We start from the raw sequence: 57,671 nt of genomic DNA, 5'->3' as shown, positions 1-57,671 counted from the left end.
AACTACGGCTGTTGTAAAACTGTCCCTTGTCCGGGTAAACAGTAACGGAAATGATTGACTTGGCTTTTGCGGTATCTGGAAAAGTATAATAAAAGCCTTCAGCTTTTGGGTGCCGGTTTAATACTCGCCTGAAGGCAATGTCGATAGCCTTTTCCGGCTTATAATGAAGATTTGCCTGCAGGGAATCCGAAGATAGCTTTCCACGCTCAGGCAAGGATTTCCCACCTGTAGTTGCCCAATATAGTCCCTTACTATACCATTCGATTCCCCAAACCATTCCTGTAAGAGCAATGAAAAGCAGGAAAATCATAGAGTAGAAGCCAAGAACATTATGAAGGTCCAGATTAACTCGTTTGAAGGATGCACCCCACTTAATCTTAAAGCTTTTTGCCCTGGTTGTTTTATTCCATTTTTTTGGCCACCACCAAATTAAGCCTGTGATTAAAAGTATTACAAAAACAAGGGTTGAATAATTTACTATCTGGCGGCCAATTTCAAAAGGTAGCCAAAGTGCTCGATGTCCATTTAGTATAAAACGAAAGAAATCGAAGTCTCCTTTTTGCGTCTCTATTTTATCAACCACTGCACCTGTGTATGGATTTAGTTTTAGCGTGGCACCGCCTTTCTTGCGTTCGCCCAAGCCAATATTAATCGTCCGACCTTGCTGATAAGTCGCATAAGAAACCCTCATTCCCGGAAACTCGGAATTGGCAATACCGATCAGTTGAGAAGGCTTAAGAACAGCCTGCTCTTGTTTGGGTATTTTTGTCTGTGGTTCGGTAAATGCCGTTATCTCTTCATTGAAAACCCAAATACAGCCTGTTATACAGACAATTAAAACAACGATTCCTGAAGCTAAACCAAGCCATAGATGCAGCCAGCTATTTACTTTTTTAAACATTGCTATTTAGATTGATTTTAAACAGTGCGAATATAGAGGAAGTTTTTAGGTTTAGAAATGTTATTTAGAATTAATCTACTTTATTTCTTTTGTTTATTTGGATTTATTCTAAATACCCTTACCTTCGCAGCCAAAACCCGAGGGTGTTGGATAAGTAGTCATGGATTGCAGGGGATCTCTACATATATTCTAAGACACAATGCAATTTAAAAGAGTTCTATTATTGGGTGCGATATGCACATGTGCGTTCCACCAGCAGAATGAATGCAGGAGAAGTGAAAACGGCAAATGATGCTTTTGCCAATGCAAGTAATTTACCTGAAGATGAACAGCAGTACGGTACTGTTAAGGGGAAAATTACAACATCAGATGGCGGCCTGGCTTCTTATGTATCGGTGAAGCTGAAGGGAACGAGATTTGGAGCACTAACGAATGAAAAAGGCGAGTATCAGATAAAAAGAGTGCCTGCAGGTAGGTATACTCTTGTAGTATCAGGAGTAGGCCTGGTAACAAAGGAAAAGCAGATTGAAGTAACTGCAAAAGGTATTGCTTTAGCAGATTTTACACTGGACGAAGATCATTCACAATTAGCGGAAGTACAGATCACCGGTCATAAAAATAAGTTTAAAGAGGACAAGGTATCTTCCTCGCTAAGATTGCAATCTCCGCTTATCGAGGTGCCCCAAAATATTAAAGTGGTAAATCAGCAGCTACTTGCCGACCAGCTAGTGTTCGACGTTGTAGACGGAGTTACCCGGAACGTTAGTGGAACGGTAAGAACAGGACATTGGGACGCACAGTACGCCAATATTTCTACCCGGGGTACCACCATTCCAGCTTTCAGAAATGGTATGAATATGAAAATGCCTTGGGGACCACTCACTGAAGATGCCGCAACGATTGACCGTATTGAGTTTGTAAAGGGCCCTTCCGGGTTTATGATGGCAAACGGTGAACCCGGAGGTATTTACAATATTGTCACTAAAAAGCCAACCGGACACAACCGTAGTTTCGTAAGCTTAAGTGGGGGAGGCTTCAATTTAGGACGTGCCGCTATTGATCTTGACGGTAAACTTTCACAAGATGGACGGTTACTTTTCCGCTTAAACGCAGCAGCGCAAACTAAAGGCAGTTACAATAAATTCAATTACACGGATAAGTTTGTAATCGCCCCGGTAGTAAGTTATCAGATAGATTCAAATACCTTAATCACGGCAGAGTATACTACTCAGCGGGTAGAAGCCCAGGCTTTAGGTACTTATGGTTTTTCACCTAACCGACTGGGAGAAACTGATCCGAGCTTTTTTGTAGGTGATCCTGCATTAGACCCGAATAAGCTAAACGATCATAATGTAACGTTGTATTTTACTCATCAACTGGACAAGAAATGGAAAGTAAACTCTCAGGTCGCCTATGTTAGGTATCAACTATTGGGAGGAACGCCATGGCCTTCAACCATCGCTCGTAATGGAGACATGAGGCGGTATTTAAATATCAGCGAAGAGTTAGCTATCAATAAGAACGCGCAGCTGAGTTTGATGGGAGATCTAAATACAGGGGCAGTTGTACACAGGATAATGACAGGCGTTGACTTTGGGAATCTAAAAACATGGGGGGACTTTTCAAGTGTTCAGCAACCAGACCTTAAACTAGCTGGGAATGCAGTATTCAACATATATAATCCAATATATGGAATTCCATTTGAGAACATTCCACTATTTGACCGGTCAAGAAGTATCCAGGTTCGTTCGGGCTCTAATATTTACGCTACAAATTTGACCTACACTGGTGTTTACTTACAAGATGAGATACGAATGCTGGATGAAAAGCTTCGTTTAACATTGGCCGGTCGTTACACTCACGCTGTTACTGTAGGAAAAACAAATGCAACTCAGATATCTGATAATGCTTTTAGTCCCCGTGTTGGTCTAAGCTATTCGCTCACCAAAAATTTCTCAGCCTATACCTTATATGATCAGAGCTTTTTACCGCAGGCCGGCCAGGACTACGAAGGAAATGTTTTTGAACCGGTGAGGGGAAATAACATAGAATTAGGTTTGAAAAAGGATTGGTTTAATGGTAAATGGAATGCTGTTGCAGCAATCTATCAAATTACTAAAGAGAATGTTGTGGTTCCTGATCCAAGAGCGGGGCAGTCAGTTGACCCTAGCAATCCTAATTCTGATAAATATCCTCAAAGTATAAGTCTTCAACTCGGTCAGCAGAGATTCAGAGGATTGGAGCTTGATATATCAGGTGAGATCACCAGAGGTTTGAACGTTGTTCTTAATTATGCATATACAGATGGAAGAGTAACAAAGGATACAAGAGCTGAGCTGATTAACCGGCATACTCCAAATTCAGTAAAACATATTACTAATGGCTGGCTGTCTTACCGTTTCAATAGAGAGCGTTCTTTATTAAAAGGCTTTGGCTTAACAGGAGGTTATCAAATCCAGGTAGGAAGGAACGCAGGTAGTATTGCTGCTCCATTGATGTTACCAGAGTATTATCGTTTTGATGCAGGAGCAACTTATGAAAAAGGTAAGTTCAGTATTTCATGCCTTGTTAATAACCTACTAGATCGCAGATTACTAACTCAAGGCTCCTTTACCCCGGTAGCGAAACCAACTGAGACCTCTGTTTCTTACTACACCTACATCTATGATGTACCAAGAAACGCAAGACTTAGCATCGCCTATAGGTTTAAATAAAATTAAAATAGTCAATTCAGGATTCGGTCTCTGATATTGATTAGTAGTTGAGCAGGAAAACAGCACGTACTTAGTACGGCTGTTTTTTTATTTCTAGAAATAAGTGGTTATAAGTATAAAGCCTCAAAAATTAAATCCTATTTGATATTATTGAGAGAGCTCATCGATCATTTTATTAATTCTTTCAACTCTTGTTTCATCTTTCTTTGCTGCGTAGATCCACCTTACATATTCTTTCTTATGACCAGGTGGGAGCTTTTCAAATTTTTGAAAAGCCCGTTCTTCGATTTTTAAACAGTCCATTATCTCCGATGGCACCTCAATAGGTGATCTGTCTTCATATAGCTTTACTCTGACGTAGTCGCCCGCTTCCTTTTTGATCTTTTTACGTAATTCAGCCTTGAAAGGAAGGAAAAGTCGCCCCCCTTTCATTGGAGCTAGTAGGCAATCCTTTATTTCAATCTCGTCTACGAATCCCTTTACTCTTACCCAGCCAAAACTTGATTTGCTCGTACCAGTGGCATCAGGAATTTCGGCATAAGTCCACCCGCCTTTTCCTTCAAACTTTTGAAGTAGCAGTTCTGAATCGACTATTAATTTTTCCATAATCTAGCGTATGCATCATCAACCGAAGTTAAGATTCAAAGAGTTGCGGTCCAACTAATTTCTCTTTTGAATTTGAAAACCTGCCTATTAGCCTTTGGAGATTTTTGATACTGAAAATTTATGATAAAGCTCATTTATTTATAATAAAAAGAGAAAGATATTAGCTACTACAAATCTTCATTTGCTGATTCATGGTTGTGGATCAACCCCTGGTGTTTTCTCCAAGTCATCAGGGGTTTTTAGTTCATAGGTATTCCTAGTGCTTTTATTAAGTACCCAGCTAACCTTTCTGGGAAGTATAAAATAATTAGTCATCTGTATTAGCATTATTTTACTGGGGAGCAAACTAAATCCGCCATTTTATATTGTTTCATTTGATTATAAACCAATTACCGATGCCGTCATTCGAGGATTGATATGATACCATTAGAGAACTTTAAAAAAATTCTAAAAAATCATCCCGTAGCAACCTTAATCTTGAACCCTCATAGGGATTATTGTATCATTGATGCCAACGATGCTTTCATAAAAGCTATTCACAAGCCTTTGCCCGATCTGCTTGATAAACCTCTTTTTCAAGTGTTTCCTGATTTGGAAGTAGAAAATGACCGATCTGCTGATAATAGGTCCATTAAGACGGCTTTAGATAAAGTGAAGGAAACAAAGACGGATTATATCTTTGGGCCAATACGGTATGAAATACAAACTCCTAAACGGACAAGGCAAGCCAAATATTTAGAAACACATAGCTCAGCAGTACTTGATTCGAAAGGAGAACTGGAATATATCGTTCACGCCATTATTGACATTACATCTCAGGTATTGAATAAAAATGAGTTAGAACAAGGCTTAGGGGAAAACCAGCAGGTAGCAGAGCCGGAGAATAGAACGAAGGTGGAGATTGAGTTAGAAAGTAACCTGCAAACCATTTTCAATAATTCAGTAGAGGGTTTTGTTCTTACTGATACCAATTTGAAGATCAAGGCTTTTAACAACAAAGCCTCTGAATATATTTTGTTAAAAGACTCGCCCCTAAAATTTGAAAAGGGAAATAGTCTTTTAGATCATATCGAGGATCCCTGGAAAGAGTATTTTAAGAAACAGGTAGACCACGTTTTGAAAGACAATGTAGCCCAATACCAGAAACCTTTATTTATGGAGGGGAAGGGTTTTCGCTGTTTTAGCTTCTCCATATATCCTATTAAAGAGGATGGGGTTATCACAGGTGTTTGTGTTTCAGGAAGAGATATTACTCAGCAAAAGCTGGCTGAAGAAAGGCTGGAGAAGAGCGAAAAGAAGTTCAGGGGGCTAATTGAGAACAGCTCTGATGGTATCATGCTGATGGGCGAAGACAACATAGTTAATTACGTATCTCCCCAGGTGGATAAAATAATGGGACTCAACTGGGAAATACTGCTAGACTCGGTGTTTGTATCACATTTTGACAGTAAGAATGCGAATCATTTAAACCAATTGTTAGATCGCCTGAAACAGAAGCCCGGTTCGCAATTGAAAAATGTTCTCATTCCACTTGTGCAGGAGAACGGAACGGCAAGATGGCTCGAATTTACTTTTAGTAATAAGCTGAATAATGAGGCTCTTGCTGCAATTGTAGTCAATTTCAGAGATGTTACTATTAGAAAGCAGAGTGAGTTGGAGCTTTTTAAGCTCAACTCGCGCCTTATTTCAGCACAAAAGATTGCCAGCCTTGGATATTGGGAGTATGACGTGCTTAAAGAGGAGCTCTATTGGTCGGACGAACATTACGCTATTTGGGGCTGGCCGAAAGCTTTTTCTGTAAGCTTTGATAATTTCCTTGACTCTGTTTATCCTGAAGACCGCGAGCGCTTAGTGAAGTATCATAAGGAAACCTTGGCCGGGAAGCATCAGGTGGATATTGTGTATAGAATAATAAGGGCCGATGGAAGGTTAAGATATGTTCATGCTCTTGCTAATTCAACCCAGAACGGGTTGGGTGAGGTTGTAAGTTTAGAGGGAACAGTGCAGGATATTACAGAAAGGGCAGAATCAGAACAGCGTTTGATTGAAAGTAATGAACGGTTTAAACTGGCAACCCGCGCAACGTCAGACGCCATATGGGACTATGACCTATTGCACGACAGGATATTTCTTGGTGAGGGGTTTGCAACCCTTTTCGGCCATGAGGAGGCAGGTACAGAAGTTTCGAGCGCTTGGATCACTGCTCATATCCATCATGACGATTTAGAAGAGGTATGGACGGGAATTGGAACTACGCTTGCCGACTTAGAAGCAGATCACTGGCATGATGAATATTTATTTAGAAAGGCTGGAGGAGAATATGCAATTATCATTAATGATGCAGTGATTTTGAGGGACGCTAGTGGTAAACCTGTGAGGATGATAGGAGCTATGAAGGATGTTACTGCCCTTAAAATCGAAGAGCATCGTTTACGCCTCTTCGAATCTGTAATTACAAATACCACAGATGCCGTTTTAATAACTTCACCTGAGGTCGTTGTGGATGGGGATCTATCAATAATTTATGCAAACCCTGCATTTTATAAAATGACAGGTTTCGCTAAGGAGGAGATATTAGGGAAGAGGACGAGTATTATAACAGGTCCTGATACAGATCCTAGCAAACTAGAAAAACTAGGCGCTGCAATAGCAGAGGGAGAAAGTTGTAGTGTCGAGACTGTGTTTTATAAAAGAAACGGCGAAAGTTATTGGGGTTCCTTGGGAATGGCACCGGTACGAGACGAAACAGGAGTAGTGAAAAACTATATCGCTATTTGCAGGGATATTACCAGTAGTGTGAATTATATAAAGGAAATTGAAGAGCAGAATAAGAAATTGATGGACATAGCCTGGGTCCAATCGCATCTTGTTCGAGCCCCTTTGTCGAGAATCTTGGGATTAGTAAACCTAATAACCATGGACCCCAAAAGGGAAACGATAGATGAACTTTTGCCACTGCTGTTCCAATCTGCTCTAGACCTGGATGAGGTGATAAAAGAAATTGTTAGAAAAACGCAAAACCTGACCTAGTTCCACTCTCTTTACGGGACCTTAGTATAACTGGAAGGTAGTGGCGGTGGAATACTTGAACGCTGTTCGTTATACCAAAAAATAACAATGAACACGCCGGTAAGAAAAAATAGCCATGCTAAAATAACCCCTTTGTTAATACGTCTCATAATGAGAGTTTTGTACGATAAATTCTTCTAAAAGTTGTGCCATTGGAAAATTTTTTTCTAAACATTCCCGTCTGACTTGTTCTCCCAACTTCGCAACAGGGTTTAATTTGATTATAGCGACGAAAAGTAAATGCTTTCTACTTTATTACAAAGCCGATTTACACGGGAAACTAATTCAAGTGCACTAAACGGCTTTGTTATATAATCGTCTATACCAAGGGAGAAAGCCTCAACAATTACGCTTTCCTGATGAAGACCCGAAAGGATAATAATTGGAATATTATAATTTTGCTTTACTTCCCCTGCAAATTCCAATCCTGACGAATAAGGCATTAGTATATCAGTAATTACTAGGTCCGGCTGATAAACCTCTATTTTTTTTAGGGCCTCAATCCCATCAATTGAACTTTCTACCTGGTGACCGGCTCTTTTTAATCTGGCCTCTAGTACCTTCAAGGTCACTACGTCGTCTTCCGCGATCAAAATCTTCATACTGTTATTCTTAAAAGATCAACATCACGGCTTCTTTGGATGCTTCCCTTTTGCCCGTTTAAGCATATTGATCTTGTTTTTATCATACTATTTGGTTGCCTCATCGGCATTAGCTTAACCAAAGAAAGCCGCCAATAAACCGTGGCAATTTTTAATTATTGCGAGTGCAATAACCAGATCCATGAGCAGTGCGAAGTTTAATGATTGAAATATTGAAGAGAAATCGAATCTTCTGGTTTTAAAGATCTTGTTAAGTAATATTATCGTCATAGTAAAATTTCTTTGGTAGCTCCGGTATAATTACCCTTGCGTTGTTGCATGGAACAAACATCAAAAAAATATCAATTAGCAACCATAGAGGTAAAAGGGTAATTTTCAAAATACGCCTTTCGTACGATCTCTAGGTATTTATACGGATGGGAGTGCCAGTTTTAAGGTAGAATTACGTATTGCGAAAACTAACATTCGAGAAGCCTGTTTTTTACAGCAAAGAGCACCAGTCCCGCTGTATTCCGGCTTTCAGTTTTTGTAAGTAGACTTTTGCGATGGGTGTCTACAGTTCTAATACTGATATTCAATTTTTCAGCAATTTCTGAATTAGTATATTCTTTACAAATAAGATCGAGTACTTCAATTTCTCTTGGACTAATACCATTGATTGCCGGAGATTTACGTTCTTTCCCTTCCCTAAGCTTATCTACAATAAGGTTATTAAGATAGAAACCAGTTCTATAAACAGAGTTGATTGCCCAAAGCAATTCACTTATAGGACTATCTTTTAGTAAATAGGACGCAGCGCCAGAGTTGATAATATTTGTAATTGTAGAGGCGTCGGTATGCATGGAAAGAACAATCACTTTTACCTCAGAGTATTTTTCCTGCAAGATCTTGTTAAGTTCTTCGCCTGACATTTTTGGCATATCCATATCAATTATGGCGATATGGGGTTTAAGTGCTGGATTAGCGCTAATGCTTTCAATAAACATGTTCCCATCACTATAAGCTTCAAGAAAATCGAATTCGGGAATGGATCTCAATGCCCGGGATAAAAGCTCACGGAATATCAGCTGGTCATCTATTGCAGAAATCTTTATTTTCTCCGTCGGCTCTAAAAACATATGGTCTAATTCAAGTTACAATAATCCTGATTTTTGGAGAATTAAGGATATTATGAAAAGATATATTGCATTTAAATTATCAAAAAAGGGGAAGGTTTTGAAGGGGAGCCCACCAAATGTGTCATGTCAGCATAAATTTTGTAACACAGTAGGACATTTCTCATCTTATTGTAGATTGGATCTATGAAAAACGTTTTAGAAATTAAAGGGATCTCGGTAGAGTATTCATTAACATACAGCCCTGGTCCTGTAATAATTCTTCTTAATGGATTTCGAATGCCTCTCAGTTCCTGGGATCAAGTCACCGATGGATTATGCAGTTTTGGATCTGTGTTATGTTATAACAGATTCGGGGTAGGAAAGACAAGTTCCGGTAATAGTCCGCATACAGGCTCAAGGTCAGTAGAACTTTTGCGATCCTTACTGAAGGCTCTCGATTTAAAGTCTCCATACATTCTTGTTGCTCATTCCTTTGGTGGATTGATAGCGAATCTTTATACCAGACTTTATCCTGATGATATTGCAGGGATTCTGTTTGTAGATGCAACCCATCCTGATGAGAAGGCAGCTCAGGAACAGTTTAGACCCCCCTTGGGATTAAAAATGTTTTCGGAAGGGCTAAAGGGTGTTGAGAAGCTTTTCGATAAATACAAGTATTCAGAAGATGAAACATATCCAGAGACCTTTACTGAAATAAAAAACCATCCCTTTTTTCCTGCTATTCCTATTACTGTACTATCAGGTACCAAAAAGCTTCCTTTTGTTCCAGAAGGAAGCTTTTTGGTACATCTTAAATATCAGGAAAAGTTACTTGAATTATCTCCTAGGTCCAGGATGATCCTAAGTGCTAATAGTGGTCATTTTCCACAGATCACCGAGCCTGAATTAGTAATTAAAGCGGCAAAGGCGCTGGTGGAAGCTACAGGCTATTCTTTTCAATCCAAAACTTGATTTGGGCCATTAGATGCTGAGGAGCGAAGGGTTTTGATATATAATCAGAAGCACCTGCCTGAAGACACTTTTCTGCATCACCAACCATCGCTTTGGCTGTTAATGCTATAATCGGGATACGTTCATATTTTACATTCTGCCTGATTTTCTCTGAAGCTTCATATCCATCCATCTCGGGCATCATCATGTCCATTAGTATTAAGTCGATGTCGTCATGCTTTTCCAGGCTTGCTAAAGCTTCGACTCCGGTTGAAGCACAGTAATAATCTATACCTGATTCATCTAAAACTGAACTTAATGCATAAATATTAACGATATCATCATCTACAATTAGTAACTTTTTACCTTGTAATGTAGTGTCTTTACCAGGTGTTTCCTTTTCGGGCTCGGGATCCCTTTTAGCAGTAACGGGCCGGGGATCGGTAGGAATTATTGGTATAACCACTGTAAATGTACTTCCTTCTCCTATAGTACTTTCAACAAAAATATCGCCTCCAAACATTTGGACCAGCTCTTTTGAAATTGACAGTCCAAGACCTGTTCCTCCGTATTTCCGGGTAGTAGAGCCGTTTGCTTGCCTGAATGCATCAAAGATGACTTGTTTTTTATTTTCCTCTATACCAATACCGCTATCTGATACTTTCAGGCATAGGTCTCGGCCTTCTTTGTGTGTAGTAATTCCCAGGGATACTTTGCCTTCAGAAGATGTAAATTTGAAAGCATTTGAGAGAAGGTTCTTAAGGACTTGCTCGAGACGAAATAAATCTGTTTTAATAAGCTTTGGCACTGATCGGTCAAGCCTGATTTCAAATTCAATTCCTTTTTCTTGTGCAGTAACCCTGAACGCTTGCTCCATGTCAACCAAGATGGTTGAGGAAAGTACTTCTGACATTTCCAGTTCCAGTCGCCCTGCCTCAATTTTTGAGAGGTCGAGGATGTCATTAATTAAAGTAAGTAAATCGTCACCCGACTTGTAGATAACTTTTAAATGATCTATTTGCTTCTCTGTGAGATTTCCCTGGCGGTTTTCCCCTAATATATGGGAGAGAACTAGAACGCCGTTTAAGGGAGTTCTGAGCTCATGCGACATATTTGCGAGAAATTCTGATTTGTACTGATTGCTTTGCTGTAGTTCTATAGCTTTTTGATCTATCTCTTTTTTTGCAGCTTGAATAGCTTTGTTCTTTTCCAGCAAACTCTGGTTTAGGAGTCGGAGAGCCAGCTCTGTTTGTTTATGAGAAGTAATATCAATCATCATATTTATACCACCCTCAACTTTTCCATCGGTGTTATACAAGGGGATAGGGTAGGCCTTTATATCCCTTCTCTCACCATTTGGTTTAGTAATGATAGCTTCTGCACCTTTAATGCTTATTCCTTTTTTGACAGCTTGTGCCATAGCGCAGTCCTCCGGGGAAATCAAGACGCCTTCAAAATCAAAGATCTCATAAAAGCCACACCATCTGTCCTTTTCGGGATTGGGTACTTTACCCCAGAGCTCGACAGCGGCCTTGTTATAGAGCCCTATTTTACCCTCTGCATCGCACGTGTATACCGCCCCTGGTAATTCTTCGATCAACTGTGCGTACCTTTGATGGCTTATTTCTATTTTCTCACGGGCTTCAACCTGCTCTGTAACGTCGTTGGCAAAAATGAAAATACCCTCGGTTTCTCCAAGGTAATTTTTATAAGGCTGATAGACGAAGTCGAAATAGCTGGAAGTAAGGAGCACAGAATTATTCTTCTCAAGCTCTACCCGTGCTTCCTTAGCAGAATATGTTTCTCCTGTTTTGTATACCCGCTCAAGCTTTTCAAAAAATCCCTGTCTTTCTAGTTCAGGAAATACGTCTTTGAATTTTCTTTCCAGTAGCTCGGCTTTTCCAACAACCTTGGTATAAAGTGGATTGGCATATTTGAATAGGAAATCAGGGCCTTCAAGAATGGCTACACAGGATGGGGCCGTATCAAACAAGTCTTTAAACTTTTTCCTTTCATCTTCAATAAGGAACTCTAGTTTTTTCTTCTCGGACCCATCTTTCGCTATACAGAACATTGTTTTAGAATCCTCATGCCAACTTGCCGACCAAACAATAGGAATAACACTTCCGTCTTTCCGGATATACCTATTTTCGAAATTCGTAACTGGAATACCCGCGATAATTTGAGAAGCCATTTTTTCTGTCTTCTCATGATCTTCTTTCAGAACATAGTCCATGTAGCTTTGGCCGAGTAACTCATCAACTTTATACCCCCATACATCAAAGCAAGCCTTACTCAACTGAGAAAATCTCCCATCGGAATCTATTGCACAAATTACATCTATAGAAGCATCAAGGATCTTTTGGTTTTCCTCAGAAGTCTTTTTGTTATTTGTAATGTCTAAAACCTGGGCAATAAAAAACTTTGGTGCATCATCACTGTCCCGCAATAAAGAGACGGTTAAAACAGCCCAAATAATACTTCCATCTTTATGGATGTACCTTTTTTCCATCGAATAGGAAGATAGATCTCCCTGTAATACTTGTTTGACCAATTGAAGGTCTGCTTCTAAATCCTCGGGATGTGTGATATCCTGAAAAGTGCAAGCAAGTAATTCTTCTCGTGTATAACCTACAATATCACATAAGGAAGTATTTACATCAAGCCAATTGCCTTCAGGCGCAACCAGGGCAATTCCTGTCCCGGAGTAATGAAAGGCGCTGGAGAAAGTGTTCTCACTGATCTTTAGAAGTTGCTGGTCCTTTTCTCTTTCCTTAAACGTATTATGAATAAAGCGGAACAGGAGAAGAACGAAGAATGCACCTACTATTGCATTGAAGCAGATCATCGAGTAAACAACTATGCTTGTTTTCGAGCTTTCATCCTGCTTCTTAGCAAGCCTCTTCCGCTCGTAATGCAGTATTTGTTCGATGCCTCTTTCGTACCTGTTTTTGTACATAACAGGATCGTTATCTTTTAAAAGAGCCAATAATTCTGCAGCACCTCTCTGTTTTCTAAAACTGATTAAGTCTTTCAGTCGGTTTATCCTGATATCAGCATTTTTTATAACAGCGTCGAGCTCTGGTTTTTGCTCCTTTTTTTCTGATAATAGTTGAAGTAACGCGGAAGTGTGGCGCCTTGCTTCGTGCTCATGAAAATAAAGTTGTTTTTCATCCTCCGGTTTTCCCAGCAGCAAGAACCTCTGCGCACTTCCCTCAATCCTTGAAAGCTCACGCGCCAGAAGATTTGTTTTCCGAAGGACAAGTTGTGTATGCTCTACCCATTTATTTATTTCCCCCAGCTTTCTAACAGCAAAAAATGAAGTGGCCGTTAACGCCAATAAAAAAAACAGGGTAGTGAAGAGCCCAATGACTATAGTTTTTTTGAACGAAAGAAACATACGTTTTAGTTTCTGAAGTGAAGTTTCTGTGAGATCAAGCGTAGTAGTTATGCCGCTTGGTACGAATAACTAAGCAGTTATAACTTTTTCCAGGTGAAATAGAAGGAACTTCCTTCGTTTTCTTTTGATTCGACCCAGATCCTTCCTTTTTGCTCTTCCACAAGCTTTTTTACCAAATTCAGGCCAAGGCCTGTGCTTGAATCTAAAGATGATCTGTTTTCCCCTTTAGTAAATTCTTCGAAGATGAGTGGGATAAAATCTTGATTAATACCCGGCCCATTATCCTTTATGTAAAACTCATAATGGCTTCCCACGTCACTTACTCCAATACGAATTATTCCTTTGTCTTTATCGCTGTACTTCAGAGCATTCCCAATAAGGTTCTGAAATATTTGCTGCAGAGGCATTTTACGAGTATTTATAGTTGGAAAACCGCCTTCAAGAATTATGGATATACTGGCGGGTGGTTGTAGAAGATTCAAAACTGCCTTCAGCAATGCAAGAACATCCACTTCTTCAAGTACTTCAGGTCCATCATGCTCTCTTCTTGCATCCTCCAATAGTGATGAGATCATTGCCGATAGGTCTGACGATACCGTTTCCAATAATTCCATCTCTTCTAGCAAATCCTCAACATCTTGTATCTTAGGGTTGAGCTTCATGATAGAAACCAGGGAAATAATACCAGCTAAAGGAGTCTTAAGATCATGAGCTATAACTTTTGTGTATTTCCTGAGTTTTTCGTTAAGTATCTCTTTTTCTAATAAAGACTCCTTTAGCTGCTGCGTTTGAAAATAAAGCTTCTCGAAAACGTCAACTTTTGCCCTAGTAATTGTAACGTCCAGAGGTTTAACAAGATAATCGACTGCCCCGCTGGAGAAGCCTTCCAAAACATCTTTCCGGGTAGTATGATTGGCAGTAACAAAAATAATTGGGATTGCTTTTGTCTTAGGGTTTGACCTTAGTAGCTTAGCTACCTCATAACCATCCATTTGTGGCATTTGGACGTCAAGCAGAATAAGGCCTATATCCTCGGAAAGTGCGAGCTTTAATGCTTCAACTCCCGAACGTGCTGTTAAAAAATTCCGCTTTTCTTTTTCCAAAGCATCCTCCAATAGGAGGAGATTTTCCGCCCGGTCATCTACAAGTAGAATTCTAAATGGTTTATCTTTTTTTTCTGTAATATTTCTAACTAAAACCTCTGGCTTCATTTCAATGTCCTCCTGATCAGCAAGACCTTTATTCATCATCTTAATTTGTAGTTAGTTACGTAGCGGTTGGGCTTTGGTTACAAAAAGATGTTTTAATAGGAGTTTGGAAATACCCTAGGATACATGTAAAGATGGAAAATAGACTGCAAATGCGCTGAGAAATACAATTTTCCGCTGTTTTGTTCAGTATGCTGTACACTGTGTTTCTCGTGCAGGTACTTTCCCCGTAAGAAAAGTTTATGGCAGGATTTCTGCATAATTGAAGGAAACACGCTGTTATGAAAAAGATTATTATGGCGTTAACATTAGCCTTTATGAATGTGTTGGCATTTGCACAGGAAAAGGCTGTAGACGCAAACGTAGATTTAAATGTCAATGATGGTTCAAGCGGAAGTTCATTTCCATGGATGTATTTAATAGGCGCGATTTTATTGATCGTTGTTCTGTTTGCTCTTTTAGGTGGCAGAGGAACTGACAGAACCATAGAACGTAGAACTGTTATTAAAGATTAAATTATTAAAAACTGAAAAATAAAGGAGACTGAAATTGTATTTCAGTCTCCTTTTGTTTTATCAAGTATGGAGATTATTCTTTTTGATTTTAGCAGACTCGCTGTTAAGGGAATAATTACCGCTTTAGACACCAATCATTGCTCTGTTTTTATCCCTGACTACGCGATTATGTTGCGGCAAATAAAAGGCAAGTTGGCAGGTTGGCAGATAGTAAATGAGGAAATTTGCTATAATCCTAACTGGATCAGGGAACTGAATCTTCATTTGGCCAATTATGGAGGCGGACGAGGGGCTTTAGAATTAGCAACATCGCAATAATTCAAGTTGAGATTATAGAGAATATGGGTAAAAGTTTATATTGGCAATCCTGGTTATTTAAATTAAAGTATGGACTTCATTGACATCCGGAAAGTGACATTAGATAAAATTGATCAGTTACAGAGGGTTGGTCGGCAAACGTTTTTCGAAACATTCTCGGAGAGTAATAGCGAAGAGAACATGAAGAAGTACCTGCACGAAGGCTTCTCTCTGGACAAGTTGAGAACAGAGCTAAGTGACAAGGACACCGAGTTTTATTTCGCCGTTCTTGGTACTCAGGTTATCGGCTATTTGAAGCTCAATTTTGGGAATGCACAAACTGAGTTGAAAGACGAAAGTGCCCTTGAAATAGAAAGGATCTATGTATTAAAAGAATATCATGGTAAGAAGGTGGGGCAACTGCTCTATGAAAAGGCTATACAAGTTGCCAGGGAAAAAAATGCGCATTATGTGTGGTTAGGAGTCTGGGAAGAAAATCCGAGAGCAATATGTTTTTACGAAAAGAACGGTTTCATGGAGTTTGATAAGCATATATTCAGGTTAGGTGACGATGAACAGACAGATATTATGATGAAACTTGAGCTTTCGCGGGTTTGAAATTAATGAGGTAAAACCGCCCACTATTAAATACGTATCTTTTTAAAACAATTAGTGTTAGTATTACTTGTTACAGAATCCAATTTTTGGGTAAGGTAAATAGAGAAGGGAGCCGTTCTCATAACGCTCCCGTTCTTTTGTACCTATTTTGACCGATTAATGTTTTATCCGGTGCTTAGTTGTTCATTGGTCACATCGTAATTTGTATCATGAAAGTGGACAGTAAGGGTAGTCGGATTTGATTTCTTGCCTTGTTACTTGCATTACTAACTTTTATTTTTGGATTCAATTCACCTATTATGACAAAAGCCCGGTATCAGATCTACTATGATGAATCCAAGGATTGTGTGGCGATGGATTGGGACGGATATTTAACGAGTACTCAGTTTAAAGAAGGGACCGAGATGATGCTGACTTTGGTTGAAGCAAACAAAACAAGTAAAGTGTTGGCGGATATGAAGGATTTGGTGTTAATCAGCATGGAGGATCAGTTCTGGGTGGTAAATGAATTTTTACCGAGGCTCAATGAGGCAGGTGTAAAAATGCTTGCAGTTGTTAATCCTCACTATTACTACGGAAAGGTTGCTGTTGAATCGCTAACAGTGAAGACTAACGAGACAAGCATAGCGTGTAAGATATTTCACAACCTGGAAACAGCTAAACAGTGGCTGGCAAGAACTGTTGAGAATTGAAACAAATGTACTTGTATTTGGGAGGACGACTCAAATGCCTAACTCACAAAAAAACTTTTTAATAAACCTCTCATCCAATTCAAGGTTAAGTTAGAAAGATATCAGATCCTATGAAACTTCAAAAATTCGGTAATTTAAGATTGATAAAAGGCCTTGCTGCTTCGGCAATGGGAGCAGAAGCGATTGGCGCAGAAGCGACAGGAGCGCAGGCAATTGGTGCGAAAGCAATTGGAGCGTTGTCTGTTGGCGCTGTTGCTATGGGGGCTTTTGCTATCGGTGCCTTGTCGGTAGGTGCATTAGCCATTGGTGCTTTGGCGATCGGTAAACTGAAAATAAAACGCGCACGTATTCAACAACTACACATTGGTGAGCTTAAAGTAGACCACTTAATTATTGACAAGGAAGAGAGGGCTTGAGTCAAATCGTAAAATGTTAGAATTAGGTTGCTATTTGACCAGTACTAAGTATGTTATCGTAGAAATTAATAAAAGGAAGTTGTTTTTTAGAACTTTCTTAAGGTATTGTAAGGCGATAGATAGTTGATTTTCTACGGTTCGTTTCGAAATCTGAAGCTTATCTGCGATCTCAGAATTTGAAAGATGTTCGGTTTTGCTCATTAAAAATATTTCCTGACACCGCTTGGGCAGAGGTAATATGTACCCCCTGATATTATTTACCAGCTCCAGTTCAATTTGTCTTACTTCTCCCTCATTAGCTATACTGCTATTATTAAACTTATCATAATTGTCAACTAATGTTACCGGGGCTTTTGTCAGTCTTGCTCGGTTATAATATTGATATCTGACTGCAGTAAGCATGAAATTTGGAAAAGACTCTATTTCAAGCTTATCCCTTCGCTGCCAAAGATTAAGAAATACATCATGAACTATTTCTTTGCTTACTTCCGGATCACGTGTAAGTTTTAATGCCGTTTTGTATAACCGCACCCAATACCGGTCCAGCAGACTTTGCAGAGCCCGGGAATCACCTGATTGAATAGATGACCAAAGTTCAGTATCGGTTATAGTAAAGTCAGGCATTATAATTTGGTGGAAGCAAGTAAGCTATTTCATAATAGAAAATCAAATTAAAGTTTTTTTAAATTTTATGTGAGAAGTACTTCAAATCTTACACTATCCTATTATAAACACCAATTAATGAACCGCGAAGAATTCATCAGGCTCTCTGAGAAATATCTGTCAGGTAAGGCTACTGCTGCTGAACAAGAACAGCTTAAATCCTATAATGATAGGATCCAGCTGGATAGCGATACCTGGGAGGATGATTTGGGAAATCGTGATGAAGTTTATCAGGAGATTTCCATTGCAGTTTCTTCGAGTGTAGGCACTTCTGAAAGGAAGAAGCGAGTCTTAACCTACTCATTGCGTATTGCAGCTTCGATACTGCTCATACTTGCAGCAGGCTTGTTAATACGGCAGGCAGACTTTCCAGGAAAAACGCAGACAGCAGGAACCTTACCCAAACCAGTTCTACCCGCTGAGGATAAAGCCTATCTGACTTTATCAACTGGAGAAAAGATATTACTTGACACCTCAAAAAACAATTTAACTACTGAATTCGGAATACAGCTTCATAAGGAGAAAGATGGATTGTTAGTATACAATCTAAATGGTCTCCGAGATCAGGTTCCAGCAAATGAAACTCTTTATCATGTTATTTCTACCCCTAAAGGAGGAAGGTATAGCGTAGTGTTGTCCGACAGTTCAATGGTTTGGCTTAACGCAAATTCTTCAATACGGTTCCCTTTGGCTTTCACCGGAAAACAACGTGAGGTAGAGATTAGTGGAGAAGCTTATTTCGAGGTGGCAAAAGATAAGGGGCGTACATTTATTGTTAAGGCTAATGGTACAGAGGTCAAAGTACTTGGTACCCACTTCAATGTTTCGGCCTATCCGGAAGATGGGCAAGTAAAGACGACTTTATTAGAAGGTAGTGTGAGAATTGGACATAAGGGGATGAGCGCATTGCTTAGCCCTGGATACGCAGCAACAGCCCGACTGGCGGAAAATGGCATTTCAACACAAAAAGCAGATCTGCAGGAAGCTGTTTCATGGAAAAATGGCTTATTTATTTTTCGTGATGAAAATATAGCTACTGTTATGAAAAAGATCTCCCGCTGGTATGATGTGGAAGTTGTGCTGCAAGGTAATGTAAAGGACAAGGAATTTGGAGGTTCTGTTTCCCGATTCAAAAACATTACTGAAATACTTGAAATGATGAAACTAGCTGGTGGAATAAACTATAAAATAGAGGGAAGGAGGGTAACCATTATGGACTAGAATGCTACTTCAGGGTTTACAAAACAAAATCAAACCGGAAGCGTTCGCACCGCCTCCGGAATGATGGCAAAACCAATTATAGAACCCGTTCCAAAATTTAGTTAATGAACCTATTTTTTACGAATCCTACATTCAAATGTATAAAATCTATAGTGCAATTCTATGCAGGTGGAAATCCTGTTGCCATTCAAATTATTTCCGCATTATGAAACTAACTTTTTTTCTGAGCTTGGTTGCTTTTATGCAGGTTAGTGCTTCTTCTTTAGCACAGAGAATTAGCCTGGATAAGAGAAACTCATCCTTGAGCGAAACACTGGACGAAATCAGGGACCAAAGCGGGTATAATATTTTTTATGATGCTAAACTCGTTAGAAGTGTCCGAATCAGTAACATTCAGCTTAAAAATGCCTCGCTTCAAGAGGCATTGAATAAATGCCTGGAGGGACAAAACCTGAGCTATGTAATAAAACAGAATACTGTAGTTATAACACCTAAAACCCAGGAGAAGGCAGGGCAAACAGCTAATGCAGTTATCCGTGTAACCGGTTTGGTAACTGATACAGATAAACAACCTTTAATTGGTGTGGCAGTTAAAGTAAAGGGAGCTAAAACTGGGGCTATGACAGGAGTTGACGGTCGTTATGCAATTGTGGTTCCTGATGAGAGTGCGGTGCTTGTATTTACTTACCTGGGTTTTGCAACCAAGGAAGTTGTGGCCAATAAACCTGTAATAGACGTAGTGATGACTGCTGCTCCTACCTCATTAAATGAAGTAGTTGCCATCGGATATGCAACCGTTAAACGGAAAGATCTAACGGGAGCTTCAGCGTCTGTGAGTGGAGAAGATCTAAGGATAGCTCCGGTCACTACTGCGGCGCAAGCCTTAACTGGAAAAGTAGCTGGTGTTAATATTGTTACACAAAGTGGTGCTCCCGGTGCAAACTATAACATTACTGTACGTGGAGGAGCTTCCATCACTCAGTCAACGGAACCATTGTATGTAGTGGACGGGTTTCAGATGGACAACGGTTTAAGTAATGTGGATATCAATGATATCGCTACTATTGATGTATTAAAAGACGCTTCTTCTACTGCCATTTACGGAGCGCGGGGATCTAACGGGGTAGTGCTTATTACAACCAAGTCGGGTAGGGCAGGAAAAACAGAGTTGAGCTACAACACTTATTTTGGTTTCGAAGGTCTTAGTCAAAAGCTTCCTGTACTAAATGCCCTTGATTATGCTAAATATCAGTACGAGTACCAGGTCTTAGCCGGTAAGGAGGATCAATGGGCGTCTTACTTTGGTGGAGATATTACTGCTCCTGATTTCTATACTGGTGCTTATAGTCGTATTAATAGCCAGTACGGTCCTGCAGAAACTATTGATTGGCAGGATGAGGTTTTTGGCGGACGCGCAATTACCCAAAACCATAACGTAAATATCACGTCAGGGACTGATAAGACAAAGTTCATGCTTAGTTATAATAATACCGGGCAGAATGGGATTTTGGACAAATATGGTTACAGCAAGAATGGTTTAAGATTCAAGTTAAACCATGAAGTATTGAAAGGATTTCGCTCAGATTTCAATGTCTACGTAAACAGCAGAAGAATAGACGGAGGAGGATCACTGGGAGGAACTTTGAAGATGAGTGTTCTTCAACCTAGTACAGGAGGTGTGAAATATACAAAAGACCAGCTTTTGTTTACGGATCTTAGTGATGAGATGAAAGCTATAAATTCTCAATATGATATTTATAATCCAATTATTACTAATGATGCTGTAACTAATACGGGATTCACCAGGCAGGCCGTAGCAAATGCTGGACTAGAATTAGATATTACCAAGAACTTAATGTTCCGTACTGCTGGTAGTTATTCATGGGAGCAGAGAAGAAATGACTTCTGGGATGATGGCCGAACTCAAACAGCTGTCACTAACGGGGGACCTTACGGTTCTCGTAATAATTTTGAGAATTCATCATGGCAACTTACTAATACCCTCAACTGGAAACAGGATTTTAACCAGCACCAGCTAAATTTCCTGCTCGGCCAGGAAACCCTTTTTGAAGAATCGCTTGGTTTGGAGAATTCTTATTATGAGTTTCCGGAAGCTAACTTTGAGTTAGACGATGTTTCCCTTGCCTCAAATATTAAAAATAGGTATGATTCGAATCGTGGCAACTTTACTCTCCTTTCTTTTTTTGGCCGGGCTGCCTACAACTTCAAAGGAAAGTACATTGCAAACTTCACATTAAGATCAGATGGATCGTCCAAATTTGGGGCTGGTAATAAATGGGGTGTTTTCCCATCCGCTTCAGCTGCATGGCGTATTTCAGAGGAGAGCTTTTTGAAAAATCAGAATGTATTTGATAATCTGAAGTTGCGCGTAGGCTATGGAACATCTGGTAATAATAATATCAGGAATTATGTGTATGCAACTAGCTATGGCTCTGGTAGCTATACTATAAACAATGTCAAATATCCAACGCTCGTTCCCAATAATATGTTAGGAAATCGTGCTTTGGTTTGGGAAAAAATTAAATCTACTAATATCGGTTTGGATGCAGATTTCTTGAAAAGCCGGATAAGTGTTGGTTTAGATTGGTATAATAATATTTCCGATGACTTACTGATCGAGAATGCTATTCCTGCCTCTACGGGATATCCTGCACAGACTCAAAATATAGGATCTTTCAGAAACCGGGGTTTTGAGGCTGTTTTAAATAGTATTAATGTTCGCTCTAAGAATTTCCGTTGGAATACAAACTTCAATATCGCCTTTAACCGTTCTAAGGTGCTGAAGATTTACGGCAAGTCAGAGCAGGACTATTTCACAAGGAATTATGGAAGCAGGATTGATTATATGATTAAAGTGGGACAACCCTTAGGTCAGTTTTACGGATATAAATACGACGGTGTTTACACTACTGATGATTTCACTCAGAATGCAAACGGGACTTATACGCTCAAACCTGAGATTGCAAGGCCAAAGAGTAATGCGTCAGGAACAGGGATTAAGCCAGGGGATTTGAAATATGTAACCACAGCAGGTGAGACTGTAAATGGTAGCCCTGTATGGTCAACTGCAGACAGGGTTGTGATCGGAAACGCCCAACCTAAATTCCAGGGAGGGTTCACTAATACATTAAATTATAAAAATTTCGATCTAACTGTTTTTATGAACTTCATGGTTGGTAATGATGTCTTCAATATGAATACCCAGCGCTTTATTGGCCCATATCTACCTAACCAGAATCAATTGGGTGTTACCCGCGATCGTTATACACTAGTGGACCCGGCTACAGGCCGTGAAACTATGAATCTGGCCAGGTTAGCAGAATTAAACCCCCAGCAATATAATAAGAACGCTGTTTGGAGTTTAAATGCCAGAAATACTATTGCAATTACAGATGCCTTGAACTACTATGTAGAGGACGGATCGTTTTTGAGAATTGGAACAGTAACAATGGGTTATTCTATTCCTAAGGCGGTAAGCTCAAAGGTCAAGCTGAAGAATGCCAGAATCTATGCTACGGTGAATAATCTTCACACATTTACGAAATACAAGGGATATGATCCCGAAGTTTCGTCTGCCAATGATGTTGATAACTCAGCCCTTACAATGGGAGTGGATAATTCAGCTTATCCAAGGGTTAAAACTTATGTGGTTGGTTTAAACGTATCATTTTAGTAAATGAGACCATTGTGTAAGCAATCTTTGAGATGACGAGAGGGTTACTGCACACGATAGTTGAATTGCCAATTATAAATTAATATTCTAATGAAAATCATAAGAAAAATAACCGGTTTGAGTTGTGCTCTTTTTGCCTTGGCAAGTCTTAGTTCCTGCGAGAAGTTTTTAGATCGACCAGCAGCAGATAGTTTCAATAATGAAACCATTTTTACTAGTCCTGCACGTGCAGAAATGGCCGTAGTTGGAGCGTATGAACAGACTTTCAATCGCGAATTATATTACCAGTTTGGTATGGGAACGGATGAATGTATGTCTACAGAAGGTGAAACAAATAGTAAGAACCAGGTCGCTAATTATGTTTACACCACTGCGAATATTCCTACTTCAACCTATTCTGCCATGTATTTAGGGATAGAATATGTAAATGCAGCTATTGCTGGCATTGAAAAAATGCAGGTAACTTCTCAATCTGATAAAGCAAGACTGGACATGCTGCTTGGGGAGTGCCATGCCATCCGTGCAATGAACTATTGGAATCTGGTTCGTTTCTTTGGAGATGTTCCTTATACAGATATCCCGGCAGCTCAGCTCACCACTTTCGAGTCATCACGCGTAAGTCGCGATACAATCTACGATCGCTGTATAGCTGATCTTCAAAAAGCTGTTGTGCTGCTTCCATGGAAAAGTGCCGGAGCTGTACCAACAGCAGAGCGGTTTACAAAAAATGCAGCTTACGGAATTTTAGCCAGGGTTGCTTTATATGCCGCAGGATATTCCCTTAGATGGGACCTAAATACCTATTCTGCAGCCTCTGTTAAAATAGCCCAACGTGCGGATGCTGTACGAATTAAGGAGCTTTACAAAATTGCTGCTGACGCTTGTAAAGCAGTAATTGATAAGAAAGAGAATGCATTGCTACCAAAGTTTGAAACGGTATGGAGGGATTTGATCAACAACCGGTATAATAATGAAAATATGCTGGAATATGGGCAGTTTGGTAAGGATAATAATGGCTCCGCTGTTGGGTACACAAACGGTATGTTTATCCATACTTCCAGTTTTTTTGGTAAAAGTCAACCAGCGATGGCTGCCACACCTACTTACTGGTTTGATTTTGCAGAAGGAGATCAGCGAAGGGATGTAACTATTGCTAATTATGGTATTCAGAGTGATAATAGTCGTCTGATGAATACATATTCAAGTAATACTATTGGCAAATTCAGATCTACCTGGGGAAAGGTTCTGGGTACAGCAATAAACCAACGGGATATAAATTGGCCTGTTCTTCGTTATGCTGATGTTTTACTAATGTATGCTGAAGCGCTTAATGAATATAATAATGGGCCAACGGCGGAAGCAATTGCTGCATTCGAAGAGGTGCGCAAACGAGGTTTTGGTGGTGATGCAACTAAAATAGGAGCAACCCCAACTACATATACTGGGTTCAGACAAGCAATTATCGATGAGCGCAAATTTGAATTAGGATTTGAAGCTTTGAGAAGGACCGATTTGGCACGATGGGGAATTTTGTACGAGGCATTGACAGAAACAAAACAAAAGCTGATCAGATTAGCTCAGAGAGCTGGGGAGTACCAAAATGTGGATTCGCACCGGGCTTACAAAATTGAAAAGGCTACGGCATTTGATGATCCTGTTGTGGCTGTTCCATATACTGGTTATAAGTCTCTAACTAAGCCTGATTCTACTGCCCTGGTTCAGCAAGGTTTTTCTGTGCTGAGGATGCATAACGCTTCTCCTCTTAACTCCCAGGGAGTATTGTCTCCAACTGCTCCGGTAGTGACTGGTCAGTTCAGGGGACTGGAAAAGGAGAAGGTTGAAATTTTACCTTTGGCGACTTCTACAATAGATATAAATCCAGGCCTGAGGGGACAGCAACATCCGAAGTATTAAGGCCTGAAGGCACTATGCGAGTACGGCTCCTATCAGAAGAAATAATTCTTCGATCAGGAGCCGTTTTCATTTGCAATTAGTTTGAGCAGGTCAGCGTATACCTAGTACTTAATGAACGCATAGGGCGTTTCAGCGAGACCTTTCATCGCTTGTTGTGAACTAAGAAACGCTAATTCTTAAGATTAGCAACCTGGGTCCTTGCTAGCTAAAATAATATCTGGTTCTAAATTGTGTAATAATCGCTCTTTTTGGATAGCGTTACGTATTTCTCTGATCTCCTTTGAAAGATCTTCAATTGAAAGCTGCACTTTGATAGAGTAAAACAACAGCTCTGTGAGGTTTGGGTTGCCATCAATTAACATAGATTCTTATCTTTTACTGTAAAAATGGTGAATTGAAGGTCTGCTTTTTTTGACAACATTTATAAACTTTTACACGAACGGCCCAAAATCCTTGACGAATATTTAAAGGTACGTCTCACTATTTTTCCATAATTAAATTTTCCCTGAAAGTTTTCTGAAGACTTAATTTTTTATCTATCTCGGCCACCGTCTTAATCAACAAGTCTGAGGTAATCTCGAAGGTGTCTTTGTTTATTTTCTCGTAGTCATCGCTTGGTCTATGATAGTCCTTATGGTCTTCTACCCCAAAATATAGAAAAGGTATATTTTTTTGATGGAAAGAGTAATGATCGCTTTGATTAGTCCAGTCATCTTTTCCTAGTTTGGGATCGTCATGTCCGGCCACTATCTTTATGTGGTCATTACCATTATTCAAATACTTTTTAAATTCAGGATAATGGTAGGTCCCACAGGCGTAGATCTTACCATTATCCGCCCTACTGATCATGTCGAGATTAATATTGAGCCGTATATGGTTTAATGGAAGGGGCGGGTTTTCTACAAAAGCCTTCGATCCCTGCAGACCACTTTCTTCAGCATCGAAACAAGCGAATAGAAGTGTAAACTCAGGGCGATTATTTTTGAAATAATTAGCCATTGCGAGTAGTCCTGCTACTCCAGATGCATTATCATCTGCTCCGTTGTACACTTTCCCCTCTATTTTTCCCAAATGATCATAATGAGCAGAGATAACTATCACTTCTTTTCTTCTTCCGGGAAGGGAACCAAGGATATTGATTCCGGATATAGAAGTTTTTTGGGTCCCTGTCATTTTGAATTCCTGTCTCCAATTATAGATTGGCTGAAGTCCTATCGATTTGAATCTCTCTACAATGTAGTCTCCGGCTTTTCTATTTCCTTCAGTTCCTGTTCTTCTCCCTTCGTACATGTCTGAAGATAGCTCCTTTACGTCTTTTAGAAGCTGTTGCGGTTTTAGGCTTTTTGAGCATCCTCCGAGAATTAAAATAATAGGTAATATATATCTGAAGTTCATATTTTGAAAGTTAGTTGAGTATCGTATATTCCTGAATTTATTCTATATTGTTGCTCCGGCATCGTTTGCATAAATTATTTCTCGGTTTGCATTTTTAGTATCTGAAAAAAGGCTTAAAATTGACCCAAGCCAATTAAAACCGTAGATAGACACATTCAGGATAAAAATAGTTTTAGCAGAGGGCATCTAATAATAGATTTAATAAACGAATGGGAATAAAAACTAATATCATAAAAGGACTGGCCTCTTTATGTATCATTTCGGCTAGTGCTTCGGCGCAGCCAATCGCTTTTCCGGGTGCAGAAGGATTTGGAAAATTTGCAAGCGGGGGTAGGGGTGGAAAAGTTATTTATGTAACAAATTTAAATGACGACGGACCTGGGAGCTTCCGGGAAGCTGTAACTGCAAAATATCCAAGGATTGTAATGTTCAAGGTCTCTGGTACTATTCATCTTGAATCCCCACTGAGCATTAATCAGGATCATATTACAATTGCTGGTCAAACCGCTCCAGGAGACGGAATTTGCCTTGCAGATCATCCCGTTGGGTTAAGGGCAAATAACGCGATCATTAGATACCTCCGTTTCAGAATGGGGGACAGAAATCAGAACAAAGGGAAAGTACATGGTGCTGGAGGTGATGATGCTTTTGGCGGTGGTAATGGCAAGAAAAACATTATAATCGACCATTGCACAATGAGCTGGAGCACGGACGAAGCCTTTTCACTTTATGCTGGCGATAGTACTACAATACAGTACAATATAATCTCTGAACCTCTTAATTATTCTTACCACTTTGAGCAGGGAGATACTGATTTTGAGCGACATGGATTTGGAGGAATATGGGGCGGAGCTCATTTATCTGCACATCATAACCTTTTCGCTCATTGTAATAGTCGCACTCCACGCTTCGAAGGTAACAGGCATATTCCCCAGGAATTCATTGATTTCAGAAATAATGTAATTTACAACTGGGGAATAAATAATGTTTATGCCGGAGAAGGTGGTAATTATAATATTGTAAATAATTACTATAAATATGGCCCTAGTACTCAGGAAAAAGTCAAGTACCAGGTAGCAAATCCTTATAAGCTGGAAGGGAAAATTCCCTTTGGCAAATATTACATTACCGGTAATTACGTAGACGGTGCTCAGGAAGTAAGTAAAGACAATTGGTTGGGTGTTCTGATGAACAAGGGAACAGAGGCAGATAAAAACCAATCGAAAATGAAGACGGCTTTTACTGCTGTAGAGATTAAAGGTGAAACTCCTGCGGCTGCGTTTAGAAAGATCCTTTCACAAGGAGGTGCAAGCTTACCTGCACGGGATACTCTCGATCAAAGGATTATAAAGAATGTTCAGAACAGGACAGGAGGATTGATTGACGTACAAGGAGGATTTAAGCATGGGACTCCATATGAAAAAACAACCAAAGCCTGGCCAGTATTAAAATCACTCCCTGCACCTAAAGATACTGATGGAGATGGAATGCCGGATAGTTGGGAAATAAAAAATAAGTTGAATCCAAAAGACCAGACTGACGGAACGGGTTATTCTTTAAATAAAGCTTACACGAATGTGGAAGTCTATCTGAATTCATTAGATAAGAACAACAAATAAAAGACGGCTGGCAGTACAGCAGCTTCAATAATTAAAGAATTAGAGCTTTCGCATTTTTTTCGAAAGCTTTATTTCTTTATATTCTCTTCTAGTCGTTGTGTACTCGGTTTGTTAAATCAAAAACCTGATAAATACCGCCAGGGATAATAACGTATTGTACACCGTTATCAATAATTAAGTCGTTGTTAAACTGACCTACAACTTCTCTTAAATGTCCCTGGTAAATAACAAATGCCCCTTCTGTAAACATAGCTATAGATATTAATTTTGATTTTTCTACGACGCCTGTAATTATATGTTACAACGTTTTTTATTTTCTGAATGTATACTGGAGCTGAAAATTATCCGGTTGCTGACAGATCGTTCAAGGTGTAAACAGGGAAAGCTTGTTTAGGTACCAATAAAAATTCATTTTCAATTTCTATGATGAATGAGTCTTCAACCTCACTTACAACTTCTCTAAGGTAGCCCTCGTAAAGAATGTACAATCCAACAATTATCATATTCATAGGTTATGTACTGAGCTATACGGAGTTAGATCAGGACAGGTTACAAGTTTTTTCAAAATTTAAGAGGTGCATAGTAATGGTGATGGATTGTAATGTATTGATTGGCAGGAGTTAAAAAAATAAATTAACCGACGAGTTTTTTTTGGACTGATTTAGTGCGATAATTGTATAAAAAGTGATTAACGTTTGGCTTTTCAGCAATAGAAGGCCGTTTATAACAATAATTGAATGGAGAAGATTTACCTAAGCGACGCTGGACCAAAAGTTTCACCAGCAATATATGGTTTTTACAGGTGGAACGACGAGGCTAATACTCCTGGAACAATGGAGAAAATAATAAACCTGTGCCTCGAGCTTGGCATCAATACTTTCGATCATGCCGACTCTTACGGATCTTATCGCTGTGAGGAGCTATTTGGTGAAGTTATCAGTAAAAAGTCTTTTAACAGAGAAGATATCGTGCTGTTTACAAAGTGCGGCCTAAGGCTTCCTCATTCCAGTCAACCAGGGGTTCGTATTAAACACTATGATACTTCCAGAAAGCATATTCTTGAGAGTATAGAAAGCTCCTTAAGAAAGCTTCGTACGGACTATATAGACATTTTCCTTTTAGATCATCTGGATCCTATTTCAGATTTGGAAGAAACCGCTTATACACTTCAGCAATTAAAAGATTCAGGGAAGATCAAACAGATAGGCGTAGCTAATTTTTCTGTGTTTCAGCATCAGTTGCTTGCATCGTATTTAAAAAGCCGCATTGTAACCAATCATATTGAGCTTAACTTGTTAAATACCTCAGCTCTTGATAACGGCCAGGTTGATTATATAAAGCAAGGGTACATGCGTCCATTGGCTTCAGCCCCACTTGCAGAGGGGCGTATTGCAAATGGTATTGATGATGATGCAGTAAGGGTAAGGCAAAAATTAACGACGATAGCAGAAAAATACGGAGTAGACATTGAGTCGCTAGCTGTAGCATGGCTGGTTAAATTAGGTGCACTTCCGCTGATTGGAACAACGAATGAGCAACGTATCCGGAACATTGCTAACTCTTTCAATATCGAATTGGATAATCAGGACTGGTACGAATTGTACGACGCTTCCAGGAACGTGTAGCTTTCCTACAACACTAAGAAGCCTTCTTTCTGCTAACTGAAGACCAGAAAGAAGGCTTTGTATTAATTGAGCTCCTTTGTCATCATTAAATGAGGTATACCTACTTCTTCGAACTCTTCACCTCTTACATGATAGCCTTGCTTTTGATAAAAGCCACAAGCTTCTTTTCTGGCATGCATGAATATCTTCCCATGTCCTATATTTTTGGCGGTTTCTTCTGCAAAAGATATAACCAGGCTCCCTATTCCAGTTCTCTGCAGTTCAGGTGCCACAGCCATTTGCTTAAGTTGAACCACTTCACCCGAAACTTTTCTTAAGATACAGCAGCCTGCAAGCTTCCCATTTTCAAAGACCCCGATCAGTATATCCTTCTTCTCATCGCTCAGGTATTCTTCTGTATAATGTAAGCCAAGAGGTTTTCGTAAAACCTGGTGGCGCAACTCAACCATCTCCTCGTATTCCTTACTTCCCCAGATAATCAAATTAAAGTCCATAAGCCTTAAGGTTTTTCTGTTGTTCAAAAACAGACCCTTTAGAAGAAAGCAAATAGCATGCATTTCTTTGTCTTTGAAATTCTTATCCGATAATTTTTTGTGATATTTTTACCATTTTTAAGATGCCTTCAGATCTTAATATTTTACTCCCCCCCCCCCTAAATTTCTTGATTTACCCCCCTTTTTTACAGATGTTTTTTTCTGATATTAGGACTTTTAAATCTCACAATGCCAATTATCAAACTTATTGCCTCTATAATTTTATTACCTCTGATTTCTGCACAATTCGTATTCGCGCAAGTCACAAGTTCAGTTATTGGCAAAGGTTGGGCTAACAATTCTGTTAACACGATCATATTTCGTAAGAACTCATTAGTGTCTTATAAGGGTTACCAGTATGCTGCCTACTATAGTGAAGGGAAAAAGGTTGTTCTTGCGAAACGGAAATCAGGTTCTCAGGAGTGGCTGACAAGGGAAACTGACTTTAAAGGGAAGACGGAGGATGCTCATAATGTGATCAGCATTATGGTTGACGGAGAGGGCTACCTTCATTTAGCATGGGACCATCATAATAATCCCTTGCACTATAGCAGGAGTGTGGAACCGGGAAGCCTGGAGATGATTTCGCCAACATCAATGATTGGAAGGAATGAGAAGGAACTTAGTTATCCCGAATTTTATAGATTGCCAGACGGAAACCTCTTATTCTTTTATCGTGATGGAGGATCCGGCAGGGGGGATCTAATTATCAATAAGTATGACACCAAATCAAAAACCTGGGCAAGACTTCAGGATAAGCTTATAAGTGGAGAACGAAAAAGAAATGCTTATTGGCAGGCTTTTGTAGATAGTAAGGGAACGATTCACATATCCTGGGTTTGGAGAGAAAGTCCTGATGTATCCAGTAATCATGATATGTGCTACGCTCGTTCGGATGACGGCGGCTATACCTGGGTGAAATCCAACGGAGAAAAATATTCCCTCCCTATTACTGCCACTACAGCCGAACATGCGTTAAACATCCCTCAAAAAAGCGAGCTGATCAATCAAACGTCTATGGGTACCGATAAGAAGGGAAATGCTTTTATTGTAAGCTATTGGCGAGATCAAAATCAGACCGTTCCACAATACCACCTGATTTATAATCTGGGTAAAGGCTGGGATTCTTTTGCTCTGGATTTAAGGAAGACGCCCTTTAGCTTGAGTGGAGGAGGAACAAAAAGAATTCCCATTTCCAGACCACAGGTAATGATAAAAGGTGCTGGAAAAAAGGCCTCTGTTTTAATGATTTTTAGGGATGAGGAGAGAGGTGGTAAAGCATCCGCTTTATTAATTCCCAAATTAGGAAAGAGAAAATGGGAAATCACTGATCTTACGGAGGAGAACCTTGGATCATGGGAGCCTAGTTTTGATACTGAGCTTTGGAGGGAGAAGCAGATCCTTAATCTGTTTATACAGAGAACAGAACAGGCCGACGGAGAAGGTATCACAGATATACAGCCTCAGGAAGTTAAGGTACTGGAATTTAAACCCGAGTTTTAAGAGAAACATATATTATTAGATGGATAAGAGAGCTTTAATTACTATTTGCAGCGTTTTTATACTGTTATTTTCGGCTTGTTCGGTTCAGCGGAAAACTCATGTTCAGTCGAATAAGGAAGAGGTTTTAGGCATTATCAATAAGGTGAACGGCTATTGGCAAAGGTCCCATCCTGAACCTGGACGGGCTTTCTGGGATGTCGCAGCCTACCATACCGGGAATATGGAAGCCTTCGCTGCTACAGGAAATGAAGATTACCGCAAATACTCCGAAAAGTGGGCCGAAAAGAATGAGTGGAAAGGTGCAAAGTCCACTAATAAGTCGGAATGGAAATACAGCTATGGCGAAAAGGATGACTATGTGTTGTTTGGCGACTGGCAGATATGTTTCCAGACCTACATCGACCTTTATAATCTAGATCAAGTGAAAGATGAACGGAAGGTGGCAAGAGCAAAGGAGGTAATGGAATATCAAATGAGTACCGGCAGACATGACTATTGGTGGTGGGTAGACGGCTTGTACATGGTGATGCCTGTGATGACAAAATTATACAAGCTTAGTGGGAACAGACAATACCTTGATAAACTGAATGAATACTATTCGTATGCCGACAGCCTGATGTATGATAAAGACGAGAAACTTTACTATAGGGACGCCAAATATATTTATCCTAAGCACAAGACAAGCAGTGGCAAAAAGGATTTCTGGGCAAGAGGAGACGGATGGGTGTTTGCAGGTTTGGCAAAAGTGTTAGCAGATCTTCCAAAAGATGCGCCTAACAGGGATTTGTTTGTCACAAGGTACAGAGGTTTGGCAGAGGCTCTAAAACAGGCTCAGCAAAGTGAAGGTTATTGGACAAGAAGCCTTCTTGATCCTGCTCAGGCGCCCGGGTACGAAACCAGTGGTACTGCATTTAATACCTATGCCTATTTGTGGGGTATAAATAATGGATACCTGAGCAAAAAGGAATATCTGCCAGTGGTGATCAGGTCCTGGAATTACCTTACGAAAGTTGCTTTACAGGAGGATGGAAAAATAGGTTATATACAGCCAATTGGCGAAAGGGCAATTCCTGGTCAGGTAGTCGACAGAAATTCGACCGCTAATTTTGGTGTAGGTGCTTTTTTATTAGCCTCTTCTGAGATGTACCGTTATTTATCAAAAAAATAAAAATGAAAGTCCTAAGAAAAGTAGCTCCTACCGTGGCTGTAGTATTATCTGCCCTAAGTTCTACAGCCCAGATCAAAGATTCCTTGAATGCTCCGAGTTCCGTACTACCTGGTGTTTTTGCTGACCCCCATATTGCGGCATTCGGAGATACATTTTATTTATACCCTACTACCGATGGAACAGAAGGATGGAAGTCGACATACTTTACCTGTTGGTCGTCTAGAAATCTGAAAGACTGGAAAAATGAGGGTACTATCCTCGACCTGCCTAAAGACCTTACCTGGGCAAAGGAAAGAGCCTGGGCTCCGGCCATAGCCACGAAGAATGGTAAATACTATTACTACTTTTCTGCGGACGTAAATATTGGTGTTGCTGTTTCTGATAAACCAACTGGTCCATTTAAAGATCCATTAGGAAAACCACTTGTTGTGAAAGGTGCATTGAAAGGTCAAATGATTGATCCAATGGTTTTTATAGACGATGATGGAGCAGCCTATTTGTATTGGGGTCAAGGAAATTGTAATATAGTAAAACTAAACGAAGACATGATCTCCTTCGATGCATCTAAGATCATTGTTTTTAAACCTGCTGGATATAACGAAGGAAGCTTCGTATTTAAAAGAAATGGAAAATATTACTTGATGTGGTCTGAATTCGATACGCGTGATCCTCGTTATTCTGTGGCATACGCTACCTCTGATTTTCCTACCGGCCCGTTTGTAAAGGCAGCCCAGAATCCGGTACTTAAAGGCAGAGGAGTAGTAAAGGGGGCAGGACATCATTCCGTGGTTAAAGTACCGGGAAGAGATGAATGGTATATTGCTTATCACCGGTTCAAGATCCCGGATGGAAATGGCTATAATCGTGAAACTTGCATTTCGCCAATGCGCTTTGACAAGAATGGAAATATACTTCCCGTAGACGTTTTTGAGACGCCAGTAAGTATGAAAAAAGTAAAAGCCTCTAAAAAATAAAAACTAGCCCTTTAAACACACCTTATTTATATGAAGAAAGTAATCCTTGGCTGTTTGGTATTCGTATGCCCCTTTTTGTCTAGGGGCCAGAATAACGAGTGGGAAAACCCGCTGAATTATGAGCAGAACAAAGAAAAGCCGCATGCAACCTTTATGCTTTTTAATTCGGTTAAAGATGTGGTATCGGATGATTATAGTAAATCCACCTACCACCAAAGCTTGAATGGTAAATGGAAGTTTGTCTACACCGATAAGTATGCGAATAGAATTAAAGACTTTTACCGCCAGGACCTGGACGACAAAACCTGGGCTGAGATCCCTGTTCCTTCAAACTGGGAGCGTAAAGGTTTTGGTACAGCTATTTATACTAATATAGTTTATCCTTTTCCGAAAAATCCCCCTTTTATCGGGGAGAATAATCCTGTTGGTACTTACCGGAAAACATTTCCTATGCCTGCAGAGTGGGATGGAAGACAAACCTTTATTCACTTTGGCTCTATTACAGGTTATGCCGTTGTTTACGTGAACGGACAAAGGGTTGGAATGACTAAAGTTTCCAAATCACCCGCTGAATTTGATATTACTCCCTACCTTAAAAAGGGAGAGAACTTGCTGGCAGTGCAGGTTTTTCGCTGGCATGACGGAAGTTATCTGGAAGACCAGGATTTTTTCAGGATCAGTGGTATTGAAAGGGATGTTTTTTTGTATTCCCTGCCTAAGCTCAGCATCTGGGATTTCTTCTTAAAACCAGACCTTGATGCAAGCTATGTCAACGGTGTATTCAGTGCTGAGGTTGACCTTCGTCAATTTAGAAACAACACTATTAAAGGAGGATCACTATCTGTTGACATATTAGATAAAGCCGGTAAGAAAGTGTTTTCTACTACCCAGAACATAAGTGTAAGTTCAGATAGCTTACAAATCGTCAAGTTTGGAGGAACAGTAAAGAACCCTCTGAAATGGTCAGCAGAACACCCCAATCTTTACGATTGTATACTGACACTAAAAGATAATGCAGGTAGTGTATTAAATCTTACAGGCGCTAAAATAGGCTTTAGAAAGGTTGAGATCAAGGATTCCCGTCTTCTCATTAATGGTGTTCCGTCCTATATTCATGGGGTGAACCGTCATGAGCATGACGATGTTGAAGGTCACGTGCCTAACCGGGCACTGATGATTAAAGACATCCAGTTAATGAAGCAATTCAATATTAATGCCGTTCGAACCAGCCACTATCCGAATGACCCGGAATGGTATAAATTATGCGACCAGTACGGACTGTATTTGGTAGATGAAGCAAATATTGAAACGCACGGAATGGGTGCAGAGCTTCAGGGAGGTTTCGATAAATCTAAACATCCTGCATACTTACCGGAGTGGGCTCCTGCTCATTTGGATCGAATGAAAAGGCTGTTAGAGCGGGACAAGAACCATCCATCTGTTATCATCTGGTCACTAGGAAATGAATGCGGAAACGGCCCGGTTTTCCACGAGGGATATAAGTGGATGAAACAACGTGATATCACGCGTTTGGTACAGTTTGAGCAAGCAGGAGAAGACTTTAACACCGATATTGTTTGCCCGATGTATCCAAGAATTCAGGATATGAAGGCTTATGCAGCCTCCGGCAAAACCCGCCCTTTTATCATGTGCGAGTACTCTCACGCTATGGGTAATAGTAATGGTAACTTTCAGGAGTACTTCGATATCATTATGAGTAGCAAGAACATGCAGGGCGGCTTCATTTGGGACTGGGTAGACCAGGGTTTGAAAACTACAACTGCCGATGGAAGGGTATTTTGGGCTTATGGCGGCGACTTAGGTGGATATCATTTGCAGAATGATGAGAACTTTTGCGCTAATGGGTTGATTGCTGCAAACCGTACGGTACACCCCGGGATCTACGAAGTAAAGAAAGTGTATCAGAATATTCTGTTTAAAGAAAAAGACCTTGCTTCAGGACTGCTTACTGTCTATAATTACTTCGACTTTACCAACCTGAATCAGTATAATTTCAAATGGGAATTGCTAAGGAACGGAGAAAAAGTAAAAGAAGGAACTTTTGAGGTTAACCTTGCTCCTCACCAACAAAAGGATGTGAGGCTTAACGTACCAATGTTCAAATCACCTACAGGAAGCGAATATTACCTAAATATATTTGCTTTCACTAAAACTGCTACAGATCTTGTTCCGGCAGGACATGAGATTGCCCGCGAGCAATTTAAAAAAGCAGGAGATTATTTTGCGGGACGGGAAGTTGGTACGGGAAGACTAAACATCGAAAAATCGAATAATAGATTGCGATTTACGGCAGGGGATATTAAAGGTGAATTTGATCAGACTACAGGGAGATTTATTTCCCTGTCATCAAAAAATTTGCCAGCGATTAGGCAGTACCCTGAACCGTTTTTTTGGAGGGCGCCTACTGATAATGATTTTGGTAATAGCATGCAGGTGAACCTGGGTGTTTGGAGAACAGCACATGTTGACCGCAAGGTAAAGAATGTTACCATCGGGGAGCAAACAGCAGAGGGACAGCCGATCAAGGTAGAATATGTTCTTAATAGCATAAATGTCCCTTATACAACTGAGTATCTTATTCAAAATGATGGGTCTGTTAAAGTGACTGCTTCTATCGACATGACCGCAAGAGAACTCCCGGAGATGCCGAGATTTGGAATGCGCATGGAATTGCCATCAGAATATTCTAACCTCAGCTATTATGGACGAGGTCCTTGGGAGAATTACAGCGACAGGAAAACCTCTGCCTTTATCGGGGTTTATAGAGATGATGTGAAAAATCAATTTACATGGAACTATATTCGTCCTCAGGAATCTGGGTATAAAACGGACGTAAGGTGGCTTTCCCTTACTAATACTGCCGGAGAGGGCATCACTATTTATGGTGCTCAACCTATTTGCTTTTCGGCAACCAATGTGAGAACAGAAGATCTTGACCCTGGATTAACAAAGAAGCAACAGCACCCTACAGATATCAAACCTCGTAATGAAGTTTATCTAAATATTGATTTGAGGCAAAGAGGGGTAGGAGGAGATAATAGTTGGGGAGCTTTACCTCATCAGCAGTATCGCTTGCAGGAGAAAAAGTATACCTATAGCTACATTATCAGCCTAAATAAAAGATAGTATGAAAAAGATTGTAATAGCAATAGGCCTAATCTTTTTTTTCATCGATGTTCATGCTCAAAAGAAATCCAAAAGCATAGGAAATAGTGATCGGGCTATATGGCTCAGGTACATGGATAAAGTAGCAAGACCTGTAATGAGAAGTCTTGCTGAGGATCAGCTGAAGGAAAAAATGCCGGTCGAGTTTGCAAAAAATGTTGATAATGCCGCTTCCAGGGGCAAGGTGGCGTATCTTGAAGCTTTCGGTCGGACCCTTAGCGGAATCGGTCCATGGCTAAATTTGGAGGGAGGATCTAAAGAGGAGCTTGCTTTAAGGGAGCAATACCGGAAATGGGCACTGAATGCACTGGAAAACGCTGTAAATCCTTCGGCGAAAGATTACATGGAATGGAAGGGAGGGCAACCTCTTGTAGATGCTTCCTTTTTAGCTTTCGGACTGGTTCGTTGTCCCTGGCTATGGGAACATTCCTCTGATACGGTGAAAAAGCAAGTAATAGAGGTATTTAGAACCACAAAGGAAACGGTGCCTGTTTACACCAACTGGTTATTGTTTTCGGGTATGATTGAAGCTTTTTTCAGCAAATACGGGATGGAGTATGATAAGTTGCGACTGGAGTTCGGAGTACGGGAGTTTGCTGAACATTGGTATGCTGGAGATGGCATGTTCTCTGACGGAAATCAGTTTCATCTAGACTATTATAATAGTTATGTTATCCAGCCCTACCTTCTAACTATCGTAAACATAGCCAATCAAAAGAATAAGCAATTCCAATGGTTTTCTCCGAAGCTGGATAAGATCACTAAGCGTTACGCAGAGATCCAGGAGAAAATGATAAATTCTGACGGGTCTTTCCCCGTTACCGGTCGTTCCATTGTTTACCGTGGTGGTGCTTTTCACCACTTGGCCGATATGGCTTTGCAAAAGCGATTGCCTGAATCTCTCAGCCCCGGGCAGATTAGGGGAGCCCTTACTGCGGTTATTAAAAAACCCTTTCTCCTGCAAAGACCTTCAATAATCAAGGATGGCTAAGCATTGGTTTAGCAGGACATCAACCTGCTTTGGCCGATTTTTATATCACCACCGGTAGTTTGTATATCACAAGTCTTGTTTTCCTTCCGCTTGGATTACCGGAAACAGATCAATTTTGGTCGGCTCCATCTTCTCCGTGGACTAGTGTAAAGGTATGGAATGGTGAAGATGTTCCAGCAGACCATGCGTTGGATTTGAAATAAATATCCTTGCCCGAAGGTGATTGTATTAATAATTTATACGGGAAGTGAGAAGTGAAACACTGAACCTTCTCCTTCCTTACTTTCTACCCAGATGTCGCCACCGTGCTCCTTTATTATCCTGGATGAAATATAAAGTCCCATTCCAAGTCCTGAAAATTTGTTCACAACACCTTCGTTCCGATGAAATTTTTCGAAAATCTTCAGAATATCCTCTTTTGCCATACCAATACCCTGGTCTTTTATTGAAACAATAATGTGAGATTTCTCTGTAGTACTGTTAAGTTTTATTTTACTGTCAGAGGGAGAATATTTGGCGGCATTCCCGATGATATTAGACAAAACCTGTTCAATTCTTAACTTATCCAACCGCACCTGCGATGATTCTCCTAAGGAGACTTCCAGTTGATGTTCTGGAATAATGTGTCTAACCACGCCTATTGTATCGCTTAGGTAGGAGTTTAGATCCACCTGCTCCATCCTGTAGTCTAACTTGCCACTCTCAATCTTTGAAACGTCTAATAACTGTTGAATAAGAGAGGTAAGTTTTACTGACTGTGCTTCGATACGGGTAATGAAATTTAATATTTTAGGGTTTGAAAGACTCTTTGCTTCCTGTAGCGCCATCTGGGCGTAAGCTTTTATAATGGTTACGGGAGTTTTCAATTCGTGGCTTGCTAAAGAAATGAATTCGTTCTTCTGCTCATTATCTTGCTTAAATTGTTCTAAAACTTCCTCTCGTTCTGCCGCCCGTTCGTGAAGCTGCATATTCTTCTTCTTTAAAGCTTCGTAGGCAGTGTAGGGTGCTTCTGTTTCAAAAAGCTCAGCAAGTCTCGTTAATTTCTCAGGATTGATAATTATCGAACGAGGTAAACCTATCTTCAACTCAATAACGTCACAATGATTTTCCTGAAATTGATTCACTTCAGGTAAAAGGCGCTTGGCATTTTGCAGTCCAGGGTCGGACGGAATGATAGTAACGGAATGATCGTATCTGATTTTGGCAGTTAGGGAATATCTAATATCTTCTTTGCTTAACCCTAGAATTAGTACGCCGCTGTCCGTCCTGTCAATCACTTCCCGGCAAACCTCAGAAACTGCGGTAGAAAAAGTTGTTTGGGTGGAGAGAGTGAGTTTCAATCTCTCTCCCAGTCGTGATGCTTTCTTATGTGCAAGCACCAGATCCATTGCATTTTCCAGACTAACTTTTACAATTTCAAACATATCAAAAACTTCTTGCTATTACTACCGACATGTCATCCGTCCTTCGGGCGTAATCTTTATATAGTGCCGCCGCCAGGATACTAAGATCATATTTGTTAATTAAAGGATATTTTGAACTTTCCCAACGTGATTTTATACCGTCAGAACATAGGATCATTTGATTATACTCCAGGTGAGTAGCCTCTTGAGGCTTAATTGTTGTAGGGATATTATGTCCTATTATTCCATTATAAGAGATATAATTTTTAGAGCTAAGGGAATTCAGGAGCTTCATAGAAATATTACCGATACCTGCAAACTTCCAGGTTTTGGACTTTATATCATATATGATTACAGTCCCTACCATTCCTCTGGTTTTTTTTATTGAGGAATGGAGTTGTTTGATGATATCGGAAGGGTCGTCAGAATTGAGCTCTTTGAAAGCTTTGATAGCTTCGTTAACAGCTTTGTTTGCTTCGATACCATGCCCCAACCCATCTGCAACCAGTATTCTAACTTTGTTGGCGTCCATCTCATAGTAACAGCCATCACCGCTGACGCTTTCTCCCGGTTTGGAAACAACTAGTCTCCTGAGTTCCACTGGAGGCCTTTTTTTAAGTCCCGGTGATTCTCTGTAAACCCGGCTTAATGCAATTGTTCCCCAACCTTTCTGGCTGTATATCTCGAACTTATCCGAAAGACGCTTTATACTTCCTAATCCATGGCCAAGTGTATTGGTTGTTGAAACTCCATCTGCCACCATTTTGGCAGCATCACTCATTCCTGGGCCGTTATCAATGCTTATTATTTCAAAATAGTCAATGCTATTTTCCTGACCATAGGATAGTAGGATTTCTCCATCTATTGCATACTTAAATAGATTGGAGGTCATTTCTGAGACTATAATATCAATCTCTGCCGACTTCTGAGTACCGAACCCAGCTTCAGATACACGGCTATGAATCTCCTTTTTTAGGAGGGAGAAATAACTTCTGTCGTCTGCCCTGAAACTTATATGAGTGGCGTCAACCATTTGCCCATTTTATAATAACTACTGTAGTGCCCTTTCCAACCTCGCTTTTTAAATCAAACTCGCTTACCAGTCGCTTTGTTCCGGGAAGGCCCAGTCCAAGGCTCTTACCTGTCGAATAGCCATCTTTCATGGCGAGCGAGATATCTGTAATGCCAGGTCCTTTATCTTTAAAAGTTAGTCGGACCCCATTTTCCCGTCCCTTGGACACTACTTCGATAATGATCTCGCCCCCGTTTGCATATTTCAACATGTTTCGGACCAATTCGCTGGCTGCTGTGATAAGCTTGGTCTGATTCACCAAACCCATCTTAATCTTAGTTGCCTTCTCCTTTACCCGGTTTCTAAAAGGAACTACATCCTGGTCTTTTAGGATGCGCATAACATCCTTTGATAAAGAAATGACCATCATTCATCGATTTCCTCATCTTCATCCTGATCTTCGTCCAAATCTATCATCGTGCGCAGTAATTGCATTCCCCGTTCAACGTTTAGGGCAGTGTACACTCCTTTCAGAGGTAATCCTAATTCAATAAGGGTAATTGCAACTGCAGGCTGCATGCCTACCACTACAGTTTCGGCGTCCAGGATTTTTGACATACTTGCGATATTGCCGATAATGCGTCCCATAAAGGAGTCTACTATCTCTACCGCTGAAATATCAATAAGGACCCCTCTTGCACCTGTTTTATTTACCATTTGTACAAGATCACTCTCAAGTGTAAGGGCAAGTCTGTCGTAAAGGTCAACCTGAATAGTTACTAACAGGAAAGGACCCATCCTTAAAATAGGTATTCTGTCCATCCTGCTTACAATAAAGTGGTCTTTTCTTTTTGAGTTTTTCTAACTTCCAATTTCAACAGCGCAAACGCATACTTAAGGGCACTCGCTAATGTAGCTTTTGTAATAATTGTAGAAAGATCGATACCGAGGTGAACAACTGTTTGGGCAATTTCAGGGCGGATACCGCTAATGATACATTCCGCTCCCATTAAACGGGTAGCACTTACTGTTTTAATAATATGCTGTGCAACAAGCGAGTCAACTGCAGGTACACCCGAGATATCCAGGATAGCAAGGCTGCTTCCGGTCTGAACTATTTCCTGTAGTAAATTCTCCATTACTACCTGAGTACGTGCGCTATCAAGAGTACCGATGATCGGAAGGGCAAGAATGCCATCCCAAACGCGGATAACAGGGGTTGAGATTTCCGCTATCTCGTCAGTTTGCCTTAAGATAACTTCCTCACGTCCTTTGATAAATGTTTCATAAGTGATAATACTGAAATTATCCATTAGCTTTACCATCTTCATACTCTCCGCGAAAAGGGAAGCAGGATCTTCTTGCATTTCTTCATGTAAAATAGCTAGAACGGCGTCCTTAAGCCCCATCATAAAGAGACCAGTCTCCCGTGGACTAAAACCTTGTCTTGCTCTTGTTAATGAAATTCCGGCAATGATTTCTAAAATGGGTTCGAAATCCTCTGAATTTACATCTTCGATGTTTGTGTCATTGAGGGTCGTTGCTAAAATATCTACAAGTTCCTCTGAAGAAGCCCTTAATTCATCGTTACTAATTAAATCTTCTCTTAAACCTTCATCACTAAGCTGATTTTGTATCCACTTTTCAAGGATACTACTTTTTCTTTTCTGTAAAACTTTTGAAACTGATAATGACATGCGTATCGAATGTTTGTTTGGCGCAGGAGGAAACTACTAGTACAGATATTAACAACTAGGTAGCCGATCGAGAAAATTTGTCTAATATAATAATCTCAAAATACCCCTTTTTTATTCCACAAGCATAAGGTTTTTGTTTTGATTTTGTTTGAAAAAAATAAAAAATAGAAGAAGCTAATAGTGGAAGAAAGCACTATTGTTACAGGCAACTGTTAGCACGAATTTTATTGTACCCTGCAAATTTGATCCTTCCAGGTAGTCAGACCTGAATTTGTTCGATATAAATAGAGGGAAAGACAGGAGCCTTTCCCCATAAATCTCATCTACTTAAGAGCGATTTGGAATTGTCTCTTTATTGAGGTTTAATACGGGAGGCTGTGAATTGAGGTTACAAAAAGAATGTAATGATGTGGAGTTTTTCAGTAATAGATGCCTTGGAGATATTTTTCGTGGGTTCAGGAGTTATAGGTGGCGCTCCACAATGGAGATCGAAGTATTATTTGTTTAAATAAACTACAGATTTTATTGATTGAAGAATATTATTTTCCTTACAGAACAAAGTAAAATTCTTCAATCTTTTTCTTCAAAACACAGTTATATGCACATGAACATCTATCAGTTTATAGAATTATCAACCGAAGAGCAAGTTAATACAATTTGGCAGGGAACTTTTGTGGGTAACAGGAATTATAAAGGTTTTAATGTAGTGCTGTATAGCATTGAGAACTTCTTTGTAGAGGTGTTTTATAATCAAACAGAAAATGCAATAAGTCAGATAAGGCCTTTTAAAAGTATGACAAGATTAATGCCCTATATAGAAACATTAGACTTAACTGAACTATTATATAATTCATAGAACTAAATGTCAAAGTATTCTATTACTTTGACATTTAGCTAATCCAATTATTCGACCTTCCTTTCTACTGACTGTACAATAGACGAACCAAAATAGCCTACTACATTTAATGTTGTATTGCCCTTTTTAGTAATATTTGTTCTAGTATTTGCGAATGCAGTAGCAAAGATTTGTCCGTTCTGTAATTGTGTTTGTATGTCTGTCCAGAAGTTGAATGCATGTTCTGACAATGACCATACTTCTCCTTTTACCATTTCTCCTTTTACAAAAGGTTCATTAACATTCAGCTCGGCATTATCGATGTAATTGCCATCCACAAACTCATCTGAAAAGAGATTAAAGTCGCCATCCATATTCATGTACTTTCCATTTCTGTATAACCGTACCTGAATATAATCACCTTTACCTTCGGTTTCCTGACCGTAGAACCGAGGGTAATAACCTTCTTTATCATACATTGCTGATTTAGGTTCAAACTTAAAGCTTAGTGAATCTGGGACTAAGGACAATTTCGGCGTTACTGCTATTGCCTCATAATTTCCTTTTGTAGATTCAATGCTTAATGTATAAGTTTTTCCCACTACACTTTTCATAGTCTTAATTTCGTAAGTCCCAGCACTTGTTTCCTGTAAGGTCTCGCTATTTCCGTCATTGTCCTTTAGAACTAGCTTGGCGCCGGTAACTGCAGGGTAAGGAGAATTATCCGAAAGTTTCTTGGTGAGATATAATTTCACATAGTGATTTTGTGCGCGGTTTGTTAGCCAGCCTTCTACAACCAGGGCATCCTGTCCATCGGGCGCTTTAATGTCAATTACGTCTTCGCAGGAGGAAAAAAGGATAGCTATCAAAAGTGTTAGAATTATATTTAAAGTTTTCATTGATCTTATAGTTTAGAGAGGATTGTTTGAGTTGATATACGCTTTGCTTAATTAAAATTTGAAATTCCAGGTGGCAGAAGGAATTAAAGTACCAAATACCGAGAACTGTACGGGTTCAAGGTTAGCTGGACTATCCTCTTTCTGACGAACATACACCGAGAATGGATTTCTTCTGTTTGTAGCATTATATAAAGAAACAACCCACTCGCTTGTGTATTTTTTCCCCGGGATAACCCGTTTTTTAAATGTAGCAGAGAGATCTAAACGATGGTAAGCTTTTATTCGGTAATTATTTCGGAGATCAGTAGAATTATACTGAACCGGAATGCCGTCGAATTCAAATCGCCTGTCGGCCATAGTAGTAGGAGTGCCGCTTGAGAAGTTATAAGTTGCTGAAAGGGAAATTCGTGGCTTTAGCTGGTAAATTCCTACCATGGATACGACATGCCTTTTGTCGAATCGCGCAGGATAATAACCGGCCTGAAGCTCATTTTTCTTTTCTACCTTGCTTAATGTATAACTGATCCAGCCATTTAATCTTCCTTCATTTTTCTTTACGAAAAACTCAGCTCCATAAGCTCTACCGTCTCCAAATACCATTGAAGCTGGTAAAGTATCATTCAACAAGGTTTGAGCATTGTTGATAAAATCAAGCTGATTACTCATTGTTCTATAGTACACCTCTGTTGAGAACTCATATTTGTTATTATTGAAGTTCCTGAAGTATCCCGTGGAAAAGTTATTTGAGAGCTCGGGTTTTACGTTATAAGAGCTTGGTTTCCAGATGTCAAGAGGGCTTGATGCAACGGTGTTTGAAATTAAATGAAGGTTTTGTGCTGTGCGACTGTATGAGGCTTTGACCGAAGCATCTTCTCCCACTTTGACCTTTATGGAAGCTCGGGGCTGAAGGTTGCCATAGGATTTAATCACATCCCCATCGCTGAATTCCCTAGGATTAATAGCTTCCTTTTTTTGTCCGGCTTCTCCGGTAAAGTCAAAGACTGTGGTTTTTCCTCTTGCTATAGTTTGAAACAGGGAATAGCGAAGGCCATATTCAAAACTTAACACATCATTAAGTTGAACCTCATGATCTGCATAAATGTTATAGTCAGTAGCTCTTTCTGCCTGCATTTCCACAGTATTAAAGATTGATCTTTCATCTGTTGGGAAGGCCTTTCCTGGACTAAAATCATGTAGGGCTGCTTCTCCACCGAAGTATAAGGTGTTTTTGGAGTTTGGATACCAGGTAAACCCGTTTTTTAAAGAGTAATCAATTATCCCTGCTTTCCATGTAAAACTGTTGGCAGGATCGTTTAGCACTCCTAGCTGATATTTATAATCAGAATAGATCACGCTTGTGTTCGAGAAAAGTCTTGGACTAAACACATGGTTCCAGCGCAATGTCCCTGTTCCATTTCCCCATTCCATTCCAAACCGTTTTGCTACATTAATATTGTCTTTGCCAAAGTAGCTTGAGATGAACAGGCGATCTTTATTGGTAATTGTAAAATTTGCCTTTGCACTTAGGTCGTAGAAATAGATGGAGTTATCCTTGATCTCAGGGTCTGAAGATTGCTTGGTAAGCAAATCTGTATACGACCTTCTTCCGCTAATGATCACTGAGCTTTTTCCTTTTTGAATAGGCCCTTCTAAGGTTAACCGGCTTGCGATCAAGCCTAATCCTCCTGTACCGCTCCATCTTTGATTGTTACCGTCTTTCATGCGGGTATCCAGAACAGAAGATAGTCTTCCTCCAAAGCGTGCCGGCATATCCGATTTATACAAAACGGCATCACGCATGGCGTCAGGATTGGTAACAGAAAAAAGGTTAAAAAGGTGAGATGTGAAATAAAGGGGAGCTTCATCTAATAAAATAAGGTTTTGATCAACTCCTCCACCTCTAACATTGAAACCGGATGCTCCTTCGCCAACAGTTGAAACTCCTGGCATCAGTTGAAATGATTTTATAACGTCCGCTTCTCCCAACAGCGGAGGAAGCTGGCGAATAGTATTGACAGACAATGCTGTTGTTGTGATTGGTTTTCTAACGTTGTCGTTTTTTCTTGCCGCGTTACTGGTTACAACCACTTCTCTCATTTCTTGAGACGCCGGCTTGAGAAGGATGTTAATCACAGTGTCTTTCGAAATGCGAATAGTCTTCTCTTGTGCAATGTATCCAACGTAAGAATAATTGATTACATAACTACCGGGAGCAAGAGTTAGAGAGTAAAAACCATAACTATTTGTTGAGGTTTTGATATTGGTGCTCTTTACAGCGATGGCCGCACCCTGTAAAACCTCGCCATTATTAGCGTCTTTAAAGTGACCACTTATAGTTACCTTCTTCTGCGCCAGTACAGGCAGGAAAAATAAACCGAGTAAGAGAGTGCTAAATAGCTTGAACGTTTTCATTGTAATATGTTGGTGATTTATGCGCTTTCGTGCGTTTGATAAACTTTGATCTCTTTTGTTACCAGAAACTTTCATGTGATGAATTAATATTTCTTTTATGTTATTTCTGGTGTGACACCTAGTTTAGTTTTTACCCCTACGCGATAAATGGATTTTTATCAAAAAATTTAAGAAGGGGAGAGGGAGGAAAGACAGGGTAGGGAAAAAAGTAGGTTGACTAAGGAAGGGAAGGGAATTAAATAACTTCTTGAATAAGAAATTCTTTTCCATTAAATGTGATCTTATCTCCTGCCGAAAGACCAACTAGTACTTTGCCAATAGGAGAGACTGGAGAAACGGCAAAATAAATGGAAGTGCCAACTTTTAATTGACCAGCGCTGACTGAAATGTAGAAGTTTCCGTTTGAGGTTAATACTAAGCTGCCATTTCTTACTTCTTTAGACATCAAATCTGGATTAATGGAATCTAGAGCGTGTTTTAATTTCTTTGCTTCGAATAATTGCGCCTGATTTCTTGATATATCCTGCTGCATCATCTCACGCGTTGTTTCATATTTATCACCAGCACTGCTTTTGGTATCGTTTGCTGCCGCTTCATGGGCAGAGGTTATGGCTTGTTCTAAACTTGCAATCCTTTCGGTTACAAACTCAGCACATTTTTGATAAAGCTCATTTTTTATAACTTGTTTCTGGCAATTCATAACAAAAACAAAGCTAAAAAAGCTTTTCTAATCTCCTTTATGTCAAAAAAGTTTTAAAGCGAATTAAATTGGTTGGCTTTTAAATAAAGAGTTTTTAACTTACGAAAATTATAAACCCCGGGGCTCTCCCTCCCTGAAACTTCAAGATATGAAAAGTTTATTTAACCCTTCAGAAAGCAATCATATAATTCAGCGTATAGGTAAACTTACACCTGAGTCGCAAGGTGTGTGGGGGAGGATGAATGTAGCGCAAATGCTTGCTCATTGCCAATGTAATTTGCGTATTGCCCTGGGAGAGCAATCTGTTAAACGGGTGCTTGTAGGGATATTGTTTGGAGGTTTTGCCAGGAAGCAATTGGTTAAGCCAGAGCCATTTAAGAAGGGCTTACCAACGGCAAGGGAATTCTTGGTTGCTGATCAAAGAGATTTTGAAAAGGAAAAATCAGAACTGAAGGCCCTGATAGAAAAGTTTACGAACGGAGGGCCGGAAGGCTTAACGGATGATCCTCATCCTTTCTTCGGAAGGATGACACAGCAGGAATGGGATGTTTTACAATGGAAGCACCTTGATCACCATTTTAGGCAATTCGGTGTGTAGAATTAATGTAACCAAAAAAAGCTCCTTTAAGGAGCTTTTTTTAGTTATTGTTCTGAACGTTTTAATCCGTATTTTTCAATTTTGCTATACAAATGGCTTCGCTGTATATCAATATCGTCTGCGGTTTTTGATACATTCCAATTGTTCTTCTCCAATTTGTATTTAATATACTCCTTCTCTGCAAAGTCTTTATATTCCTGAAAGCTACTAAACTGATCGAAGTTTGAAGAGAAACCCTGGCCGTTTGCCGGGGCACTTACAGCTGCGGTAGCATTAACCGTTGCTGCAAAGGTTTGTGGGGTTGCTATAACAGTAGTAGGGCCTGCTGGATTTGCAAAAGTAAGAACATCGTTCTCCGTGATAACTTTATCACTTAAAATGATCAAACGTTCAACCATATTTCGTAGCTCCCGGATGTTACCAGTCCATGGTAAAGACTGCAGTGCGAGTATAGCACCGTCGCTGAATTTTTTAACAGGCATGCCGTACTCGCTGCATATCTCCTCACAGAAACTTTGAGCAATAATTGGAATGTCTTCTTTACGGTCGGTTAATGGAGGTACGTGGATCAGGATTACACTCAAGCGGTGGTACAAGTCCATACGAAAGTTACCAGCATCTATCTCTTTAAGTAAGTCCTTATTGGTCGCAGCTATTACTCTAACGTCAACTTCGATTTCCTTTTCACCTCCAACACGGGTAATTTTATTTTCCTGCAAAGCCCTCAGTACTTTTGCTTGAGCAGAATGACTCATGTCCCCAATTTCATCAAGAAAAAGAGTTCCACCATTTGCCTGTTCAAATTTTCCGATACGTTGTTTTACTGCAGAGGTAAACGAGCCTTTTTCGTGTCCAAATAGCTCACTCTCAATCAACTCAGATGGAATAGCAGCACAGTTAACTTCAATAATAGGCGCGTTCACCCTATGTGATTTCTCGTGCAACCATCTTGCAACAAGCTCTTTTCCACTACCATTTGCTCCGGTTACCAAAACTCTGGCGTCGGTAGGTGCTACACGATCAATCGTGTCTTTTATTTTTTGAATTCCAGGAGAGCTTCCTAAAATGTCACGAACCTTGCTAACTTTCCGCTTTAGAACCTTAGTTTCTGTAACAAGATTACCTCTTTCAAGGGCGTTTCTGACAGTGATTAATAAACGGTTAAGATCGGGCGGTTTAGAAATGAAATCATATGCACCTTTCTTACTTGCCTCTACTGCTGTTTCGATCGTGCCGTGGCCGGAGATCATAATGAAGGGAAGGTCGGGCTTAATGGTTAGTCCCTCGGCTAGAACCTCCATCCCGTCCATCCGACTCATCTTGATGTCGCAGAGAACCAGGTCTAAATCATTCTTTTTGATAATTTCAAGTCCGTCGATACCGTTGTCAACATCTACAACCTGGTAATCTTCATACTCTAAAATTTCCCTTAGGGTATTACGTATTGCACGTTCGTCGTCAATGATTAGAATTTTTGCCATAATGCTGTGTTCTTGAAACGCTGAGCTTGATAGATTGTTTTGGTAAATGTATACAAATATATACACTTCACAATGGAGCATTTGTTTCGTTTAGTATTACTTATCCTTCTCCACAAATGCACAGTTTTCCACATACGGTAGCAAAGCAATTGCAAAGGCATAAATTAGCAGGTTTAAAAGGAGAAAGAAGGCTTGGCAAAGACAGCTACCAAAGAAACCCCTTTAATGCAGCAGTACAACACTATCAAGGCCAAATACCCTGGTGCTTTATTGTTGTTCCGTGTGGGAGATTTTTACGAGACATTCGGTGAAGACGCCATAAAAGCGTCGTCTATTTTGGGGATTGTATTGACCAAAAGGGCCAACGGTTCAGCTTCTCATATAGAACTGGCCGGTTTTCCACATCATTCGCTGGAAACCTATCTGCCAAAGCTTGTAAGAGCAGGGCAGCGGGTAGCGATTTGCGATCAGCTCGAGGATCCCAAAACGGTCAAGACAATTGTTAAAAGAGGGGTTACAGAATTAGTTACCCCGGGTGTTGCCTATGGCGACAACATCGTCCAGCAAAAGTCGAACAACTACCTTGCTTCTGTCTATTTCGACAAAAATACTATTGGTGTCGCTTTTATCGATATCTCTACAGGAGAATTTCTGGTAGCTCAGGGAGGGGAAGATTATATCGATAAGTTGTTGCAGAGCTTCAAACCAAGTGAAATAGTTTTCCAAAAAAGCCGCAGTCGTGATTTTACAGAAACCTTTGGAGATCGCTTCTATACTTACTGCCTTGATGAGTGGCCTTATACGGGAGATTACGCTACGGAATGTCTCTTAAAGCATTTTGAAGTTCAATCACTTAAAGGTTTCGGTATAGAGCGTCTGCATGTGGCTATCACTGCAGCAGGGGTTGCATTGCATTATCTGAATGAAACAGAACACCGCAACCTCCAGCATATTTCTTCTATTGCGCGTATTGAAGAAGATCGCTATATGTGGTTGGATCGGTTTACCATCCGTAACCTTGAGCTTATTGGTTCTTCGAACGAGAATGCGATTACTCTTGTAGATGTATTGGATCAGACATGTTCTCCAATGGGAGCGCGAATGCTGCGAAGGTGGATCGTAATGCCGTTGAAGGAGAAGAAGCCTATTGAAGATCGCTTGAATGTGGTGGATTACCTGGTGAATAATGAGGAGGTGCGTGAGCAGATCAATGACGAATTGAGACAGATCGGTGATCTGGAACGACTAATCTCGAAGATCGGGTTGCTTAAGGCAAATCCACGGGAAGTGTGTCAGTTGAAGCGCGCTTTGCATGCTATTGAATCTATAAAGAAGCGTTGTGAGCAATCGGACAACCTCGCACTGAAAACAATTGCAGAGCAACTGAATCCCTGCTTATTAATAAGGGAGAGAATTGAAAAGGAGCTTAATTCAGATCCTCCTGCATTGTTGGTAAAGGGGGGAGTGATGTGTCAGGGAATAAATGAAGAGCTTGACAGATTAAGAAAAATAGCTTTTGGGGGAAAGGGTTACCTGATCGAGATCCAGAAACGAGAGGCCGAACTCACCGGAATTCCGTCGTTGAAGATTGCCTTCAATAATGTGTTTGGCTATTATCTCGAAGTAACAAATTCTCACAAAGACAAGGTTCCTTCAGAATGGATAAGGAAACAAACTTTGGTAAATGCGGAGAGGTACATCACTCCTGAGCTTAAAGAATATGAAGAGCAGATCCTTGGAGCAGAGGAAAAGATCCTCGCCCTTGAAACCCGTTTATATAACGAGTTGGTCTTTGCTTTATCTGAATATATCAAGCCCATTCAGCTCAATGCGCAACTAGTAGCTCAGCTGGATGTGTTGTCATGTTTTGCAACATTAGCAATCCGAAATTACTATGTTAAACCCGAGGTAACTACAGACTCTATTCTTGACATAAAAGGGGGGCGTCACCCAGTGATTGAGAAGAACTTACCTCCGGGAGAAGACTATATCACCAATGACACCTATCTCGATAATGAAACGCAGCAGATCATCATCATCACCGGTCCCAACATGGCAGGTAAATCTGCCTTGCTCCGTCAAACGGGACTCATTGTTTTGATGGCTCAGATAGGTTGTTTTGTACCAGCAAAGGAAGCAAGGATTGGTTTAGTAGATAAGATCTTTACGAGGGTTGGAGCTTCCGATAACCTCTCCTCAGGAGAGTCAACCTTCATGGTGGAGATGAACGAAACGGCAAGCATCCTGAACAACTTGTCGGATAAGAGTTTGATCCTTTTGGATGAGATCGGTCGGGGTACCTCAACTTATGATGGTATCTCAATAGCCTGGGCAATTGCAGAATTCCTGCATAGTCACCCTTCTGCAAAAGCGAAAACCCTGTTTGCAACTCACTATCACGAATTAAACGAACTTACTACTTCCTTCAACCGGATTAAAAACTTCAACGTTTCAGTAAGAGAAGTAGGCAATAAGGTGATCTTCCTGCGAAAACTTGTTCCCGGTGGAAGTGAACATAGTTTTGGTATTCACGTGGCTAAAATGGCCGGAATGCCTCCTAAGCTTATTGGTCGTGCCAATGAGATCCTTAAAAGGCTTGAGCAGGAAAGGACAGGGGGCGAGAATATCAAGAACAGTATCAAGAAGGTGCAGCAACAAGCCTATCAGCTTCAAATGTTTTCTATAGATGATCCTGTGCTTGTGAAGATCAGGGACCTGCTCAATAATCTTGATGTTAACACTCTTACTCCCGTCGAGGCATTGATGAAATTAGACGAGATCCAACGCCTCTTAAAAGCATAACCTTTTGCACTTATCAACCGTATGTTAAAAACTTCTGATATATTAGAAGAAGGGTTTTTTAGATTTTGGTAGGATGAAGTGTAATTGGAGGTTTTTTAGGGGAAGTGTAATTTTATTAGCGCTGGTGATTTCCCTTGCTTCGTGTAAATCGAGAAAGATACTAACAGACTCTTCGAAAGACAGGGGGAAACAGCTGAAGGGATCATTGAAAGAGCGTTATGCCAACTTGCTTGATGTTTCTGAACGGGAAATTAAAAATGAAAATCTTTATCGTTTCATTGACGAATGGATGGGGGTACCCTACCGCAATGGGGGGATGGATAAAAAGGGGGTTGACTGTTCTGGTTTTGTAGTTCTCCTGGAAAAAGAGATCTATAATAAATCGGTTCCCCGTATCGCAAGAAGTATGGCCGAGAACGTTAAACGAAAATATGAGGAAGAGCTGGAAGAAGGCGATCTTGTTTTTTTTGATTTTAGCGGTCAAAAATTTAGTCACGTAGGTGTTTACCTTAAAAATAACCGTTTTGTACATGCATCTTCGTCTAAGGGGGTTATAGTAAGTAATTTAAAGGATAGCTGGTACTATAAATATTTTTCCCGTTGTGGAAGTGCAAAACACAATTACTTTACTGTTGCTACAGCTGACTCTTTATTGATTCCCGGGGTTGCAGCGGCGTTAGGTAAATAAAATATTTTTGAGTACAATATAATAATTGAGCATTTGAGAAAGAAAACTGGGGATTACTCTTTCTGGACGAAATACAGGCGGTTTGCGTCAACCGAAATAATGTTATATGTTGTAATGGTGGTAGGTATACTATTAGGAATTCTTATTTTTTCCTGATCTGCCGCAATTAAATTCGTAAATCAATTTGTTCTTCTCTTGTGTTAATAATCCGGAAAGCCATTTTGAGGATTGGCAGAAATTAAATTTTAACTATGAGAAACTACAACCTATCGAATAATCCGTTCAACTTAGAAAACGAAAGTACAAAAATGATTGTAGCTGTTATTGCCGGAATTGCAGCTGGTGCTATCCTTACTTCTTTATTTGTATCCAAAAACAAGTATAATTTCTTAGGTACTTCCAAAAAAGCCACGTCAAAAAGAAACCCGCAATCTATTCTATCAAAGGATAATGCAAATATACCGCACCCGGAAGAATATGGAGGTGGGATGATGGATGTTATTATACAGGCCACCTAATCTAATGAAATTTTCTTTTTTTCTGATCTTTTATCTGCTAATCGTGGGATATTATCCTTCTTTTGGCCTTCAATCAAAGTGGGAAGCTCCAGGGCCTGGCTTAAGGGTTGTCTTAGATCCGGGACACGGCGGCCGTGATAGTGCGACGAAGGTGGATAGCTTTTACGAAAAGGATGTGGTTTTAAATATAGCTCATGAGGTAAAAGCTCAGTTACAGGCTCGGGGGCACCAGGTAATAATGACACGGGAGACAGACGTGTTTATTCCTTTGACAGAAAGAGCAAAAGTAAAAGGTGACATTTTTATTTCTTTGCACGCTAATACAGTGCCCGAGAGAATTGGTCCCAGTGTGAGATCGATGATTAAAGGAATAGAAATATTCACAGAGGGGAATATGCCGGATGCTATTTTAATTGATAAAAGTAAGAAGCTTGCTGGCTGCTTATGGAACAGCTTGAATGATGTGGAGGGCATGAATGTAAGGGGGAATGTGAAGCAAAAATCCCTGGCTGTGCTTAGGTACAACTCTACACCTGCAGTTTTAATTGAACTGGGATATTTAACAAACAAAGAAGATCTGGGCTTCCTCACTAACCTCTATTGCTACAAAGACATAGCTGCTGCAATTTGTAATGCGCTTGATGAGTATCGAAAACCAGATTAGTGTCGCATATTATCTTCGTATTACCTGTGTCATTTCTGGGAATACTTTTTGTAGAATTGCACCAAATTTAAATTTATGGATTCAAGCAAACCGTATGTAATATGTCATATGCTAGGTTCTGTTGATGGACGTATTAAACAGGACATTTGGGGCTTTAAAGATCATCATAAATACTTCGAGGAAACAGCAGAGAAAATAGCTGCTGATGCCTGGTTAGTTGGAAGGGTGACGATGCAGGAGTTTTCCAGTCCAACTACTCCTGATTTAAACAATACAGTTATTGTTTCCAGAGAAGACTTCGTTGCTCTGAAATCTGCAACTTATGCGGTTGTAATAGATCCTTCGGGAAAATGTTTCTGGGATACAAACATGGTATCAACAGAGCATGTCATTGAAGTACTTACAGAAAGTGTAAGTGACGGATATCTAGAACACCTAAGGAATAATAAAGTGTCTTATATCTTTGGAGGAAAGGATTCTTTAAATTTGGAGTTGGTACTTAGGAAGCTCCGTCAACTATTTGATATTCAGACAGTGCGAATTGATGGTGGAGGTCATGTAAATGGATCTTTCTTAAAGGCTAACTTAATTGATGAGTTCAGCCTGGTACTAGCCCCGGTAGCCGATGGAACAATAGGAACCCCTACAGTTTTTGAAGCCGAAGAAGGCTACGGAAATAGAATGGCAACGCAATTTAAGATCAAATCTGTTGATAGAATTTATGATGACTTTCTCTGGATCAGGTATCTGGTGGTAAGGGATTCTGTTAACAGTAGATAAAAAATATAGAAAGGTGTAGCTTCACCTTTCTATATAATTAGCCCCGCAAACTATTCTATTCTTAGTATGCTCTTCGCCAATTCAATTTCTTTGGGGTCTCCTGTATATTTCCCTTTTTCATCCGACAGTTTAATTACAGGTGTCCAGTCCTGGTTCACTGGTTTGGCTTCTGTCATCTTGATCACGATATTCATTGCCTTTAAACCCACGTCGTTGGTAAGGTTTGTACCAATGCCAAAGGAAAACCCAATCTTCCCGTTGCAAAATTCCGTAATACGGGCCACCTTCTCATAGTTAAGAGCGTCAGAAAAAATTATAGTTTTCGATAAAGGATCAATGCCCAGGCTTTGATAATGGGCTATAGTCATTTTGGCAAATTCTATAGGATCATTACTGTCATGCCTAACTCCATCAAATAATTTAGCAAGCTTCTTATCGAACTGAGTAAAAAAGGATTTAGTAGTATAGGTGTCAGATAAAGCAATTCCCAGATCACCACGGTACACATTTGTCCAGTTTTCAAGGGCTTCAGAATTAGCCATCTTATAGCCGAACCTGGCAGCATGAAACATAAACCATTCATGTGCATGAGTCCCGATGGGTTTAATATTATTTTTCATTGCCAGATGTACATTACTTGAGCCAACAAAAAATCCAGATCCTGCAGATGTAAGGATTTTCACTACCAGATCCTGAACAGTAAATGAATGTCTTCTCCGGGTGCCGAAGTCTGCTATCGTTACTCCAAGCCCTCTATACATTTCAGCCTTCTTGCTCGTGGTTTGTATGATTTCATCATCCGACACTCGCATTTGATTTGTTTCACGATAAAATAACTCGCAGATTAAAGACATTAAGGGTACTTCCCAAAGGATAGTCCTATACCAGTGGCCTTCAATGGAAACCTCTAAATTCTCGGCTTGCTGACTGATCTTTACTTCTTCGGGATTGTAGCAATAACCCTGAAGGAAATCCAGGTAAACGGGATCAAGATAAGGACAATTATGGTTAAGAAAACGCTTTTCCTCAAGGCTAAGTTTTATAGATGCCATGCTATCCACAGCATCTTGAAGTACCTTAGCAAAGTTGGGTGGAAAGGCATGCTTACCTCGATTGATAAACTTGTAGCGTGCTTTTGCATGAGGGAATAGTTTTACCACAGCGTGCTGCATGGTGAACTTATAAAAGTCATTATCAAGTATCGAGGGAAGGATGGATTTGCTCATGTATGGTTTAAAGATATAAATATATTGAAGACGTAAGATTCAACTACCCAATAGTTTTTCTCTACTATTCTTTTTTCCAGCAGTAATGCTGGTTACTTTCTTCTTCATGTCTTACTAATTATTTCAACATAGGAAGTACTTCTCTGCCGAAATCTTCAATAAATAACCGCTGTTCACGATTGACATTATGCAGGATGATTTTTTCAAAACCAAGCTCTATGTCTTTTTTAATCCACTCCAGGTGTTCCGCTGGCTCTGCTGAGATCCTTACATGACTAAACATGTCTTCCGGTTTAACAAACTCCGCTGCTGCATCAAAATGAGCCACAGTAGGCATATCTCCTAAAACACTTCCCTGGAAAATATTAGTACGCCATTGATCATAAGCACCCTTTAGTGCTGATTCTTCTGTTGAAGAATAGGAAAGCTGAACTTTCAAGTGAACCGGTTTGTCATTACCACCGTTTTGCCTAAACGCATTCAGTAAAGCCTTCAACTCCTCATATGGCTTGGAAATAGTGATCAAACCATCTGCCCAACTACCAGCCCATGCTGCCGTTTCAGGAGAAACAGCTGCACAAAAGATAGGAGGAGGATTTTCAGGAAGGGTATACAGTTTTGCATTTTCCACGGTCACTAAGCCTTTATGCGAAACCGTTTTACCTTGCAGAAGCTCTCGAATTATTTGCACGCATTCCATTAATCTTACGTTACGCTCTTGCTTTGGAGGCCATTTTTCGCCGGTAATAAGTTCGTTGATTGCTTCTCCACTTCCAGCGTAAAGACAGAAGCGATCCGGGAACATTTCAGAAAGCGTTGCAATAGCTTGCCCAACAATAGCGGGGTGATAACGTTGTCCCGGGGCACAAACTACACTGTATGGAACTGTTGTCGCTTGCATTGCGGCCCCTAGCCAGGAGAATGAAAATCCTGACTGTCCTTGACGCTCGCTCCAAGGGAAAAAGTGGTCGGAAGAACTGACAGCTTCAAAGCCAGACTGTTCTGCCATCTTTGCATATGCTAATAATTCACTTGGTGGAAATTGTTCATGAGATGCGTGGTATGCTATAGTTGCCATGATTTTTATTGAAATTGGAACATCTGTTTATCAGAGAACCTGCAAACTGAACAGACATTAATCGATTCTTGTTGTTTAAAATGCTTCAAATTTCAAAAATTTGTGCAGGAATAGATGGCACTGGTATAAGGCGAAAAGCTATAAAGTATAATAAACTCCGACTTAGGTAAATAGATAGGAGGGAAATCAACCATGGAGATGTTATGACAAAGAAAACATCATCTTATAAAGAATCCTCTAACAAGATAAATTGGCACGTTTTCTGTATAAAGAACCATGTTAACATCGCAATCAACAGCATAGTTGAGATATTAACTATCAACTACTGTTCAATATATATCTACACACTTTTTCAAAAGATTAAAGCACCGGAAAACGGTGCTTTCTTTTTTCTCCAGGACTTCACTCTTTTAGGGCTTCAAAGTTTGTGAGAAGAAGGGTAGTACTTTATCGCTTATTCTTAAATGGATCTTATTAGTATGATCTCCCTTATAGATCTCAAAATCGTGCTTGATTTTATAGGCGTTCAGTTCTTTATCTAAAATTCGTATTGCCGCGGCAAAGTTCACATCCCTGTCTCCTGCATCAAAAGCAATTCCTTTAAGTTGCTTCAAATTGCCAACAAATTGATCAAGTGAGGCTAGCGGTAGATTTGCTGTCCACTTTGCATTAACAGGAATAACATCTGCCTTCTCTGTTCCTGGCAGATCCAAATAGAATGGAGGATTGTTCGGGTTCGGAGACCAAGCTGCTGCAAGCGAAAAGGCTGCTTTAGTCCAAAAGTTTGCCTTCTGCAGATCATCAAAGGTTTTTATGTTATCTATTTCTTGCCTAGTAATAGATGGAGTAGTTCCAGGAATAAAAATTGCCGGACTTAAAAGATAGATGGCGGCAAAAACGTCTGGATTTTTCTCTCCAATACGCATTGTACCGTAGCCTCCCATAGAATGTCCTGCGAGTCCGCGGGCTGAAGACCGGGGTATTGTCCTAAACCTTCCATCTATGTAGCTAACTAGTTCTTTAGCGATAAATTCTTCCCAGTTTCCGGTAGTAACAGAATTGGAATAGAAACTCCCTGCAAATTTCGTATAGCCATTAGGTGTAACGAATATACACTCTTGTAATTTCCCTTTAGCGTATACCGAATCAAGGATGGCAGGTAAATTTATCCAGTGTTTTTTCATCCCATACCATTTCGCGTCATCGTCGGAAAAGCCATGAAGGTAATAAACCACGGGATAACGTTTTTTGGGATTATTGAAATAACTTGGCGGCAGGTAAACAGAAACGTCTCGATCTGGCGTAT

The 57,671-nt window shown here is 40.1% G+C and carries 49 protein-coding genes (2 of these 49 cut by a window edge); 26 read left to right on the top strand and 23 right to left on the bottom strand.

What is annotated here, in order from left to right; all coding sequences use genetic code 11:
* On the bottom strand, window positions 1-901 hold the 5' portion of the coding sequence (locus J4N25_RS06560; protein WP_207421342.1) for a PepSY-associated TM helix domain-containing protein. Its footprint begins 356 nt before the window's first position; the window shows 901 of its 1,257 coding nt (coding positions 1-901); it begins with the start codon at window positions 899-901; its stop codon lies beyond the left edge, outside the window.
* A 260-nt stretch (window positions 902-1,161) separates the two neighbouring features.
* Here J4N25_RS06560 and J4N25_RS06555 point away from each other — a divergent pair, with 260 nt between their 5' ends.
* A complete protein-coding gene (locus tag J4N25_RS06555; protein WP_207421341.1) occupies window positions 1,162-3,615 on the top strand; it encodes a TonB-dependent receptor in 2,454 nt (817 codons plus the stop codon).
* A gap of 147 nt (window positions 3,616-3,762) precedes the next feature.
* Here J4N25_RS06555 and J4N25_RS06550 read toward each other — a convergent pair whose 3' ends face one another.
* Complete coding sequence (locus tag J4N25_RS06550; RefSeq protein WP_207421340.1) at window positions 3,763-4,221, bottom strand: YdeI/OmpD-associated family protein; 459 nt, start codon at window positions 4,219-4,221, stop codon at window positions 3,763-3,765.
* 417 nt (window positions 4,222-4,638) lie between these two features.
* Between J4N25_RS06550 and J4N25_RS06545 the strand changes: the two genes are divergently transcribed.
* Window positions 4,639-7,251, top strand: coding sequence for a PAS domain S-box protein (locus J4N25_RS06545; RefSeq protein WP_207421339.1), 2,613 nt, complete (start codon window positions 4,639-4,641; stop codon window positions 7,249-7,251).
* Window positions 7,252-7,511: 260 nt separating this feature from the next.
* Here J4N25_RS06545 and J4N25_RS06540 read toward each other — a convergent pair whose 3' ends face one another.
* Together J4N25_RS06540 and J4N25_RS06535 are read right to left on the bottom strand one after the other, a co-directional pair.
* Window positions 7,512-7,892 carry a response regulator gene (locus J4N25_RS06540; protein ID WP_207421338.1) on the bottom strand — a complete coding sequence of 127 codons (381 nt, stop codon included), beginning with the start codon at window positions 7,890-7,892 and terminating at the stop codon, window positions 7,512-7,514.
* A gap of 458 nt (window positions 7,893-8,350) precedes the next feature.
* Entirely contained in the window at window positions 8,351-9,010 is a 660-nt protein-coding gene (locus J4N25_RS06535) for a response regulator (RefSeq protein WP_207421337.1), read from the bottom strand.
* A gap of 183 nt (window positions 9,011-9,193) precedes the next feature.
* On the opposite strand from J4N25_RS06535, the gene J4N25_RS06530 reads away from it, so the two are divergent.
* Entirely contained in the window at window positions 9,194-9,961 is a 768-nt protein-coding gene (locus J4N25_RS06530) for an alpha/beta fold hydrolase (protein ID WP_207421336.1), read from the top strand.
* Here J4N25_RS06530 and J4N25_RS06525 read toward each other — a convergent pair.
* Together J4N25_RS06525 and J4N25_RS06520 are read right to left on the bottom strand one after the other, a co-directional pair.
* Window positions 9,930-13,340, bottom strand: a complete 3,411-nt coding sequence (locus J4N25_RS06525; protein WP_207421335.1) for a PAS domain S-box protein — start codon at window positions 13,338-13,340, stop codon at window positions 9,930-9,932. The genes J4N25_RS06530 and J4N25_RS06525 overlap by 32 nt on opposite strands.
* A 77-nt stretch (window positions 13,341-13,417) precedes the next feature.
* Entirely contained in the window at window positions 13,418-14,590 is a 1,173-nt protein-coding gene (locus J4N25_RS06520; RefSeq protein ID WP_207421334.1) for a sensor histidine kinase, read from the bottom strand.
* A 254-nt stretch (window positions 14,591-14,844) separates the two neighbouring features.
* Here J4N25_RS06520 and J4N25_RS06515 point away from each other — a divergent pair, with 254 nt between their 5' ends.
* The 5 genes from J4N25_RS06515 (at window position 14,845) to J4N25_RS06495 (ending at window position 17,086) form a co-directional block, all read left to right on the top strand.
* Complete coding sequence (locus J4N25_RS06515) at window positions 14,845-15,063, top strand: hypothetical protein (RefSeq protein ID WP_207421333.1); 219 nt, start codon at window positions 14,845-14,847, stop codon at window positions 15,061-15,063.
* A 66-nt stretch (window positions 15,064-15,129) separates the two neighbouring features.
* Complete coding sequence (locus J4N25_RS06510) at window positions 15,130-15,381, top strand: hypothetical protein (protein WP_207421332.1); 252 nt, start codon at window positions 15,130-15,132, stop codon at window positions 15,379-15,381.
* A gap of 69 nt (window positions 15,382-15,450) precedes the next feature.
* Window positions 15,451-15,978: a GNAT family N-acetyltransferase gene (locus J4N25_RS06505; protein WP_207421331.1), complete on the top strand. Its 528-nt coding sequence runs from the start codon at window positions 15,451-15,453 to the stop codon at window positions 15,976-15,978.
* Window positions 15,979-16,277: 299 nt separating this feature from the next.
* Window positions 16,278-16,670, top strand: coding sequence for an STAS/SEC14 domain-containing protein (locus J4N25_RS06500; protein ID WP_207421330.1), 393 nt, complete (start codon window positions 16,278-16,280; stop codon window positions 16,668-16,670).
* A gap of 110 nt (window positions 16,671-16,780) precedes the next feature.
* Complete coding sequence (locus J4N25_RS06495) at window positions 16,781-17,086, top strand: hypothetical protein (RefSeq protein WP_207421329.1); 306 nt, start codon at window positions 16,781-16,783, stop codon at window positions 17,084-17,086.
* A 30-nt stretch (window positions 17,087-17,116) separates the two neighbouring features.
* Here the strand turns inward: J4N25_RS06495 and J4N25_RS06490 are convergent, their stop codons facing one another.
* Window positions 17,117-17,710 (bottom strand): RNA polymerase sigma factor, encoded by a 594-nt coding sequence (locus tag J4N25_RS06490; protein ID WP_207421328.1) that lies wholly within the window; start codon window positions 17,708-17,710, stop codon window positions 17,117-17,119.
* A gap of 117 nt (window positions 17,711-17,827) precedes the next feature.
* Between J4N25_RS06490 and J4N25_RS06485 the strand changes: the two genes are divergently transcribed.
* The 3 genes from J4N25_RS06485 (at window position 17,828) to J4N25_RS06475 (ending at window position 24,578) form a co-directional block, all read left to right on the top strand.
* The gene (locus J4N25_RS06485) at window positions 17,828-18,970 is read left to right on the top strand and encodes a FecR family protein (RefSeq protein WP_207421327.1); all 1,143 of its coding nucleotides are present in this window, start codon (window positions 17,828-17,830) and stop codon (window positions 18,968-18,970) included.
* Between the two features lie 205 nt (window positions 18,971-19,175).
* Window positions 19,176-22,664 carry a TonB-dependent receptor gene (locus tag J4N25_RS06480; protein ID WP_207421326.1) on the top strand — a complete coding sequence of 1,163 codons (3,489 nt, stop codon included), beginning with the start codon at window positions 19,176-19,178 and terminating at the stop codon, window positions 22,662-22,664.
* 90 nt (window positions 22,665-22,754) lie between these two features.
* Window positions 22,755-24,578, top strand: a complete 1,824-nt coding sequence (locus J4N25_RS06475; protein ID WP_207421325.1) for a RagB/SusD family nutrient uptake outer membrane protein — start codon at window positions 22,755-22,757, stop codon at window positions 24,576-24,578.
* A 480-nt stretch (window positions 24,579-25,058) separates the two neighbouring features.
* On the opposite strand, the gene J4N25_RS06470 is transcribed toward J4N25_RS06475, so the two are convergent.
* Window positions 25,059-25,973, bottom strand: a complete 915-nt coding sequence (locus J4N25_RS06470) for a M28 family peptidase (RefSeq protein WP_207421324.1) — start codon at window positions 25,971-25,973, stop codon at window positions 25,059-25,061.
* A gap of 209 nt (window positions 25,974-26,182) precedes the next feature.
* On the opposite strand from J4N25_RS06470, the gene J4N25_RS06465 reads away from it, so the two are divergent.
* Complete coding sequence (locus tag J4N25_RS06465; protein ID WP_207421323.1) at window positions 26,183-27,592, top strand: pectate lyase family protein; 1,410 nt, start codon at window positions 26,183-26,185, stop codon at window positions 27,590-27,592.
* Between the two features lie 88 nt (window positions 27,593-27,680).
* Here J4N25_RS06465 and J4N25_RS06460 read toward each other — a convergent pair whose 3' ends face one another.
* Both J4N25_RS06460 and J4N25_RS06455 read right to left on the bottom strand, forming a co-directional pair.
* Window positions 27,681-27,842, bottom strand: coding sequence for a hypothetical protein (locus J4N25_RS06460; RefSeq protein ID WP_207421322.1), 162 nt, complete (start codon window positions 27,840-27,842; stop codon window positions 27,681-27,683).
* Window positions 27,843-27,933: 91 nt separating this feature from the next.
* Entirely contained in the window at window positions 27,934-28,101 is a 168-nt protein-coding gene (locus tag J4N25_RS06455) for a hypothetical protein (RefSeq protein ID WP_207421321.1), read from the bottom strand.
* A gap of 228 nt (window positions 28,102-28,329) precedes the next feature.
* On the opposite strand from J4N25_RS06455, the gene J4N25_RS06450 reads away from it, so the two are divergent.
* The gene (locus J4N25_RS06450) at window positions 28,330-29,217 is read left to right on the top strand and encodes an aldo/keto reductase (protein ID WP_207421320.1); all 888 of its coding nucleotides are present in this window, start codon (window positions 28,330-28,332) and stop codon (window positions 29,215-29,217) included.
* 62 nt (window positions 29,218-29,279) lie between these two features.
* On the opposite strand, the gene J4N25_RS06445 is transcribed toward J4N25_RS06450, so the two are convergent.
* A complete protein-coding gene (locus J4N25_RS06445; protein ID WP_207421319.1) occupies window positions 29,280-29,711 on the bottom strand; it encodes a GNAT family N-acetyltransferase in 432 nt (143 codons plus the stop codon).
* Between the two features lie 228 nt (window positions 29,712-29,939).
* Here J4N25_RS06445 and J4N25_RS06440 point away from each other — a divergent pair, with 228 nt between their 5' ends.
* The 6 genes from J4N25_RS06440 to J4N25_RS26905 are packed head-to-tail and all read left to right on the top strand — an operon-like array spanning window position 29,940 to window position 37,775.
* Complete coding sequence (locus J4N25_RS06440; RefSeq protein ID WP_207421318.1) at window positions 29,940-31,253, top strand: BNR repeat-containing protein; 1,314 nt, start codon at window positions 29,940-29,942, stop codon at window positions 31,251-31,253.
* Between the two features lie 19 nt (window positions 31,254-31,272).
* On the top strand, window positions 31,273-32,421 hold the full coding sequence (locus J4N25_RS06435) for a glycoside hydrolase family 88/105 protein (protein ID WP_207421317.1): 1,149 nt from the start codon (window positions 31,273-31,275) through the stop codon (window positions 32,419-32,421).
* Between the two features lie 2 nt (window positions 32,422-32,423).
* Window positions 32,424-33,395: a family 43 glycosylhydrolase gene (locus tag J4N25_RS06430; RefSeq protein WP_207421316.1), complete on the top strand. Its 972-nt coding sequence runs from the start codon at window positions 32,424-32,426 to the stop codon at window positions 33,393-33,395.
* A 30-nt stretch (window positions 33,396-33,425) separates the two neighbouring features.
* Window positions 33,426-36,542: a beta-galactosidase, LacZ type gene (gene lacZ, locus J4N25_RS06425; protein WP_207421315.1), complete on the top strand. Its 3,117-nt coding sequence runs from the start codon at window positions 33,426-33,428 to the stop codon at window positions 36,540-36,542.
* Between the two features lies 1 nt (window position 36,543).
* Window positions 36,544-37,572, top strand: coding sequence for a DUF2264 domain-containing protein (locus J4N25_RS06420; RefSeq protein ID WP_207421314.1), 1,029 nt, complete (start codon window positions 36,544-36,546; stop codon window positions 37,570-37,572).
* A gap of 29 nt (window positions 37,573-37,601) precedes the next feature.
* Entirely contained in the window at window positions 37,602-37,775 is a 174-nt protein-coding gene (locus tag J4N25_RS26905) for a DUF2264 domain-containing protein (protein ID WP_255537082.1), read from the top strand.
* 33 nt (window positions 37,776-37,808) lie between these two features.
* On the opposite strand, the gene J4N25_RS06410 is transcribed toward J4N25_RS26905, so the two are convergent.
* Genes J4N25_RS06410 through J4N25_RS06390 form a run of 5 tightly spaced genes read right to left on the bottom strand, consistent with a single transcriptional unit; the run spans window position 37,809 to window position 41,684 of the window.
* Window positions 37,809-38,996, bottom strand: a complete 1,188-nt coding sequence (locus J4N25_RS06410; RefSeq protein ID WP_207421313.1) for a sensor histidine kinase — start codon at window positions 38,994-38,996, stop codon at window positions 37,809-37,811.
* Window position 38,997: 1 nt separating this feature from the next.
* Entirely contained in the window at window positions 38,998-40,008 is a 1,011-nt protein-coding gene (locus tag J4N25_RS06405) for a SpoIIE family protein phosphatase (protein ID WP_207421312.1), read from the bottom strand.
* Entirely contained in the window at window positions 40,001-40,387 is a 387-nt protein-coding gene (locus J4N25_RS06400; RefSeq protein ID WP_242695786.1) for an anti-sigma regulatory factor, read from the bottom strand. Before J4N25_RS06400 ends, J4N25_RS06405 begins: the two co-directional genes overlap by 8 nt.
* A gap of 26 nt (window positions 40,388-40,413) precedes the next feature.
* Entirely contained in the window at window positions 40,414-40,809 is a 396-nt protein-coding gene (locus tag J4N25_RS06395; RefSeq protein ID WP_207421311.1) for an STAS domain-containing protein, read from the bottom strand.
* Window positions 40,810-40,814: 5 nt separating this feature from the next.
* Complete coding sequence (locus J4N25_RS06390) at window positions 40,815-41,684, bottom strand: STAS domain-containing protein (protein ID WP_207421310.1); 870 nt, start codon at window positions 41,682-41,684, stop codon at window positions 40,815-40,817.
* Window positions 41,685-42,288: 604 nt separating this feature from the next.
* Here J4N25_RS06390 and J4N25_RS06385 point away from each other — a divergent pair.
* The gene (locus J4N25_RS06385) at window positions 42,289-42,540 is read left to right on the top strand and encodes a hypothetical protein (protein WP_207421309.1); all 252 of its coding nucleotides are present in this window, start codon (window positions 42,289-42,291) and stop codon (window positions 42,538-42,540) included.
* 47 nt (window positions 42,541-42,587) lie between these two features.
* Here the strand turns inward: J4N25_RS06385 and J4N25_RS06380 are convergent, their stop codons facing one another.
* From J4N25_RS06380 to J4N25_RS06370, 3 genes are all read right to left on the bottom strand, one after another.
* Window positions 42,588-43,418 carry a DUF4249 domain-containing protein gene (locus J4N25_RS06380; RefSeq protein ID WP_207421308.1) on the bottom strand — a complete coding sequence of 277 codons (831 nt, stop codon included), beginning with the start codon at window positions 43,416-43,418 and terminating at the stop codon, window positions 42,588-42,590.
* A gap of 51 nt (window positions 43,419-43,469) precedes the next feature.
* Window positions 43,470-45,830 (bottom strand): TonB-dependent receptor, encoded by a 2,361-nt coding sequence (locus J4N25_RS06375; protein WP_207421307.1) that lies wholly within the window; start codon window positions 45,828-45,830, stop codon window positions 43,470-43,472.
* 235 nt (window positions 45,831-46,065) lie between these two features.
* Window positions 46,066-46,530 carry a 3-oxoacyl-ACP synthase gene (locus tag J4N25_RS06370; protein WP_207421306.1) on the bottom strand — a complete coding sequence of 155 codons (465 nt, stop codon included), beginning with the start codon at window positions 46,528-46,530 and terminating at the stop codon, window positions 46,066-46,068.
* A 148-nt stretch (window positions 46,531-46,678) separates the two neighbouring features.
* Between J4N25_RS06370 and J4N25_RS06365 the strand changes: the two genes are divergently transcribed.
* Window positions 46,679-47,128 carry a DUF1569 domain-containing protein gene (locus J4N25_RS06365; RefSeq protein WP_207421305.1) on the top strand — a complete coding sequence of 150 codons (450 nt, stop codon included), beginning with the start codon at window positions 46,679-46,681 and terminating at the stop codon, window positions 47,126-47,128.
* Window positions 47,129-47,172: 44 nt separating this feature from the next.
* Here the strand turns inward: J4N25_RS06365 and J4N25_RS06360 are convergent, their stop codons facing one another.
* Window positions 47,173-48,609 carry a sigma-54-dependent transcriptional regulator gene (locus J4N25_RS06360; protein WP_207421304.1) on the bottom strand — a complete coding sequence of 479 codons (1,437 nt, stop codon included), beginning with the start codon at window positions 48,607-48,609 and terminating at the stop codon, window positions 47,173-47,175.
* A 192-nt stretch (window positions 48,610-48,801) separates the two neighbouring features.
* Here J4N25_RS06360 and mutS point away from each other — a divergent pair, with 192 nt between their 5' ends.
* From mutS to J4N25_RS06335, 5 genes are all read left to right on the top strand, one after another.
* On the top strand, window positions 48,802-51,411 hold the full coding sequence (gene mutS, locus J4N25_RS06355) for a DNA mismatch repair protein MutS (RefSeq protein WP_207421303.1): 2,610 nt from the start codon (window positions 48,802-48,804) through the stop codon (window positions 51,409-51,411).
* A gap of 73 nt (window positions 51,412-51,484) precedes the next feature.
* The gene (locus tag J4N25_RS06350) at window positions 51,485-52,099 is read left to right on the top strand and encodes a C40 family peptidase (RefSeq protein ID WP_207421302.1); all 615 of its coding nucleotides are present in this window, start codon (window positions 51,485-51,487) and stop codon (window positions 52,097-52,099) included.
* A gap of 251 nt (window positions 52,100-52,350) precedes the next feature.
* Window positions 52,351-52,617 (top strand): hypothetical protein, encoded by a 267-nt coding sequence (locus J4N25_RS06345; RefSeq protein WP_207421301.1) that lies wholly within the window; start codon window positions 52,351-52,353, stop codon window positions 52,615-52,617.
* 4 nt (window positions 52,618-52,621) lie between these two features.
* On the top strand, window positions 52,622-53,281 hold the full coding sequence (locus J4N25_RS06340; RefSeq protein ID WP_207421300.1) for an N-acetylmuramoyl-L-alanine amidase family protein: 660 nt from the start codon (window positions 52,622-52,624) through the stop codon (window positions 53,279-53,281).
* A gap of 75 nt (window positions 53,282-53,356) precedes the next feature.
* Window positions 53,357-54,061 carry a dihydrofolate reductase family protein gene (locus tag J4N25_RS06335; RefSeq protein ID WP_207421299.1) on the top strand — a complete coding sequence of 235 codons (705 nt, stop codon included), beginning with the start codon at window positions 53,357-53,359 and terminating at the stop codon, window positions 54,059-54,061.
* A gap of 50 nt (window positions 54,062-54,111) precedes the next feature.
* Here the strand turns inward: J4N25_RS06335 and pncB are convergent, their stop codons facing one another.
* The 3 genes from pncB to J4N25_RS06320 all read right to left on the bottom strand — a co-directional run.
* Entirely contained in the window at window positions 54,112-55,287 is a 1,176-nt protein-coding gene (gene pncB, locus J4N25_RS06330; protein WP_207421298.1) for a nicotinate phosphoribosyltransferase, read from the bottom strand.
* A 118-nt stretch (window positions 55,288-55,405) separates the two neighbouring features.
* On the bottom strand, window positions 55,406-56,365 hold the full coding sequence (locus tag J4N25_RS06325) for a TIGR03885 family FMN-dependent LLM class oxidoreductase (RefSeq protein ID WP_207421297.1): 960 nt from the start codon (window positions 56,363-56,365) through the stop codon (window positions 55,406-55,408).
* A 410-nt stretch (window positions 56,366-56,775) separates the two neighbouring features.
* Window positions 56,776-57,671 carry the 3' portion of an alpha/beta hydrolase gene (locus J4N25_RS06320; RefSeq protein ID WP_207421296.1) on the bottom strand. The gene runs 154 nt beyond the window's last position, so the window shows 896 of its 1,050 coding nt (coding positions 155-1,050); the start codon falls outside the window, past its right edge — the gene reads right to left on this strand; it ends in the stop codon at window positions 56,776-56,778.

Source organism: Desertivirga brevis (assembly GCF_017355835.1).
This window is presented reverse-complemented; position numbering and strand designations above follow the sequence as displayed.

Excerpts from the sequence above, each read along its gene's own strand:
- J4N25_RS06555 (WP_207421341.1), top strand. The coding sequence starts at position 1,162 with ATGAATGCAGGAGAAGTGAAAACGGCAAATGATGCTTTTGCCAATGCA.
- J4N25_RS06550 (WP_207421340.1), bottom strand. The coding sequence starts at position 4,221 with ATGGAAAAATTAATAGTCGATTCAGAACTGCTACTTCAAAAGTTTGAA.
- J4N25_RS06545 (WP_207421339.1), top strand. The coding sequence starts at position 4,639 with ATGATACCATTAGAGAACTTTAAAAAAATTCTAAAAAATCATCCCGTA.
- J4N25_RS06540 (WP_207421338.1), bottom strand. The coding sequence starts at position 7,892 with ATGAAGATTTTGATCGCGGAAGACGACGTAGTGACCTTGAAGGTACTA.
- J4N25_RS06535 (WP_207421337.1), bottom strand. The coding sequence starts at position 9,010 with ATGTTTTTAGAGCCGACGGAGAAAATAAAGATTTCTGCAATAGATGAC.
- J4N25_RS06530 (WP_207421336.1), top strand. The coding sequence starts at position 9,194 with ATGAAAAACGTTTTAGAAATTAAAGGGATCTCGGTAGAGTATTCATTA.
- J4N25_RS06525 (WP_207421335.1), bottom strand. The coding sequence starts at position 13,340 with ATGTTTCTTTCGTTCAAAAAAACTATAGTCATTGGGCTCTTCACTACC.
- J4N25_RS06520 (WP_207421334.1), bottom strand. The coding sequence starts at position 14,590 with ATGATGAATAAAGGTCTTGCTGATCAGGAGGACATTGAAATGAAGCCA.
- J4N25_RS06515 (WP_207421333.1), top strand. The coding sequence starts at position 14,845 with ATGGCGTTAACATTAGCCTTTATGAATGTGTTGGCATTTGCACAGGAA.
- J4N25_RS06510 (WP_207421332.1), top strand. The coding sequence starts at position 15,130 with ATGGAGATTATTCTTTTTGATTTTAGCAGACTCGCTGTTAAGGGAATA.
- J4N25_RS06505 (WP_207421331.1), top strand. The coding sequence starts at position 15,451 with ATGGACTTCATTGACATCCGGAAAGTGACATTAGATAAAATTGATCAG.
- J4N25_RS06500 (WP_207421330.1), top strand. The coding sequence starts at position 16,278 with ATGACAAAAGCCCGGTATCAGATCTACTATGATGAATCCAAGGATTGT.
- J4N25_RS06495 (WP_207421329.1), top strand. The coding sequence starts at position 16,781 with ATGAAACTTCAAAAATTCGGTAATTTAAGATTGATAAAAGGCCTTGCT.
- J4N25_RS06490 (WP_207421328.1), bottom strand. The coding sequence starts at position 17,710 with ATGCCTGACTTTACTATAACCGATACTGAACTTTGGTCATCTATTCAA.
- J4N25_RS06485 (WP_207421327.1), top strand. The coding sequence starts at position 17,828 with ATGAACCGCGAAGAATTCATCAGGCTCTCTGAGAAATATCTGTCAGGT.
- J4N25_RS06480 (WP_207421326.1), top strand. The coding sequence starts at position 19,176 with ATGAAACTAACTTTTTTTCTGAGCTTGGTTGCTTTTATGCAGGTTAGT.
- J4N25_RS06475 (WP_207421325.1), top strand. The coding sequence starts at position 22,755 with ATGAAAATCATAAGAAAAATAACCGGTTTGAGTTGTGCTCTTTTTGCC.
- J4N25_RS06470 (WP_207421324.1), bottom strand. The coding sequence starts at position 25,973 with ATGAACTTCAGATATATATTACCTATTATTTTAATTCTCGGAGGATGC.
- J4N25_RS06465 (WP_207421323.1), top strand. The coding sequence starts at position 26,183 with ATGGGAATAAAAACTAATATCATAAAAGGACTGGCCTCTTTATGTATC.
- J4N25_RS06460 (WP_207421322.1), bottom strand. The coding sequence starts at position 27,842 with ATGTTTACAGAAGGGGCATTTGTTATTTACCAGGGACATTTAAGAGAA.
- J4N25_RS06455 (WP_207421321.1), bottom strand. The coding sequence starts at position 28,101 with ATGAATATGATAATTGTTGGATTGTACATTCTTTACGAGGGCTACCTT.
- J4N25_RS06450 (WP_207421320.1), top strand. The coding sequence starts at position 28,330 with ATGGAGAAGATTTACCTAAGCGACGCTGGACCAAAAGTTTCACCAGCA.
- J4N25_RS06445 (WP_207421319.1), bottom strand. The coding sequence starts at position 29,711 with ATGGACTTTAATTTGATTATCTGGGGAAGTAAGGAATACGAGGAGATG.
- J4N25_RS06440 (WP_207421318.1), top strand. The coding sequence starts at position 29,940 with ATGCCAATTATCAAACTTATTGCCTCTATAATTTTATTACCTCTGATT.
- J4N25_RS06435 (WP_207421317.1), top strand. The coding sequence starts at position 31,273 with ATGGATAAGAGAGCTTTAATTACTATTTGCAGCGTTTTTATACTGTTA.
- J4N25_RS06430 (WP_207421316.1), top strand. The coding sequence starts at position 32,424 with ATGAAAGTCCTAAGAAAAGTAGCTCCTACCGTGGCTGTAGTATTATCT.
- lacZ (WP_207421315.1), top strand. The coding sequence starts at position 33,426 with ATGAAGAAAGTAATCCTTGGCTGTTTGGTATTCGTATGCCCCTTTTTG.
- J4N25_RS06420 (WP_207421314.1), top strand. The coding sequence starts at position 36,544 with ATGAAAAAGATTGTAATAGCAATAGGCCTAATCTTTTTTTTCATCGAT.
- J4N25_RS06410 (WP_207421313.1), bottom strand. The coding sequence starts at position 38,996 with ATGTTTGAAATTGTAAAAGTTAGTCTGGAAAATGCAATGGATCTGGTG.
- J4N25_RS06405 (WP_207421312.1), bottom strand. The coding sequence starts at position 40,008 with ATGGTTGACGCCACTCATATAAGTTTCAGGGCAGACGACAGAAGTTAT.
- J4N25_RS06400 (WP_242695786.1), bottom strand. The coding sequence starts at position 40,387 with ATGCGCATCCTAAAAGACCAGGATGTAGTTCCTTTTAGAAACCGGGTA.
- J4N25_RS06395 (WP_207421311.1), bottom strand. The coding sequence starts at position 40,809 with ATGGACAGAATACCTATTTTAAGGATGGGTCCTTTCCTGTTAGTAACT.
- J4N25_RS06390 (WP_207421310.1), bottom strand. The coding sequence starts at position 41,684 with ATGTCATTATCAGTTTCAAAAGTTTTACAGAAAAGAAAAAGTAGTATC.
- J4N25_RS06385 (WP_207421309.1), top strand. The coding sequence starts at position 42,289 with ATGAACATCTATCAGTTTATAGAATTATCAACCGAAGAGCAAGTTAAT.
- J4N25_RS06380 (WP_207421308.1), bottom strand. The coding sequence starts at position 43,418 with ATGAAAACTTTAAATATAATTCTAACACTTTTGATAGCTATCCTTTTT.
- J4N25_RS06375 (WP_207421307.1), bottom strand. The coding sequence starts at position 45,830 with ATGAAAACGTTCAAGCTATTTAGCACTCTCTTACTCGGTTTATTTTTC.
- J4N25_RS06370 (WP_207421306.1), bottom strand. The coding sequence starts at position 46,530 with ATGAATTGCCAGAAACAAGTTATAAAAAATGAGCTTTATCAAAAATGT.
- J4N25_RS06365 (WP_207421305.1), top strand. The coding sequence starts at position 46,679 with ATGAAAAGTTTATTTAACCCTTCAGAAAGCAATCATATAATTCAGCGT.
- J4N25_RS06360 (WP_207421304.1), bottom strand. The coding sequence starts at position 48,609 with ATGGCAAAAATTCTAATCATTGACGACGAACGTGCAATACGTAATACC.
- J4N25_RS06350 (WP_207421302.1), top strand. The coding sequence starts at position 51,485 with ATGAAGTGTAATTGGAGGTTTTTTAGGGGAAGTGTAATTTTATTAGCG.
- J4N25_RS06345 (WP_207421301.1), top strand. The coding sequence starts at position 52,351 with ATGAGAAACTACAACCTATCGAATAATCCGTTCAACTTAGAAAACGAA.
- J4N25_RS06340 (WP_207421300.1), top strand. The coding sequence starts at position 52,622 with ATGAAATTTTCTTTTTTTCTGATCTTTTATCTGCTAATCGTGGGATAT.
- J4N25_RS06335 (WP_207421299.1), top strand. The coding sequence starts at position 53,357 with ATGGATTCAAGCAAACCGTATGTAATATGTCATATGCTAGGTTCTGTT.
- pncB (WP_207421298.1), bottom strand. The coding sequence starts at position 55,287 with ATGAGCAAATCCATCCTTCCCTCGATACTTGATAATGACTTTTATAAG.
- J4N25_RS06325 (WP_207421297.1), bottom strand. The coding sequence starts at position 56,365 with ATGGCAACTATAGCATACCACGCATCTCATGAACAATTTCCACCAAGT.